This is a genomic window from Streptomyces sp. NPDC101191, from assembly GCF_044767915.1.
In the GTDB taxonomy this organism is placed as follows: Bacteria; Actinomycetota; Actinomycetes; order Streptomycetales; family Streptomycetaceae; genus Streptomyces.
Genome location: NZ_JBIWOU010000007.1, coordinates 45259 through 100579, shown reverse-complemented (window position 1 = coordinate 100579; position 55321 = coordinate 45259). Strand labels below are relative to the sequence as shown.

51 protein-coding genes (1 of these 51 cut by a window edge) are annotated in these 55321 nt (G+C 73.5%); 22 read left to right on the top strand and 29 right to left on the bottom strand.

What is annotated here, in order from left to right; translation table 11 throughout:
* On the bottom strand, window positions 1-1319 hold the 5' portion of the coding sequence (locus ACIRQF_RS26645; RefSeq protein ID WP_404095629.1) for a right-handed parallel beta-helix repeat-containing protein. The gene continues 781 nt to the left of window position 1, outside the view; the window shows 1319 of its 2100 coding nt (coding positions 1-1319); its start codon is at window positions 1317-1319; its stop codon lies beyond the left edge, outside the window.
* A gap of 183 nt (window positions 1320-1502) precedes the next feature.
* On the opposite strand from ACIRQF_RS26645, the gene hmgA reads away from it, so the two are divergent.
* From hmgA to ACIRQF_RS26630, 3 genes are all read left to right on the top strand, one after another.
* Window positions 1503-2837, top strand: coding sequence for a homogentisate 1,2-dioxygenase (gene hmgA / locus ACIRQF_RS26640; RefSeq protein ID WP_404095626.1), 1335 nt, complete (start codon window positions 1503-1505; stop codon window positions 2835-2837).
* Between the two features lie 50 nt (window positions 2838-2887).
* Window positions 2888-3637 (top strand): GntR family transcriptional regulator, encoded by a 750-nt coding sequence (locus tag ACIRQF_RS26635; RefSeq protein WP_389756289.1) that lies wholly within the window; start codon window positions 2888-2890, stop codon window positions 3635-3637.
* A 102-nt stretch (window positions 3638-3739) separates the two neighbouring features.
* A complete protein-coding gene (locus tag ACIRQF_RS26630) occupies window positions 3740-4960 on the top strand; it encodes a type ISP restriction/modification enzyme (RefSeq protein ID WP_404095622.1) in 1221 nt (406 codons plus the stop codon).
* Between the two features lie 19 nt (window positions 4961-4979).
* On the opposite strand, the gene ACIRQF_RS26625 is transcribed toward ACIRQF_RS26630, so the two are convergent.
* Window positions 4980-5699: a TetR/AcrR family transcriptional regulator gene (locus ACIRQF_RS26625; RefSeq protein WP_376637163.1), complete on the bottom strand. Its 720-nt coding sequence runs from the start codon at window positions 5697-5699 to the stop codon at window positions 4980-4982.
* A gap of 86 nt (window positions 5700-5785) precedes the next feature.
* On the opposite strand from ACIRQF_RS26625, the gene ACIRQF_RS26620 reads away from it, so the two are divergent.
* Both ACIRQF_RS26620 and ACIRQF_RS26615 read left to right on the top strand, forming a co-directional pair.
* Window positions 5786-6742 (top strand): ATP-binding cassette domain-containing protein, encoded by a 957-nt coding sequence (locus ACIRQF_RS26620; RefSeq protein ID WP_404095618.1) that lies wholly within the window; start codon window positions 5786-5788, stop codon window positions 6740-6742.
* Complete coding sequence (locus tag ACIRQF_RS26615; RefSeq protein WP_404095615.1) at window positions 6739-7515, top strand: ABC transporter permease; 777 nt, start codon at window positions 6739-6741, stop codon at window positions 7513-7515. Before ACIRQF_RS26620 ends, ACIRQF_RS26615 begins: the two co-directional genes overlap by 4 nt.
* 152 nt (window positions 7516-7667) lie before the next feature.
* On the opposite strand, the gene ACIRQF_RS26610 is transcribed toward ACIRQF_RS26615, so the two are convergent.
* Window positions 7668-7940, bottom strand: coding sequence for a hypothetical protein (locus tag ACIRQF_RS26610; RefSeq protein WP_376637160.1), 273 nt, complete (start codon window positions 7938-7940; stop codon window positions 7668-7670).
* A gap of 275 nt (window positions 7941-8215) precedes the next feature.
* Between ACIRQF_RS26610 and ACIRQF_RS26605 the strand changes: the two genes are divergently transcribed.
* Window positions 8216-9781 (top strand): serine/threonine-protein kinase, encoded by a 1566-nt coding sequence (locus ACIRQF_RS26605; RefSeq protein WP_404095611.1) that lies wholly within the window; start codon window positions 8216-8218, stop codon window positions 9779-9781.
* Between the two features lie 4 nt (window positions 9782-9785).
* On the opposite strand, the gene ACIRQF_RS26600 is transcribed toward ACIRQF_RS26605, so the two are convergent.
* Window positions 9786-10592: an SGNH/GDSL hydrolase family protein gene (locus ACIRQF_RS26600; protein ID WP_382483127.1), complete on the bottom strand. Its 807-nt coding sequence runs from the start codon at window positions 10590-10592 to the stop codon at window positions 9786-9788.
* Window positions 10593-10781: 189 nt separating this feature from the next.
* On the opposite strand from ACIRQF_RS26600, the gene ACIRQF_RS26595 reads away from it, so the two are divergent.
* A complete protein-coding gene (locus ACIRQF_RS26595; RefSeq protein WP_389756276.1) occupies window positions 10782-11900 on the top strand; it encodes a DUF5925 domain-containing protein in 1119 nt (372 codons plus the stop codon).
* 55 nt (window positions 11901-11955) lie between these two features.
* On the opposite strand, the gene ACIRQF_RS26590 is transcribed toward ACIRQF_RS26595, so the two are convergent.
* Window positions 11956-12330 (bottom strand): GntR family transcriptional regulator, encoded by a 375-nt coding sequence (locus ACIRQF_RS26590; RefSeq protein ID WP_376637156.1) that lies wholly within the window; start codon window positions 12328-12330, stop codon window positions 11956-11958.
* 74 nt (window positions 12331-12404) lie between these two features.
* Here ACIRQF_RS26590 and ACIRQF_RS26585 point away from each other — a divergent pair, with 74 nt between their 5' ends.
* Window positions 12405-13343 (top strand): GNAT family N-acetyltransferase, encoded by a 939-nt coding sequence (locus ACIRQF_RS26585; protein ID WP_404095606.1) that lies wholly within the window; start codon window positions 12405-12407, stop codon window positions 13341-13343.
* A complete protein-coding gene (locus ACIRQF_RS26580) occupies window positions 13315-13851 on the top strand; it encodes a DUF402 domain-containing protein (protein WP_376637154.1) in 537 nt (178 codons plus the stop codon). Before ACIRQF_RS26585 ends, ACIRQF_RS26580 begins: the two co-directional genes overlap by 29 nt.
* 50 nt (window positions 13852-13901) lie before the next feature.
* Here ACIRQF_RS26580 and ACIRQF_RS26575 read toward each other — a convergent pair whose 3' ends face one another.
* From ACIRQF_RS26575 to ACIRQF_RS26555, 5 genes are all read right to left on the bottom strand, one after another.
* Window positions 13902-14324 (bottom strand): DUF6299 family protein, encoded by a 423-nt coding sequence (locus tag ACIRQF_RS26575; protein ID WP_404095603.1) that lies wholly within the window; start codon window positions 14322-14324, stop codon window positions 13902-13904.
* A gap of 78 nt (window positions 14325-14402) precedes the next feature.
* Entirely contained in the window at window positions 14403-14864 is a 462-nt protein-coding gene (locus tag ACIRQF_RS26570) for a GNAT family N-acetyltransferase (RefSeq protein ID WP_382483131.1), read from the bottom strand.
* Entirely contained in the window at window positions 14861-16357 is a 1497-nt protein-coding gene (locus ACIRQF_RS26565; RefSeq protein WP_376637151.1) for a tripartite tricarboxylate transporter permease, read from the bottom strand. Before ACIRQF_RS26565 ends, ACIRQF_RS26570 begins: the two co-directional genes overlap by 4 nt.
* 3 nt (window positions 16358-16360) lie before the next feature.
* Window positions 16361-16915, bottom strand: a complete 555-nt coding sequence (locus tag ACIRQF_RS26560) for a tripartite tricarboxylate transporter TctB family protein (RefSeq protein WP_376637150.1) — start codon at window positions 16913-16915, stop codon at window positions 16361-16363.
* The gene (locus ACIRQF_RS26555; RefSeq protein ID WP_376637149.1) at window positions 16912-17895 is read right to left on the bottom strand and encodes a Bug family tripartite tricarboxylate transporter substrate binding protein; all 984 of its coding nucleotides are present in this window, start codon (window positions 17893-17895) and stop codon (window positions 16912-16914) included. The genes ACIRQF_RS26560 and ACIRQF_RS26555 overlap by 4 nt, the downstream gene beginning before the upstream one ends.
* Before the next feature lie 131 nt (window positions 17896-18026).
* On the opposite strand from ACIRQF_RS26555, the gene ACIRQF_RS26550 reads away from it, so the two are divergent.
* On the top strand, window positions 18027-18704 hold the full coding sequence (locus tag ACIRQF_RS26550; protein ID WP_389756260.1) for a response regulator: 678 nt from the start codon (window positions 18027-18029) through the stop codon (window positions 18702-18704).
* Between the two features lie 247 nt (window positions 18705-18951).
* Window positions 18952-19941, top strand: coding sequence for a lytic polysaccharide monooxygenase (locus tag ACIRQF_RS26545; protein WP_389756257.1), 990 nt, complete (start codon window positions 18952-18954; stop codon window positions 19939-19941).
* A gap of 4 nt (window positions 19942-19945) precedes the next feature.
* Here ACIRQF_RS26545 and ACIRQF_RS26540 read toward each other — a convergent pair whose 3' ends face one another.
* From ACIRQF_RS26540 to ACIRQF_RS26530, 3 genes are all read right to left on the bottom strand, one after another.
* Window positions 19946-20818 carry an esterase/lipase family protein gene (locus ACIRQF_RS26540; protein WP_404095597.1) on the bottom strand — a complete coding sequence of 291 codons (873 nt, stop codon included), beginning with the start codon at window positions 20816-20818 and terminating at the stop codon, window positions 19946-19948.
* 192 nt (window positions 20819-21010) lie between these two features.
* Window positions 21011-21970 (bottom strand): DNA polymerase thumb domain-containing protein, encoded by a 960-nt coding sequence (locus ACIRQF_RS26535; RefSeq protein WP_404095594.1) that lies wholly within the window; start codon window positions 21968-21970, stop codon window positions 21011-21013.
* Window positions 21967-25554: a DNA polymerase III subunit alpha gene (locus ACIRQF_RS26530; protein WP_404095591.1), complete on the bottom strand. Its 3588-nt coding sequence runs from the start codon at window positions 25552-25554 to the stop codon at window positions 21967-21969. Before ACIRQF_RS26530 ends, ACIRQF_RS26535 begins: the two co-directional genes overlap by 4 nt.
* A 155-nt stretch (window positions 25555-25709) precedes the next feature.
* Between ACIRQF_RS26530 and ACIRQF_RS26525 the strand changes: the two genes are divergently transcribed.
* Entirely contained in the window at window positions 25710-26747 is a 1038-nt protein-coding gene (locus tag ACIRQF_RS26525) for a DUF3533 domain-containing protein (protein WP_404095588.1), read from the top strand.
* Window positions 26748-26834: 87 nt separating this feature from the next.
* On the opposite strand, the gene ACIRQF_RS26520 is transcribed toward ACIRQF_RS26525, so the two are convergent.
* The 8 genes from ACIRQF_RS26520 to ACIRQF_RS26485 form a co-directional block, all read right to left on the bottom strand.
* The gene (locus tag ACIRQF_RS26520) at window positions 26835-27734 is read right to left on the bottom strand and encodes a S1 family peptidase (protein ID WP_389756249.1); all 900 of its coding nucleotides are present in this window, start codon (window positions 27732-27734) and stop codon (window positions 26835-26837) included.
* Window positions 27735-27924: 190 nt separating this feature from the next.
* Window positions 27925-28779, bottom strand: coding sequence for a S1 family peptidase (locus ACIRQF_RS26515; protein WP_376637141.1), 855 nt, complete (start codon window positions 28777-28779; stop codon window positions 27925-27927).
* 207 nt (window positions 28780-28986) lie between these two features.
* Complete coding sequence (locus ACIRQF_RS26510) at window positions 28987-29802, bottom strand: DUF1684 domain-containing protein (protein WP_376637140.1); 816 nt, start codon at window positions 29800-29802, stop codon at window positions 28987-28989.
* A gap of 21 nt (window positions 29803-29823) precedes the next feature.
* A complete protein-coding gene (locus ACIRQF_RS26505; protein WP_376637139.1) occupies window positions 29824-30807 on the bottom strand; it encodes an ABC transporter substrate-binding protein in 984 nt (327 codons plus the stop codon).
* Between the two features lie 107 nt (window positions 30808-30914).
* A complete protein-coding gene (locus ACIRQF_RS26500) occupies window positions 30915-31667 on the bottom strand; it encodes an amino acid ABC transporter ATP-binding protein (RefSeq protein WP_376637227.1) in 753 nt (250 codons plus the stop codon).
* 5 nt (window positions 31668-31672) lie between these two features.
* A complete protein-coding gene (locus ACIRQF_RS26495) occupies window positions 31673-32560 on the bottom strand; it encodes an amino acid ABC transporter permease (RefSeq protein WP_403528716.1) in 888 nt (295 codons plus the stop codon).
* A gap of 173 nt (window positions 32561-32733) precedes the next feature.
* Window positions 32734-34572, bottom strand: coding sequence for an FAD/NAD(P)-binding protein (locus ACIRQF_RS26490; RefSeq protein WP_404095583.1), 1839 nt, complete (start codon window positions 34570-34572; stop codon window positions 32734-32736).
* Entirely contained in the window at window positions 34569-35420 is an 852-nt protein-coding gene (locus ACIRQF_RS26485; RefSeq protein WP_403528710.1) for an amino acid ABC transporter permease, read from the bottom strand. The genes ACIRQF_RS26490 and ACIRQF_RS26485 overlap by 4 nt, the downstream gene beginning before the upstream one ends.
* Window positions 35421-35841: 421 nt before the next feature.
* Between ACIRQF_RS26485 and ACIRQF_RS26480 the strand changes: the two genes are divergently transcribed.
* Both ACIRQF_RS26480 and ACIRQF_RS26475 read left to right on the top strand, forming a co-directional pair.
* Window positions 35842-36321, top strand: coding sequence for a GNAT family N-acetyltransferase (locus ACIRQF_RS26480; RefSeq protein ID WP_376637135.1), 480 nt, complete (start codon window positions 35842-35844; stop codon window positions 36319-36321).
* Complete coding sequence (locus ACIRQF_RS26475) at window positions 36318-37307, top strand: ABC transporter substrate-binding protein (protein WP_404095579.1); 990 nt, start codon at window positions 36318-36320, stop codon at window positions 37305-37307. Before ACIRQF_RS26480 ends, ACIRQF_RS26475 begins: the two co-directional genes overlap by 4 nt.
* 36 nt (window positions 37308-37343) lie before the next feature.
* Here ACIRQF_RS26475 and ACIRQF_RS26470 read toward each other — a convergent pair whose 3' ends face one another.
* Window positions 37344-38558 (bottom strand): DUF5685 family protein, encoded by a 1215-nt coding sequence (locus ACIRQF_RS26470; protein ID WP_404095576.1) that lies wholly within the window; start codon window positions 38556-38558, stop codon window positions 37344-37346.
* A gap of 344 nt (window positions 38559-38902) precedes the next feature.
* Between ACIRQF_RS26470 and ACIRQF_RS26465 the strand changes: the two genes are divergently transcribed.
* Complete coding sequence (locus ACIRQF_RS26465; RefSeq protein ID WP_376637132.1) at window positions 38903-39337, top strand: cell division protein SepF; 435 nt, start codon at window positions 38903-38905, stop codon at window positions 39335-39337.
* A gap of 61 nt (window positions 39338-39398) precedes the next feature.
* Here the strand turns inward: ACIRQF_RS26465 and ACIRQF_RS26460 are convergent, their stop codons facing one another.
* Complete coding sequence (locus ACIRQF_RS26460) at window positions 39399-41180, bottom strand: MFS transporter (RefSeq protein ID WP_382483143.1); 1782 nt, start codon at window positions 41178-41180, stop codon at window positions 39399-39401.
* 403 nt (window positions 41181-41583) lie between these two features.
* Here ACIRQF_RS26460 and ACIRQF_RS26455 point away from each other — a divergent pair, with 403 nt between their 5' ends.
* Window positions 41584-42597 carry a phosphatase PAP2 family protein gene (locus ACIRQF_RS26455; protein ID WP_376637130.1) on the top strand — a complete coding sequence of 338 codons (1014 nt, stop codon included), beginning with the start codon at window positions 41584-41586 and terminating at the stop codon, window positions 42595-42597.
* A 78-nt stretch (window positions 42598-42675) separates the two neighbouring features.
* On the opposite strand, the gene ACIRQF_RS26450 is transcribed toward ACIRQF_RS26455, so the two are convergent.
* Window positions 42676-42867 (bottom strand): I78 family peptidase inhibitor, encoded by a 192-nt coding sequence (locus ACIRQF_RS26450; protein WP_376637129.1) that lies wholly within the window; start codon window positions 42865-42867, stop codon window positions 42676-42678.
* Between the two features lie 319 nt (window positions 42868-43186).
* Here ACIRQF_RS26450 and ctaD point away from each other — a divergent pair, with 319 nt between their 5' ends.
* Window positions 43187-44899: a cytochrome c oxidase subunit I gene (gene ctaD / locus ACIRQF_RS26445; protein ID WP_376637128.1), complete on the top strand. Its 1713-nt coding sequence runs from the start codon at window positions 43187-43189 to the stop codon at window positions 44897-44899.
* On the opposite strand, the gene ACIRQF_RS26440 is transcribed toward ctaD, so the two are convergent.
* From ACIRQF_RS26440 to ACIRQF_RS26425, 4 genes are all read right to left on the bottom strand, one after another.
* Window positions 44838-45824, bottom strand: a complete 987-nt coding sequence (locus tag ACIRQF_RS26440; RefSeq protein WP_376637127.1) for a helix-turn-helix transcriptional regulator — start codon at window positions 45822-45824, stop codon at window positions 44838-44840. The genes ctaD and ACIRQF_RS26440 overlap by 62 nt on opposite strands.
* A 258-nt stretch (window positions 45825-46082) precedes the next feature.
* Window positions 46083-47360, bottom strand: coding sequence for a glycosyltransferase (locus ACIRQF_RS26435; RefSeq protein WP_404095570.1), 1278 nt, complete (start codon window positions 47358-47360; stop codon window positions 46083-46085).
* Window positions 47361-47427: 67 nt separating this feature from the next.
* The gene (locus ACIRQF_RS26430) at window positions 47428-48714 is read right to left on the bottom strand and encodes an ABC transporter substrate-binding protein (protein WP_376637125.1); all 1287 of its coding nucleotides are present in this window, start codon (window positions 48712-48714) and stop codon (window positions 47428-47430) included.
* Window positions 48692-49189, bottom strand: a complete 498-nt coding sequence (locus ACIRQF_RS26425; protein ID WP_404095567.1) for a hypothetical protein — start codon at window positions 49187-49189, stop codon at window positions 48692-48694. The genes ACIRQF_RS26430 and ACIRQF_RS26425 overlap by 23 nt, the downstream gene beginning before the upstream one ends.
* Window positions 49190-49295: 106 nt before the next feature.
* On the opposite strand from ACIRQF_RS26425, the gene ACIRQF_RS26420 reads away from it, so the two are divergent.
* The 3 genes from ACIRQF_RS26420 to ACIRQF_RS26410 are packed head-to-tail and all read left to right on the top strand — an operon-like array spanning window position 49296 to window position 53220.
* Entirely contained in the window at window positions 49296-49727 is a 432-nt protein-coding gene (locus ACIRQF_RS26420) for a hypothetical protein (protein WP_404095565.1), read from the top strand.
* Complete coding sequence (locus tag ACIRQF_RS26415; RefSeq protein ID WP_404095562.1) at window positions 49715-52510, top strand: ATP-binding cassette domain-containing protein; 2796 nt, start codon at window positions 49715-49717, stop codon at window positions 52508-52510. The genes ACIRQF_RS26420 and ACIRQF_RS26415 overlap by 13 nt, the downstream gene beginning before the upstream one ends.
* The gene (locus ACIRQF_RS26410) at window positions 52507-53220 is read left to right on the top strand and encodes an ATP-binding cassette domain-containing protein (RefSeq protein ID WP_404095559.1); all 714 of its coding nucleotides are present in this window, start codon (window positions 52507-52509) and stop codon (window positions 53218-53220) included. The genes ACIRQF_RS26415 and ACIRQF_RS26410 overlap by 4 nt, the downstream gene beginning before the upstream one ends.
* On the opposite strand, the gene ACIRQF_RS26405 is transcribed toward ACIRQF_RS26410, so the two are convergent.
* Window positions 53217-53753 carry a transglycosylase family protein gene (locus tag ACIRQF_RS26405; protein WP_382483149.1) on the bottom strand — a complete coding sequence of 179 codons (537 nt, stop codon included), beginning with the start codon at window positions 53751-53753 and terminating at the stop codon, window positions 53217-53219. The genes ACIRQF_RS26410 and ACIRQF_RS26405 overlap by 4 nt on opposite strands.
* Before the next feature lie 204 nt (window positions 53754-53957).
* On the opposite strand from ACIRQF_RS26405, the gene ACIRQF_RS26400 reads away from it, so the two are divergent.
* Together ACIRQF_RS26400 and ACIRQF_RS26395 are read left to right on the top strand one after the other, a co-directional pair.
* Entirely contained in the window at window positions 53958-54740 is a 783-nt protein-coding gene (locus ACIRQF_RS26400) for a hypothetical protein (protein WP_376637120.1), read from the top strand.
* A 185-nt stretch (window positions 54741-54925) separates the two neighbouring features.
* Window positions 54926-55174 carry a hypothetical protein gene (locus ACIRQF_RS26395; protein ID WP_376637119.1) on the top strand — a complete coding sequence of 83 codons (249 nt, stop codon included), beginning with the start codon at window positions 54926-54928 and terminating at the stop codon, window positions 55172-55174.
* Window positions 55175-55321 lie beyond the last annotated feature (147 nt).

Here is a 55321-nt window from a genome sequence, read left to right as displayed (position 1 = left end):
ACGCCCAGGTGGTTGCCGGCGTAGCGGTTGTGGTGGGAGGTGTCGGTCTGCTTGCCCCACTCCGATTCGCCGCGGATGAAGGCGGGGACGGCGCTGAGGAAGAAGGCGGAGCGCTGGTGCCCGTAGATCCAGTTGTTCTCGTACAGGTTCCAGTTGCCGCCGGCGGTGATGATGCCGGTGCCGGGCGGCATGGAGATCTGGGGGCAGACGACGCCCTGTTCGTAGCCGCGCTCGACGGGCGGCTTGGCGCAGGTGCCGTCGGCGACGTTCGGGTAGTAGTTCTGGTTGTTGTCGTGGATCAGGTTCCGCTCGAAGCGGGCGTGGTTCTGCGGGAGGCCGGGATGGCCGGGGAAGGCGGAGTCCATGGAGGCGCCGCCCATGTTGTGGTCGAACTCGTTGTCGTGGACGTGGACGGAGTCTCCGGCGGTGCCGCTGTAGCCGACCATGTTGTGGTGGCTGCGGCAGCCGGTGATCTCGATGGAGTGCCGGGGGACGGCGTAGCCGCGCCCGTCGTTGATGTCCGAGGCCGAGCCGGGGTAGATGCCGGAGTCGCCGTTGCCGTAGGACTCGCAGTTCTTGTAGAGGCCGTGGTCGGAGGCGAAGGTGAGGAAGCCGTACTCGTCGTTCCAGCGGGTGAGCACGTCGTCGATGACGAAGCCGTCGCCGGCGAGGACGTAGAGCGAGTTGAAGGTCGTGCGCTGGGCGGTGAAGTTGCGGAAGTAGATCCCGTCGGACTTGTCGGCGCGGATGGCGTTGAGCTTGGCGTACTTGGCGTCGATGACGACGTCGAGGCGTGAGGCTCCGGTGCCCTCGATCTGGAGGTTCTTCTTGCCGAGGATCGCGACCAGGTTCTGGTTGTGCGGGCACTGGAGCTGCTGCGCGTAGCTGAGGATCTGGTAGCCGAGCGCCGAGTCGGGGGCCTTGAGCGCGGCGCACGCGCCGGTGGGCGCCGGCAGGGAGGGCTCCTCCTCGTAGAGGCCGGGGAGGATCGCGATGGTCGTGCCGGGCTTGTTCACGGCGTCGACGGCCTGCTGCAGGTGGCGGTAGCCCTGCCTCTGGCAGCGTTCGTAGAGGGCGAGGTTGCGGGCCTTGAGGTCTGCGGGGAAGCCCGCGATCCGCCGCGCGAAGTCGCCCCGGTCGCTCTTGCACACGAGGAGATCGGGCTCTCCTGTGCGCAGGACGGGCACGCTGCCGGTGCCGTCGGGGAAGGTGACGGGCCGCTCCTCGTGCGCCTGGGCGGCGGGGGCGGTGAACAGGGCGGCGGCGAGTGCCGCGAGCACGACCGAGAGCGCGAGGACGAACCGACGGGTCCATGACATGCGCGTGAGAGTAGAGCAATGTTCATCTTTTGGAACCCCCCGCGCACGCAGCACGTCCAAGACATCCGCGGAAGAGCCCGGGAAAGGCCGGGAAGGGCCCGGAAAGTCACCGTTGACGCGAGCGGGAGCGGAATCCTACGGTCATGCATAGGATTGTTGTGAGCGTCAGGACAGGAGCACGCGATGAACGCGGAGACCAACGCGGAACAGGCGAGAAAGACGGCCGAAGCGCTGACCTACAGCACGGGTTTCGGCAACGAGCACAGCTCCGAGGCCGTCCTCGGCGCCCTCCCCGACGGGCGGAACTCGCCCCAGCGGGCACCGCTCGGCCTGTACGCGGAGCAGCTGAGCGGCAGCGCCTTCACCGAGCCCCGGGCGCACAACCGGCGCTCGTGGCTCTACCGGATCCGGCCTTCGGCCGCGCATCCGCCGTTCGCCCGGATCGACAACGGCGCCGTGCGCTCCGCCCCCTTCACCGAGTCCGTGCCCGACCCCAACCGGCTCCGCTGGGACCCGCTGCCGGACCCGGCGCCCGGCACGGACTGGCTGGCCGGCCTGTGGACCCTCGGCGGCAACGGTGACGCCACGCAGCGCGCCGGCATGGCCGTGCACCTCTACCACGCGAACGCGTCCATGGAGCGGGTCTTCAGCGACGCCGACGGCGAGCTGCTCATCGTGCCCGAGCGCGGCGGGCTGCTGCTGCGCACCGAGCTCGGCGACCTCGCGGCCGGTCCCGGCGAGGTCGCGCTGATCCCGCGCGGCGTCCGCTTCCGCGTCGAGCTGCTCGACGAGACCGCCCGCGGCTACGTGTGCGAGAACTACGGCGCCCCGTTCCAGCTGCCGGACCTCGGCCCGATCGGCGCCAACGGTCTGGCCAACGCCCGCGACTTCCGGGCGCCGGTCGCCGCGTACGAGGACGTCGAGGGACCGGTCGAGGTCGTCAACAAGTACTGCGGCAACCTGTGGGCCGCGACCTACACCCACTCCCCGCTGGACGTGGTCGCCTGGCACGGCAACCACACCCCGTACGTCTACGACCTGCGCCGCTTCAACGTCATCGGGACGATCTCCTACGACCACCCCGACCCGTCGATCTTCACGGTGCTCACCTCGCCCTCCGACACCCCCGGCCTCGCGGGCGTGGACTTCGTGGTCTTCGCCCCGCGCTGGCTGGTCGGCGAGGACACCTTCCGGCCCCCGTACTTCCACCGCAACGTGATGAGCGAGTACATGGGCCTCATCGAGGGCGCGTACGACGCCAAGACCGCCGGCAAGGGGGGTTTCGTGCCGGGCGGCGGCTCGCTGCACAACATGATGTCCGCGCACGGCCCCGACCGGGAGACCTTCGACAAGGCCAGCGCCGCCGAGCTGAAGCCGCAGAAGATCGACGATGGCCTGGCCTTCATGTTCGAGACCCGCTGGCCGGTCACCGCCACCGCCCAGGCGGCCGGTGCCGACCACCTGCAGCGCGCCTACGACGACGTATGGCAGGGTCTGGAGCGCCACTTCCGGCCGTGAACACCCGTAACATCCGGCCGGGTGTCTCGTAGTCGTCGTTGGGGAGAGCCGTGACCGCCTTCGCTCCCGACTCGCTGGTCCTGAACCGGAAGCTTCCGCTCTGGTACCAGGTCTCGCAGTCGCTGCGCGCCTCCATACTGGGCCGCACCCCCGACGCCTCGCTGCGGCTGCCCACCGAGGAGCAGCTCGCCGCGCATTACGGCGTGAGCGTGCTGACCATGCGCCAGGCCCTCAAGGAGCTGGAGGAGGAGGGCCTGATCAGCAGGCACCGGCGGCGTGGCACCTTCATCGAACCGGGCGCCCGGCGCTCCAGCCCGCGCCGGCTGCTCGGTTCGATCGACGCGATCGTGGCCCAGCAGTCCGGCGAGCGGACCACCGTGCTCGGTCACGGCACCGAGCCGGTCCCCGGTGAGCTCGCCGAGTACTTCCCCGGCGCGTCCGAGGTCGCCGTCTTCCGGCGCCTGCGCGCGGACGGCGAGAGCGGCGAGCCCACCAACTGGGCGGAGAACGCGGTGCTCCCCGAGGTCGCCGCGGGCATCGACCCGGCCGATCTGGAGCGGTGGCCGATGACGAAGGTGCTCCGGGACGTCGTGGGCGTCAGGATCAGCCGCATCACCGACACCGTCGAGGCCCGCCTCGCCGACCCGGAGACGGCGAACCTCCTCCAGGTGCCGCTGCTCTCCCCGATCCTGCACTACACGGGCGTCACCTACGACGCCGACGGCCGGGTCGTCGACGTGGCCCGGATCCGCTACCGGGGCGACCGCTTCTCCTTCACGGTGACGGTGGAGGCGCAGTGAGCCCCGGCCCCGACCGGGGCCGCCGCCTCACCCCCACCCTGGCCCCCGGCGACCGGGCGCTTTCCCCGCGACGGTGGAGGGGTGCCCACCGCGCTCACTAGCATGCGGGGCGTGACGGAAGACGCGGCGCTCGACGACCTGCCCCTGCTCGACGAGCTGATGCCCTGGTCCGTGGCGCCGTTGCGGCTCGGGCGGACATGGATCGTCGCGCCGGACGCGCGCACGCTGCGGGCGCGCTGGGAGCGGCTCGTCGCGGCCGAGGGGGCGGAGCGGGAGGCGTTGTTCCGGCCCAGTCGGGCGCGGACCCCCGGGAGTTCGGTGGCCGCGCTGCCGGGGCAGCGGACCGGGACCGTGCGGCTCGCCCGGGAGCCCGGGCCCTGCCCTGAGCCGGTGCGGCTCGCACACGGACCCTTCGACGAGCAGTGGCTGCTGCCCGACCACCGGCTGATCGACGCCGCGCGCCCCGAGCTGTGGCGGGTCGCCGACGCCGATCAGCTGTTCGTCGTCGAGCAGGGGTACGTGCCGGGAACGGGCGGTCCCGCGCTGCTGGTGACGGCCGCGCTGCCGGACGGGCGCTCCCCCGCCGGCCGGCCCGGGCGGATCCGTCCGCTGTTCCGCAGGCCCGGCGGCCTGGAGCCGAATCTGGCGCCCGGACTCCTGGCCCTGCTGAGCACGCGGTACGGGTACGAGGTCGACCCCGCGGACCTGCCGGCCTGGGCGGTGGCGGCGGCACTCCCCTCGCCCGCCGGCTGCCGGGTGCCGCTGCCCGCGGACGGAGAGGTGTGGGCGGCCGGCGTGGCGCTCGGCCGGGAGCTGGTCGGGGTGCAGCTGCGCGGGGGCCGGGGCGGCACGCGGCCCCGGTTGCCGGGCGGGCGCCGGCCCTACGTGCGGGCGGCGGTCCCCGCCCGGCCGACGACGCTCGCGTACGACCCGGACGAGGAGGTGCTGAGCCTGGACGAGGGCCGCATCTCGCCCGTGCCGGCGGCCGCGTGGGAGTTCGAGGTCGGCGGGGTGCGGATGATCGAGCACTGGTTCGCACACCGGACCGCGCCCGCCGAGCCGGGCAGCCTGGAGGCGATCGGGCCGGCCGGGTGGCCGCAGGAGTGGACCTCGGAGCTGCTCGAACTGATCACGGTGCTCGCCCTCCTCGCGGAGCGCGAGCCGGAGCGCACGGCGCTCACGGCGTGTGCCACGGCGGCCGGTGTGACCCGCGGCGCACTGCGGGAGGCCGGGGTGCTGCCGGTGCCGGACGGGGCCCGCCGGCCCGCGTCCGTCCTCGATCATCAGGAGGAGGGCCCGGAAGGGCAGTTCCTGCTCCTCTGAAGGGACCGGTCCGGCCCCGTCAGGAGCCGGGCGGGGCGAAGGAGTCGAGCAGCCGCGCGATCGTCAGCTCGAAGATCTCGTCGGCGTCGGCGGGCGCCGGGGACGCGGCGATCAGCGCGGCGAGGTGCGGGTAGGCCCCGGTCGTCAGCTGCTCCATCAGATAGGCGCCGCGCACCGCCTGCTCCTCCTCCTCGCTCCAGGGCAGTCCGCGGGCGCGTTCGGCGATGGCCTGCTCGTTGCGGACGGTGGCCATCACGGTGCCGTTGACCATGGCGATGAGCTGCATCTTCTGGCCGGGCGGCACGTCCAGCGGCTCGAGGGCGGTCAGGCACCACTCCAGGTAGCGCAGGGCGTTCGGGCTGAAGCCGTAGGCGGTGGTCATGACTCGGGACAGCCAGGGGTGCCGGGTCATGATGGCGCGGGTCTGCCGGGCCAGGTCGGTCATGTCGGCCCGCCAGTCGCCGCTGGGCCGCTCGGGAAGCACGTACTCCTCGCTCGCCGCGTCGACCATCAGCTCGTACAGGTCCTCCTTGCGCGGCACGTAGTTGTACAGCGACATGGTGCCGCAGCCGAGGTCGGCGGCGATGCGGCGCATGGAGACCGCGTCGATGCCCTCGGCGTCGGCGATGCGGACGGCCGCGGCCACGATGTCCCGCCGGCTGTAGGCCGGTTTCGGGCCTCGGCCCGTGCGCTCGGGGCGCGCCCAGATCACTTCGGGTTCGGCCGCTCGGCCCGCCATCGGTCATCACCCTTCCTCGCCCCGCCGCCCCATCGTAGTGAGGCACCCGGTTACGTACACCGTACGTAGTGCGCTAGGGTCGCCCCATGACAACTACGTACGCTGTACTTAGTGAAGGTCTGCAGAAGCGGTACGGCGAGGTCCATGCGCTGCGTGGCCTCGACCTCGCCGTCCCCGAGGGCACGGTCTGCGGGGTCCTCGGCCCCAACGGGGCCGGCAAGACCACTGCCGTCCGGGTGCTGACCACGCTCGCCTCACCCGACTCCGGCAGCGCCCGGGTCGCCGGGTGCGACGTGGTCCGCGACCCGGCCGGGGTGCGCGAGCGGATCGCCGTCACCGGGCAGTACGCCTCCGTCGACGGCGACCTCACGGGCGCCGAGAACCTGCGGCTCTTCGCCCGCCTGCTGCGCGCCCCGCGTTCGCGCGCCGACGAGCTCCTGGAGCGCTTCGGGCTGGCCGGGGCCGCCGACCGGCCCGCCCGCACCTACTCCGGCGGCATGCGCCGTCGCCTCGACCTGGCCGCGAGCCTCATCGCGCGGCCGCGCGTGCTCTTCCTGGACGAGCCCACCACCGGGCTCGACCCGCGCAGCCGGAACGAGATCTGGGACGCCGTACGGGGGTTGGCGTCCCAGGGCACGACCGTACTGCTGACCACGCAGTACCTGGAGGAGGCCGACCAGCTCGCCGACGAGGTCGTCCTGGTGGACGAGGGCCGGGCCGCCCAGCGCGGCACGCCGGCCGAACTGAAGGCGCTCATCGGGCACTACGCCGAGGTGGTGGTCGCCGACGTCGCGTCCCTGGACGCCGCCGCCGCGGTGCTCGACCGGCTCACCGGCTCGGCGCCACGGCTCGACGCCGAGCGCCGCACGGTCGGCGCGGTCACCACCGACACCACGCTCACCCTGCCGCGGATCGTGCGCGAGGCCGACGCGGCCGGGGTCCACCTGGTCGACGCCTCCCTGCGTCCGCCGACCCTCGACGAGGTGTTCCTGCGCCTGACCGGCCGCGCACCCCGTCCCGAGCCCCGGGAGACCGCCGCATGAGCACCCTCGTCCACGACGGCACCGCGATCCTCGGCCGCCATCTCCTGCGGATCCGGCACGCCCCGGCGATCACGGTCATGACGCAGACGATGCCGATCGTCTTCCTGCTGTTCTTCGGATACGTCTTCGGCAGCGCGCTCGCCATGCCGGGCGCCGACTACCGGGCGTTCCTGGTGCCGGGCATGCTGGTGGCGACCGCCGCGAACGGCGTGATGACCGGCATGTTCCAGGCCGCGCAGGACACCCACCGGGGCGTGACGGACCGGCTGCGGACGATGCCCGTGAGCCGGGCGGCGGTCCCGCTCGGGCAGGCTCTCGCCGATCTGGTGACCAGCGCGGTGGGGATGGTCCCGCTGCTGCTCGTCGGGCTCGCGATGGGCTGGCGGATCGAGGGCACGGCCATGGCGGCGCTCGGCGCCGTCGGACTGCTGCTGCTGTTCCGCTTCGCGACGACCTGGGTGGGCATCCTGCTCGGTCTCGCCTCGCGGAGCGAGGAGGCGGCCGGCCAGCTGGGCAGTGCCACGTTCATGCTGCCGCTGCTGTCCAACGCGTACATCCCGACCGACGGGATGCCGGGCTGGCTGCGCACGATCGCGGAGTGGAATCCGATCTCGGCGGTGACGACCGCCGTGCGGGAGCTGTTCGGGAACGCGCCCGTGCCGGAGGGTGCGGCCTGGCCGGTCGCGCATCCGGTGGCCGGGGCGCTGCTCTGGTCACTGGCGCTGATCGCGCTGTGCGCTCCGGCGGCGGTCGGGCGTTACGCCCGGACCTGACCCCGTGCCGGGCGGAGCACCGGGTGCCGTGGGTAGGGAGAAGCGCCGGACGGGCGGGGACACGTCCGGCGGGCGGTCAGGATCTCAGGGGCCGAGCGGGTGCGGGCGGGGTGGTGCGTCGGGGTACGCGGGTGCCCGGCCCGGACGGCCTGTCAGCCGTGGCTGCCGAAGAGCGAGCGGCGCAGTCGGCGCAACGGGGCGAAGAGCGAGACCCGCGCGCTGCGGCTGCGGTGACCGTGGACCGGCACCTCACGCGTACGCGACGTCAGTTCCCGCATGAGCAGCGTGGCCTCGGCCGCCTCACGCTGGGGCACGGCGGGACCGCCGAGCACCGCGAGATGGCGGTCCAGCCGCGAACTGGTCGCGCTGCTCCCGCAGGTGATGGCAGGCACTCGCGGCCTGCTGCGCATTGCTATCTGTTCCATGTCACTCCCCACCCGTACGAGGGCACCCGGCCCGGGCAGGTTAACCCTATCGCCCCGCTACGACACCCGTGTATTCCGGCCGCAGGATTCACCGTCTGTGTACGGGGGTTGACGATCACTGTCCGAATCCATCTGATTCCAGGGTGAGTTGGACAGCGATCGAACACCTGTCGAACCGTCACGAACCATCCTGCACGCGCGGCCCCCACCAGGGGGCCTTCCGCCGGGTGTGATCTCCGCCACCAAAATCCGCCGGGCTCGGCTACCGTGGACGGATGACGCTCATCGCGGGTCGGTATCGCCTGCTCGACGTGCTCGGCGAGGGCGGGATGGGCACCGTCTGGAGGGCCCGGGACGAGGTCCTGCGGCGCGAGGTGGCCGTCAAGGAGGTCCGGGCGCCGGCCGGGCTGCCCACCGAGGACCGCGAGCGGCTGTACGCCCGCCTGGAGCGCGAGGCCAGGTCCGCCGCGCGGATCGCGAACCGCAATGTCGTCACCGTCTACGACGTGGCCCTGGACGACGGGCGCCCGTGGATCGTGATGGAGCTGGTCCGCGGGCTCACCCTGGCCGAGACGCTGGAGGCCGAGGGCCCGATGCCGCCGCAGCGGGCCGCGCACGTCGGCGTCGACGTGCTCGCCGCGCTGCGCGCCGCGCACGCGGCGGGGGTGCTGCACCGGGACGTCAAGCCGGCCAACGTCCTGCTGGCCAACGACGGCCGGGCCGTGCTCACCGACTTCGGCATCGCGGCCGTGGCGGGGACCTCACCGCTCACCATGACCGGCGAGCTCGTCGGCTCCCCCGAATACCTCGCGCCCGAGCGCGCGCTGGGGCGTACGCCGGGGCCCGCGGCCGACCTCTGGTCGCTGGGTGTGCTGCTGTACGCCGCCGTCGAGGGCGTCTCGCCGTTCCGGCGGGAGACCGCGCTCGACACCCTGCGGACGGTCGTGGACGAGGAACCCGCACCACCGGTGCACGCGGGTCCGCTGGCCCCGGTGATCGAGGCGCTGTTGCGCAAGGACCCGGAGCAGCGCCTCTCGGGGGACGCGGCCGAGGAGCAGCTGCGGCTGATCGGCGCGGGCGGCAGCCCTCGCACCGAGTCGCTGCGGGCGACGACGCCGTTCGCACCGCTGCCGTCGGACGGTCCGGACTCCGGGGGCGCGGGGCCGGGCGGGCCCGTGGGACCCGGTCCGACGGCCCCGATTCCGGCGCCGGGGGCGGAGGAGCCCCGCCGGCGGCGGCGTGGCGCGCTGCTCGCCGGGATCGCGGCGCTGCTCCTGGTGGCGGGCGGGCTGACGTACGCGGCGCTGCGGGACACCGGTTCCGACGAGACGCCCCCGGTGCCGCCGGTCACGACGAGCGCGTCCACGACGGCGCCCACCACTCCCCCGCCGACGACGGCGCCCACGAGCGCCTCGCCGACGGCGACGACGACTCCGCCGGTCTCGGTGCTGCTCTTCGTCCGGGCGGTGCGGGACGCCTATCAGGGGACGTGTCCGCCACCGGAGGGCGAGGCCCCGGCCTTCACGGCGACGGTCACGGTGGACCGGACGCCGGCCACCGTGTCGTACCGCTGGGCGACGGAGAGCGGCCAGGCCCAGGACGCCGGGTGGCAGACGCTGGAGTTCCCCGAGGGCGGGCCGACCGAGCAGCGGCTGGACCGTACGCAGGCGGGGTACGCGGCGGGTGCGGCGGTGCGCGACCGGATCCGTCTGGAGGTGCGTGCGCCGGTCGAGCGGCGGTCCAACTGGGTGGCCTTCACGGTGAACTGCGAGGAGACGGCCTCGCCGTCGACGCCGCCGACGTCCGCGACGCCTTCGAGCGGGACCGCCTCCCCGGGCTGATCCGCTACGCCGCGCCGTTGAAGGTCGGCAGGTAGCCACCGGACTGTCCGGCGGCGGTGGGGTGGTACGACTCGCCGATGTTGAGCCAGTTGACGCTGTGCAGCCACGCCGAGCTGGAGCAGATCTCGTGCCCGGTGAAGGCGGGAGCCACGCTCGCGAAGGTGAAGCCGTGGTCGGCGGCGCGCTTGGCGGTCGCCGCGTTGAGGTAGTCGGAGGCGCCGTTGATGGCGCTGCGCTCGTTCTCGCTCAGGCCGGCGATGCAGCTGCCGGAGAGCTTGTAGAAGCGGGGGTAGCCGAGGACGACCACGCGGGCGTTGGGCGCCTTGTTCCTGATGGCCGTGTAGACCGCGTCGAGCTTGCCGGGCAGGGTCGTGTCGACGTAGCTCTTGGCTTGATTCACACGGTTGATACAGGTCGCCTCGGACTGCAGGACACAGGTGGTCATGACGTCCGCGAAACCGGCGTCGTTACCGCCGATCGTGAGAGACACCAGGTCGGTGGCGGTGGAGAGCGGTCCGAGCTGATTGGCCGTGACATCACCCGTTCGGGCGCCCGAGCAAGCGGTGAACGCGAAGGACGAGGGTGAGTTGGCGTTCTTCCAGAGGACGGGATACGCCTTGGTGGAGCGCTTGCAGTCGCCGCTCGCGCTGTCGTAGCTCCCGGAGCCGACGCCCGAGGAGTACGAGTCCCCGAGGGCGACGTAGTCGAGTGCGGCGGTCTCGGCGGCCTGAGCGGCTCCTGCCCCGGTGAGGGCGAGGACGGCGCCGAGGAGGAGCGAGGACGAAAGCGCCGTGAATCGGGACAGTCTCATGGAACCTCCCTGTAGCAGGATCTCTGCGTTACCAGGTAGTAGCAGCGGATCCGCCGTGCCGGAAGTGTTCATGTCAAAAGTGGGAGTGAACAGCCCCCGACACCCCCTCAGAAACCATCGGTTTCAAGCCAAGGGACGAACCGTCAAAAGTCGATGCGCCGAGGTGCCCCGTTGGCCGATCATGGCGCCATGTCTGCCACCCACGGCGCACCGCGAGACCCGTCCCTGCCCGAACGGGCCGTCCCCCTCCGCCTCCACCTCACCGGCGACGACGCGCCCTCGGACGTCGTCGACGCCCTCTTCCTCGGCCGCTTCGCGACCGGGGAGCAACCCCACGTGCACAGCACCACCGTGGACCGTGTGAAGCCCGCCGCGACCCTGCTGCCCGCGGGCGCGAAGCTGCTGCGCGCCACCAAGGGCGACGACCGCAGCTCCCTGCTCGCCGAGGGCGAGGGCTGGACCGTGCTCGTCTCCCGCTGGAGCCGGGGCGCCGACGTGACCGTCACGGCGACCGACGCGGAACTCGCCGAGCGGATCCTCAAGGAGGCGGTGGACGGCGCGAAGGACGAGCCCGAACCGCAGCCGGAGAACGTCACCATGGGCTTCTGGTACGTGTCGCCCCGGCGCGGGCCGCACCGCACCACCCGGCAGATCGGCGCCGGCACCTGGGAGGAGATCCGGCCCAACTACACGGCGCCCGTCGCCGAGGCCATGGACCGGCTGATGGCCGTCACCCCCGAGGACATCACCGGACGGCTGCTGCTGCTCCACGGCCCGCCCGGCACCGGCAAGACCTCCGCCCTGCGCACCCTCGCCCGGTCCTGGCGGGACTGGTGCCAGGTCGACTGCGTCCTCGACCCCGAGCGTCTCTTCGGCGACGTCGGCTACCTCATGGACATCGCGATCGGCGAGGACGAGGGCAGCGCGAAGGGCCGCTGGCGCCTGCTGCTCCTGGAGGACTGCGACGAGCTGATCCGCGGCGAGGCCAAGGACGCGGCGGGCCAGGCGCTCTCCCGGCTGCTCAACCTGACGGACGGTCTGCTCGGCCAGGGCCGCAACGTCCTCGTCGCCGTCACCACCAACGAGGACCTGGAGCGGCTCCACCCCGCCGTCGTCCGCCCCGGCCGCTGCCTGGCCCGGATCGAGGTCGACCGGCTCACCCGGTCCGAGGCGGTCGCCTGGCTCGGACGGGAGGAGGGAGTGGGCCGCGACGGGGCGACGCTGGCGGAGCTGTTCGCCCTGCGGCGCGGCACCACGCCGGTGGGTCTGCCGGAGCCCCGCACCACGGATGCGGGGCTGTACCTGTAGGGAGGGGCGCGGCGGGGACCGGCATCGCGGGCCCGGCACGACCGGAATGACAGGGCTACACCTCGTACGCCGCTCTCAGGGCGTCCTGGACCGCCGCCTCCGCCGCCTCTCGCGTCAGGCCCAGCCGGTGGGCCTCGGTCGCGTATCCGGCGGCGGCGGTGGCGGCGAGGCGGGAGGCCGCGTCGGAAGCGGCGGCGACGAAGGTGCCGTTGCGGCCGCGGGTCTCGATCACGCCGTCCGCCTCCAGGGCCTTGTACGCCTTGGCGACCGTGTTCGCCGCGAGCCCGAGGTCCTCCGCGAGACCCCGTACGGTCGGGAGCTTGTAACCGACGGGCAGCTCGCCCGAGCGGGCGCTCTCCGAGATCTGGGCACGCAGTTGTTCGTACGGAGCGGTGGTGGAACGGGCATCCACGCTGATTCGAAGCGTCACCCGCCCGATTGTGCACCCGGCCCCCGGGAAAATGGGAGGCGCCCGGACGTGCCCGCCGCATAGCGTGCGGCACCATGACTGTGATCGTCCGCGATGTACGGCCCGGGTCCGCCGAGGACGCCGAGGCCTTCGCCCGGATCCGGCGCGCCGCCCTGCCCTACATGATCGCCACCGGCCCCCAGGTGACCTACGACCTGGCGCACGCCCATCCCGACGCCCGGAACCGGCCGCTGCTCGCCGAGGTCGACGGGGAGGCCGTGGGCACCGCGGAGGTGTCGCTCGCCCACGAGTCCCCCGAGCCGGGGACGGGCTGCGTCAACATCTTCGTCCACCCCGGACACGTGGGTCTTGGCGCCGGCTCGCTGTTGCTGCGCGCGGCCGAGGAGCACCTCGCGGAGGCCGGCGCGACGAACCTGTACAGCTGGGTCCTGGACGGCCCGTCCCACCTCGCCTTCGCCGCGAAGCACGGCTACCGGCCGAGCCGCTCCGCCTACTTCCTGCGACTCGACCTGGCCACCGCCGGGCTGCCGCCGCTGCAGGCACCGCCCGCCGGCGTCGAGCTGCGCACGGCGGCCGACTTCGCCGCCGACCCGCGCCCGCTGTTCGAGCTGGACGCGCTCGCCACGGCCGACGAGCCGGGCGACGTGGCCGCCGAACTGACCGACTACGCGCACTGGCTGGCGTCCATCTGGGAGCACCCGCTGCTCGACCGTGAGCTGACCACGGTCGCGGTGGCCGACGGGCGGCCCGTCGCCTTCAGCGCGGCCCGCACGGACGGCCTCGGCCGCTACGGCTCCGCCATGACCGGCACCCACCCGGAGTACCGCGGCCGGGGGCTCGCCAAGCTCGTGAAGAACGACTCGCTGCACCGGGCCCGCGCGGCCGGCTGCACGGAGGCGTTCACCGGCAACGACGCGGAGAACGGGCCGATGCTGGCCGTCAACAAGTGGTTCGGCTACGAGATCTGCGCAAAGGAGACCCGGCATGTCCGCACGCTCGGCCGAGGCCGCTGACAAGGTGGAGATCGCGCTCGTCAAGGCGGGGCGGACGAAGATCCGCTATCCCGCGGAACTGCTCGCCGACGACGGGGCGCGGCTGACCGTGCGCGCGCCCTGGGCCGCCGAGGGCGTACGGGACTTCGGCTTCGTGCGCTTCGAGCCGGGCGACGTGTTCACCGAGCACTACTGGCGCGACCGCTGGTACGCGGTGAAGGAGGTCCGCTCCGGCGACGGCACGCTCAAGGGCTGGTACTGCGACGTGACCCGGCCCGCCGTGGTGGACGGCGGCACCGTGGTCGTGGAGGACCTCGACCTGGACCTGTGGGTGTCGGCGGACGGAGCCGAGGTGCTGCGGCTCGACGAGGACGAGTTCGCGGCGAGCGGTCTGGCCGCAGCCGACCCGGCCGCCGCCGCGGCGGCCGTGGCGGCCCTCGACGAGCTGGAGGCGCTCGGCCGTGACGGGCTGCTCGGCCTGCTCGGCCGGAGCGGGCCCTTCGGATCGGGGCGGACCGGGGAACGGTGAGCCGCGCGTGCCGGACGCCGCTCCCCGATCCGGCCTGATCCGGACGTGACCTAGGAGCCGAGCGTGACGTCCTGGCTCTGCCGTGCCAGGAAGTCGGGCAGCGGCAGGCCCATCGGGCCGTCGGGGGTGAGCTGCATGAGGGTGGCTTCCACTCGCGCCCCGCCCGCCCGGTAGCCGGGCTCCTTCACGACGGCGCTGTTGGTCCACTCGTGGACCAGACCGTCGCAGACGGCCTGGGTGCCGCCGATCCCGGCGGAACGGTCCCCCTGGATCAGCGTGGAGCTGACGAAGACCGGGCCCGCGCTGTCGTCGACACAGCGGTAGTAGCCGGAGAGGGTGATCGAGCCGTCGTCGGCGAGCGTCCCGACCGGGTCGACGGAGAGCCCGTCGGCGGGCCCGGCGTGGGCGGTCGAGACCGTCGCGGCGGTGACGGCCAGCAGGGCTCCTGCGGCAAGGGCGAGTCGAGCGCGCATGGGTGGGGGGTCCCTTCGGGGGTGGGGGATGACGCTGCCCGCCAGGGATACCGGATCCGGCCTCCGCGCCCCCGAAACTCACTCGATCGGGGGCGAGTTGGGAACGTGTTTACGGTAGTGAATACGGTCGTACGGTCCGTCCGCGCGGCGCTCGGTGACCTCGTAGCCGTAGCGCTCGTACAGCTTCTGGTTCTCCCACATCATCGCGTTCGTGAGCAGCCGCACCTCGGGCAGGCCGAGCTCCCGCGCCCGCTCCTCGACCCAGGTCATCAGGGTGCGGCCGAGGCCGGTGCCCTGGGCGTCGGGGTGGACGGCGATGGTGTCCAGGTAGAGATGGCCGGCCTCGGGGACCACGACCACGAGACCGGCCACGGGCTCGCCCGCGACGAACACCCGCCCCGCCGCCACGTTCGCCGCGTGGTCCTCCCGCATCGGGGCCGGCACGAGGCCGATCCGCTCGATGTAGTGGTGGAAGGCGGCGTCGATCACGGCCTTCACCGCGGGCACGTCGGCGGCGACTGCGGGGCGGGGACTCGTCATGCGGTCACCGTACGCCGACGGGTGATCAGCTTGCGCAGCAGCGGCCAGGCCAGCAGGACCAGCACCGCCGCGTAGACGGTCACCGAGAACGGGGTGTCGACGAGTCCGGACAGCGCGCCGTCGCTGATCTGCAGGGCGCGGCGCAGCTGTTGCTCGGCGGCCGGGCCGAGGATGACCCCGATCACGGCGGGCAGGACGGGCAGTCCGTAGCGCCGCATGCCGAATCCGATGAGGCCGATGACCAGCAGGATCACCAGGTCGACGGCTTCTCCGCCGACCGCGTAGGCGCCGACGGCGGCGAAGAACAGGATGCCGGCGTAGAGGTAGGGGCGGGGGATGCGCAGCAGCTTGGCCCAGACGGGCGCGAGCGGCAGGTTGAGCGCGAGCAGCAGCACCATGCCGACGAACAGCGAGGCGATCAGGCCCCAGACCAGCTCGGGTTCGCGTTCGAAGAGCAGCGGGCCGGGCTGGATGCCGTACTGCTGGAACGCGGCGAGCATCACGGCGGCGACGGCGGTGGTGGGCAGGCCGAGCGTGAGCATGGAGACGAGGGTGCCGGCGGCGGAGGCGGAGGCGGCGGACTCGGGGCCCGCGACGCCCTCGATGGCGCCCTTGCCGAACTCGTCCTTGTGCGGGGAGAGGCGCTTCTCGGTGACGTACGACAGGAAGGTGGGGATCTCGGCGCCGCCGGCCGGGATCGCGCCGAACGGGAAGCCGATGAGCGGCCCGCGCAGCCAGGCCTTCCAGGTGCGCCGTACGTCTCCCCTGCCGAGCCACGGGCGGCCCACCGGGACGGCCTGGCCCGTGGTGCGGCGCAGATGGGCGGCGACCCACAGGGCCTCGCCGATCGCGAACAGGCCGACCGCGACGATGACGACGTCGATGCCGTCGGCGAGCTGCAGGGAGCCGAAGGTGAGGCGCTGCTGGCCGGTCATCTGGTCGAGGCCGACCAGGCCGAGGGTGAGGCCGATGAGCAGCGAGGCGAGGCCGCGGATCCGGGAGGAGCCGAGGACGGAGGTCACCGCGATGAAGGCGAGCACCATGATGGCGAGGTAGTCGGGGGCCCCGATGTCGACGGCGAGCGCGGCGACGGTCGGCGCGAGCGCGACGAGCAGGATCGTCCCGACCAGGCCGCCGGTGAAGTGGCCGATGGCCGCGGCGGCGAGGGCCTGGGCGCCGCGGCCCGCCTTGGCCATCGGATTGCCCTCGATGGCGGCGACGACGGCCGCGCTCTCACCGGGGGTGTTGAGCAGGATCGAGGTGGTGGAGCCGCCGAACATCGCGCCGTAGTAGATGCCGGCGAACATGATGAAGGCGCCGGTCGGTTCCAGCCCGTACGTCACGGGGAGCAGCAGCGCGACGGCCATGGCGGGGCCGATGCCGGGCAGGACGCCGATGGCGGTGCCGAGGAGGACGCCGACGGCGGCCCACAGCAGGTTCATCGGGGTCAGCGCGGTGCCGAAGCCGTCGATGAGGGAGGTCAGAGAGTCCATGGGTCAGAGCACTCCCATCAGCGGGCCGCCGGGCAGCGGGACTCCGAGCAGGTGGTCGAAGACGACGTAGGTGAAGAGGGAGAGCGCGGCCGCGATCAGCGGGTCGCGGTGGAGCCGGCGGCTGCCGAGGGCGTAGGCCGCGCCCCAGAAGAGCAGGGCGCCGGCGACGGGGAAGCCGACCGGGCCGATGAGGACGGCGAAGCCGAGGAAGACGCCGGCCAGGAGCAGCACGGTGCGCAGGTCCGTCGGCTCGGTGAGGTCGACGTCCTCGCCGCCCTCGGCCTCGCCGCGGCCGCCGCGCAGGACGTCGACGGCGAGGAGGACGGCGACGACGAGCAGTCCGCCACCGACGACGAGGGGAACGGTGTGGGGGCCGACGGGGCCGCGGCGGCCGAGGTCGGCGCTTCCCGCGACCGCGGTGAGGGTGTCGGTGAGGACGAGGACGCCGAGGAGCAGGAGGATGAGGCTCACGCCGAGTTCGGAGTGCTCGCGCAGCCAGGAGGTGCGGCCGCCCGCCGCCGTGGCGGTGGGTTCGGTGGGTTCGGTCGTCGTGGTCACAGGCCCAGCTCCTTCAGGACGGAGCCGACGCGGCGGTCCTGTTCGGTGAGGAAGGCGCCGAACTCGTCGCCGGGAAGGAAGGCGTCGTTCCAGCCGTGGGTCCGGAGCGACTCGCGCCACTGGGGGGAGTCGTGCAGCGCGGTGACGAGGCCGACGAGCTTGTCGCGCTCGGCGTCGGAGAGGCCGGGCGGGGCGACGATCCCGCGCCAGTTGACGAACTCGGTGTCGAGGCCGGCCTCGCGCAGGGTCGGCGCGTCGAGCCCGGGGACCCGCTCGGGTCCGGTCACGGCGAGCAGACGCAGCTCGCCGGCCTTGATCTGGTCGAGGTACTCGCCGACGCCCGAGACGCCGAAGGCCACCTTGTCGCCGAGGATGGAGGCGAGCAGTTCGCCGCCGCCGTCGAAGGGGATGTAGTTGACGCTCCTCGGCGCGATGCCGGCGGCCTGGGCCATCAGCATGGGGGCCAGGTGGTCGGGGCCGCCGGGCGAGGAGCCGCCGCCGACGGGCAGCTTCCCGGGGTCCTTCTTCCAGGCGGCGAGGAGCTCCTGGATGGTCCGGTACGGGGAGTTCCTGCCGACCACGACGATGTCCTGCTCCAGGGTGAGCCGGGCTATCGGGGTGGTGTCGGCGAGGGTCTTCGGGGTCCTGTTGGTGTGGACGGCGCCGACGACGCCGAGGCCCATCGACATGGCCAGCCTGCCGTTGCCGCGTTCGCCGACGAGCCGGGTGAGGCCGACGGTGCCGCCCGCGCCGGGCAGGTTGAAGACCTCGATGCCGGAGCCGAGTCCGGCGTCCTCGGCGTTCTTGGCCACGGTGCGGGCGGTGATGTCGTAGCCGCCGCCGGGCGTGTTGGGGACCATGAAGCGCAGGCCGGGGATCTGCGTGCCGGTGTCGGCGCCGCTGCCGGTGGTGAGCAGCGGCGGCCCCACGAGCACGAGCAGAGCAGCCCCGAGCAGGGCCAGGGGGGTGCGCAGACGCACGGGTGCCGCCTCTCGGAGAGTAGGGGTGGAGGTGTGAGGTGGCCCACATGTTGCCTGCGCGTGAGGAAGCTGTCGCGCTTCCGCAATCAACGGACGTTGTGGTCCTTGTGGTCGCGTCCTACCTTGTCGGCGTGACGAAGGTGCTGGTGGTCGACGACGACTTCATGGTGGCCAAGCTGCACTGCCGCTACGTGTCGGCGGTGCCGGGCTTCTCGGTCGCCGGCGTCGCGCACACCGGCGCGGAGGCGCTGCGCGCGGCGCACCGGCTCCGACCGGAGCTGGTGCTGCTGGACATCTTCCTGCCGGACATGGACGGGATCGCGGTGCTGCGCGAGCTGCGGGCGGCGGGCCTCGCGGTGGACGCGCTGTTCATCACGGCGGCGCGGGACGTGGAGACGATCCGCTCGGCGCTGCGCGCGGGGGCCCTGCACTATCTGATCAAGCCCTTCAACCAGGCGGCGCTCCAGGAACAGCTGCGCCATGTGGCCTCGTTGCAGGGCCGGCTGGACGAACTGGCGCAGGCGGAGGCCCGGCAGGAGGACGTCGACCGGATCTTCGGGGCCCGCCCCCGTGGCTCCCGCGAGCTCCCCAAGGGCATCGCCGCCCCCACCGCGGAGCTCGTCGACTCGGTCCTCCGCGCCCACCCGGAGGGCCTGTCGGCCACGGAGTGCGCGGAGGAGGCGGGCACGCTCTCCCGGGTGAGCGCCCGCCGCTACCTGGAGTACTTCGCGGAGACGGGCCGCGCGGAGGTCACGCTCCGGTACGGGGGCACGGGGCGGCCGGAGCGGCGCTACCGGCGGCTGGGCTGACGGCGCCGCCGCCGGCCGGTCAGGGCCCGCTGCCCGGCCCGGAGCCGGGCGAAGCCTCCTCGGCGTCATGGGCGCGGATGCCGGTTCGAGCCGGGCGGGCCGTGCTGTCTGTGGCCCCGCTTAGAGGCCCCTTAACGCGACCATAAGGATCGTCTCCTCCCGTCCTCCGGGCCGTCTTTCGCGGATTCCGCGGGCTAGCTTGCTGGACAACCCCCCACACCCACCCTCGTGAAGGAGTTGTCCCCCCATGACCTCACGCCGTACGGCCGCGGCCCTGACCACCACCGCGGCACTCGCGTTCACCGGCCTCGCCGCCGCGCCCGCGTTCGCGCACGGGTCGATGACGGATCCGGTGAGCCGGGTCGCGACCTGTTACGCGGAGGGTCCGGAGAGCCCGAAGTCGGCGGCGTGCAAGGCCGCGGTGGCCGCGAGCGGGACGCAGGCGTTCTACGACTGGAACGGCGTGAACATCGCGAACGCGGCCGGGAAGCACCGCGAGCTGATCCCGGACGGCAAGCTGTGCAGCGCCGGGAACGACAAGTACCGGGGCCTGGACCTCGCCCGCGCGGACTGGCCGGCCAGCCGGATGAACTCCGGCGCGCACACCTTCCGTTACAAGGGGACCGCTCCGCACAGGGGCAGCTTCGCGCTGTACGTCACGAAGGACGGCTACGACCCGTCGAAGCCGCTGAAGTGGTCGGACCTGGAGGACAGGCCGTTCGCCACGGTGACGGACCCGGGGATGCAGAACGGCGACTACGTGTTCTCGGGCACCGTCCCGAAGAAGTCGGGGCGCCACCTCATCTACTCGGTCTGGCAGCGCTCCGACTCCCCCGAGGCCTTCTACACCTGCTCGGACGTGGTGTTCGGCACGGACACCGCGCCGTCGCCGGCGCCCACGGCGTCCGTTCCCACCGCGGCCCCCACGGCGGCGCACGGCGGCCACGGGGGTCACACGGCTCCGAGCGGCACCCCGGCTCCGGCCTCCGCGGCCCCCGACACCGAGGCCGTCGGCACCGCGGCCCCCGGCACCGAGGCCCCGAGCACCGCGAACGCGGGCACGGCGGCTCCGGCGCCCGCCCCGAACGGTTCCGGTGAGGAGCTCGCCGAGACCGGTGGCGACGCCGCCACGCCGTACCTCGCGATGGGCGGCGCCGCCGTGCTCGCGGTCGGGGCGGCGGTCCTCTTCGCCGCGAGCCGGCGCCGGTCGGCCGGGTCCCGGCACCGGGTCGGCTAGTCGGCTAGCCCACCACGGAGAGGCAGGTGGTCGGGGTCGCGTGGGCCGGGTCGAGGGCGTTGCCGACCTCGTGGAAGACGATCCGGTCCACCGTCCCGATCGCCACGTGCTCGGACAGGTCGAGCGCGCACCGGTCCTGGAGCAGCACGTTGCTGACGTTCGGGCCGGAGAGCCAGCCCGACTGGTACGGCGTGACGACCTCGTCGTACCGGGTGGCGATCACCGTGTAGCGCACGCCGGGCACGGTGTCGCCGCCCGCGTTCAGCTTGGTGAGGACCGCGGAGCCGACGATCTGGTCGGCGAGCCCGGGGGTCGAGGTCTTCAGCAGGTCCTCGGCGCCCGGGAAGTACGGCAGGAGCTTGGTGAGGCCGCTGAGGGTGGTGCCGTGGTTGTCGGGGGCGATGCCGACGAGCGCGTTCACCTTGTCGGCGCCGCCGAGGAATTTCAGGTAGTAGCGGGGCATCATGCCGCCCTGCGAGTGCCCGACGAGGTCGGCCTTCCGGGCGCCGGTGGCGGCGAGGACCCGGTCGACGTAGGCGGCGAGCTGTTCGGCGGACTTGTCGACGGGGCCCAGGCCGTGGAAGAGCGGCACACCGGGCAGCTGGCCGTAGTCGAGGGAGAAGACGCAGTAGCCCCGGTTGACGAGGTACGGCGCGAGTCCCAGCCAGTTGTCGACGGAGTTGCCGAAGGTGCCGTGGACGAGGACGACCGGGCGGGGGTGTTCGGCGGACGGCTTGCAGGAGAAGTCGTTCCAGCCGCGTCCGGCGGCGGCTTCGACCTGGGTGGTGTCGGCCTGGGCGGCGGTGGGGGCGAGGCTTGCGGCGGCGGTCAGCAGCAGGACGGACAGCGCTCTGACGACGTGCTTCCAGGGCAGCATCGGGCGATCTCCTTGCGGCTCAAGGGGAATGAGGGAGTGCGTGACGCCCTGCGGTCCGGACCACAAGTGGGGATGCGCTTCCAGCCAAGCTACGCACGAGTAGGTTCGGTGGGAAGTTACGCGTCGGTAAAAAGTCTCGTGTCGCGCCCCCACCTGCCAACTCGCTGAGATAAAGGCCCAGTTGCCCCGCGCTCAGGCCGCGAGTGATCCCGGTAGCACCGCCCTCGGGCCGTACTTCGCGCGGGCGCGGTCCGCCACCGCCTCGATGCGGCGCGCCTTGTCGTCCGCCGGATCGAAGGTCAGCTGGTGCGCGGCGCCCTCGGCGGGGGCCAGCCCCTCGGCGCGCAGGGCGATGCCCCGGACACGGGCGCGCTGGAGGCCGAACGAGGCGAGGATCGCGTACGCGAGCGTGGTGAGGTCGGTCGAGTGGGCGGTGGGTTCGCGCAGGGTGCGGGTGCGGCTCGACGTGGTGCGGTCCGCGTAGCGGACGGTGACTGTCAGGGAGCGGCACACCTGGCCCTCGGTCCGCATCCGGCCGCCCAGTTCCCCGGTGAGCGACAGCAGCGCCCTGCGGTGCTCGCCGGGGTTCAGCTCGTCGTGCGGGAAGGGGTGTTCGGCCGCCAGGGAGCGGGAGAGCTCGCCGGGGACGACGGCGGTGCGGTCGATGCCGCGGGCCCGTTCCCACAGCTCGCGGCCGGCCTTGGCGCCGACGAGCCGCTGGAGGACGGCGAGGGGCGCGTCGGCGACCCGGCCGACGGAGTCGAGGCCGTAGCCGCAGAGGGTACGGGCGGTGGCACGGCCGACCCCGTCGAGGGCGGCGACCGGCCGGTCCCGCAGGAAGGCCTCCGGGTCCTCGACGACCAGGGTGAGACCGGGCCGGGCCTCCCGGGCCGCCATGCGGGCCAGCATGGGGTTGGGTCCGGCGCCGATCACGCAGTCGACCCCGTACAGGGCGAGCGCCCTGACCCGGATCACCGAGGCCAGCTCGGCCGGGCTCCAGCCGAAGTAGCGCAGCGCGCCGCGCACGTCGGCGAGCGCCTCGCCGGGCGGGGCCGCCTCGACGACGGGGGTGAACTCGCCCAGGAGATCGAGCAGCCGGGGGAGCATCACCTCCCCCGTCGACTCCAGTCGGAACCGTACGCAAAGGATCATCCCGCGCTCCCCGGACTGCTGTGCCACAGTTTCCGCGCCGGCGTGGCGGCGCCTTCCCCGGCCGGCCGGAGGTCGGCCCAGGGGTTCATCGTGTAGCCGGTGGACATCGTGATCCGGCGGCCGGTGTCGCCCGATCCGGGCGACACGGCGGCGGGCCCGGCGGACGGCCCGGCCGCGGGCTCGGGCTCGCCCCCGGGCTCGCCCCCGGGCTCGGGCTCGGGCTCGGAGAGGCGCTCCCCCACCGCCTGCAGGCCGCCGGTGGCGCGCAGTTCGGCCAGCTCGGCGAGGTTCCAGGCGGCGGAGCCGACCACGCTGAGGCTGCGCGGGCCGCGCCGCTGCACCACGCCCCGGACGAGGAGCAGCCAGGAGTGGAAGACGGTGTGGGCGCAGCGCTCGTGGGAGTCGTCGAAGAAGGCGAGGTCGACCAGGCCGGTGCCGTCGTCGAGGGTGCTGAAGATGACCCGCTTGCCGGAGCGGATCGGCGGGGTCTGGGTGGCCGCCTTGGCGCCGGCGACCAGGACGGTCTGGCCGTGCCGGGCCGAGCGCAGCCGCTGGGCGGAGACCACGCCGAGTTCGCGCAGGAAGGCCCGGTGGTCGCCCATGAGATGGCGGGAGGCGTCCATGCCGAGGATGCCGAGTTCGGCGCTGAGCCGTTCGGTGTCGTCGAGGTCGGGCAGGCCGACGGGGGCGGTCTTGCGGCCCTGGGCGAGCGGGAGCTGCCCGCCGTAGGAGGCGGTGCCGCGCTGGACGCGGTGGAGTTCGGTCAGGTGCAGGAGCAGGTCGCGGCGGTTGGCGCCGAAGGCGTCCAGCGCGCCGACCTGGGCGAGGCGTTCGGCGACGGGTTTGCGCGGGCGGGCCCGCTCCCAGAAGTCGAGCAGGGAGGCGTAGGGCTGTCCGGCCTCGATGCGGGCGCCCTCGGCCTCGCTGATGCCGTGGACATCGGTGAGGCCGAGCCGCAGGCCCCAGGTCCTCGTGCCGCCGTCGGACACCGCCTCGATGCGATGGGCGACCGCCGACCGGTTCACGTCCAGCGGCAGCACGGGCACCCCGCGCCGCCGGGCGTCCGCGAGCAGCAGCCGCTTCGGGTACATGCCGGGGTCGTGGGTGAGCAGCCCCGCGTAGAAGGCGGCCGGGTGGTGCGCCTTGAGCCAGGCCGACTGGTAGGTCGGCACGGCGAAGGCCACCGCGTGCGCCTTGCAGAAGCCGTAAGAGCCGAAGGCCTCGACGATCTCCCAGGTGCGGGCGACGACCTCCTCCGCGTACCCGTTGCTCCGCGCCCGCTCGGTGAACCAGATCCTGATCCTCCCCTGCGACTCGGGGTGGGAGAGCCCGCGGCGGACCTGGTCGGCCTCGTCGCGGCCGCAGCCGGTCAGGATGCTCACGATCTCGATGATCTGCTCGTGGAAGACGACGACGCCGTACGTCTCCTTCAGGGCTCCCTCCAGGTCGGGGTGCGGGTAGCGGACGGGGGCCCGGCCGTGCCGGGCCTCGATGAACGGGCGGACCATGTCCGCGGCGACCGGGCCGGGCCGGAAGAGGGAGATGTCGACGACGAGGTCGTGGAAGTTCTCGGGCTGGAGCCGGCCCACCAGATCGCGCTGGCCGGGCGACTCGATCTGGAAGCAGCCCAGGGTCTCGGTGGAGCGGATCAGCCGGTAGGTGTCGGGGTCGCCGGCCGGGACCGCGTCGACGTCCGGCCGGGTGCCGGTGGCCCGCTCGACCTCGGCGACGGCATGCGCCATGGCGGACTGCATCCGGACCCCGAGGACGTCGAGCTTGAGCAGGCCGAGGTCCTCCACGTCCTCCTTGTCGAACTGCGACATGGGCAGCCCCTCGCCGCTGGTGGGCACGACGGGCGTACGGCCGAGCAGCGAGGCGTCCGAGAGGAGTACGCCGCAGGGGTGCATGGCGATGCCCCGGGGCAGCGCGTCGAGGGCCTCGACCAGCTCCCAGAAGCGGGTGTCGCCCGCCCGCCGGGCCTTCAGCTCGCGCAGTTCGGGCAGTTCGTCGAGGGCGGCGCGGGCGTCCCGGGCGCGGATGTGCGGGAAGGCCTTGGCGATCCGGTCGGTCTCGGCCGGGTCCATGGACAGGGCGGCGCCGACGTCCCGGACCGCGTGGCGGACCCGGTAGGTCTCGGGCATGGCGACGGTGACGACCCGCTCGGCGCCGAAGCGGTCGAGGATCGCGCGGTAGACCTCGATGCGGCGGGCGGACTCGACGTCGATGTCGATGTCGGGCAGGGCGGTACGGCGCTTGGACAGGAAGCGTTCCATCAGCAGTCCGTGCTCCACCGGGTCGGCGTGGGCGATGCCGAGGAGGTGGTTGACGAGGGAGCCGGCGCCGGAGCCGCGGGCGGCCACCCGGATGCCCATGTCCCGTACGTCGTCGACGACCTGGGCGACCGTCAGGAAGTAGCTGGCGAAGCCGTGGTGGGCGATGATGTCGAGCTCGTGATGCACCCGGTCCCAGTAGGTGCGCCGGTCGGGGCGGCGGTCGTAGCCCTTGAGGACCATGCCGGCGGCGGCCCGGGAGGCGAGCACGCGCTGGGCGGTGCGGTGGGCGGCGCCGACGAGGTACGGCTCGGGGAAGTGCGCGGAGCCCATGCCGAGGTCGTCCTCGGGGTCGACCAGGCAGGCGGCGGCGACGGCCTCGGTCCGCTCCAGGAGCCGGTGCGCGGCGTCCCGGCGGAAACCCGCGGCCTCGACGATCCGCTCGGCGCCGGCCAGCATGTCGTCGGCTCCCTTGAGCCAGGCCTCGCCGCTGTCGAGCCCGGCGCGCGGGTCGACGGGGACGAGCCGGCGGGCGGAGTCGAGCACGTCGGCGACCGGGCCCTGGCCGGGGTCGGCGTACCGGACCTCGTTGCCGAGCACGGGCCGGACGCCCTGCTCGGCGGCGAAGCCGACGGTACGGGCGGCGAGCCGCAGCGAGCCGGGCCCGGTGCCGGAGCGTCCGTGGTGCACGACCTCCAGGCACAGGGCGTCGCCGTACCGCTCGCGCCAGGGCACGAGCAGCCGCGCGGCCCGGTCGGGCCGGCCGGCGGCGAGGGCGCGGCCGACGTCGGAGTCGGAGCCGAGCAGCACGAAGAGCCCGTCGCCCTGGTGGGCGGTCCAGGGCAGGACGGGCCGCCCCTCCCCCGCGTGGGCGTGGGCGGCGGTGACGAGCGCGCAGAGCGCGGCCCAGCCGGTCCGGGACCGGGCGAGGAAGACGGCCCGGGGCGCGGACTCGTCCACGAAGGCCCCGCCCCGTACGGGCATCCGCCGCGCGGAGGTCTGCCCGCCGCGGCCGCCGCCGGGCGCCGGGCGTCCGTCCTGCCCGGAGCCGTACGGGACGGCGCCGTGGGCCGGCTCGGCCGGCACCGGGGCCAGGAAGGGCTCGTAGCCGAGGTCCACGCCGAAGAGCGGACGGACCCCTTCCCTCTCACAGGCCTTGGCGAAGCGGACCACGCCCGCGACGGTGTCGCGGTCGGTCAGGGCGAGGGCGTCCATACCGCGCTCGGCGGCGCGCTCGGCCAGCCGGGCGGGGTGGGAGGCGCCGTAGCGCAGGGAGAAGCCCGACGCGGTGTGCAGATGCGTGAACCCCGGCATGCGCCACACCTCCCGCGTCGAATTCGTACATACGTTCCCACCCCCTCGAACCCAGCGTAGCTCATTTTCGAACGTCCGTACGATAAGCGTGCGGCATCAGCCATTCGGCCCCGGCCCACCTGCGGAAACACCCCCTGCCCCGGAGCGTGGGGGGCATGAGTCTCGTCGACGAACTGAAGAGCGCCGTCACCCCCCGAGCAGCCCTGCTGGTCGTCGGCGTCTTCGCCCTCCAGATCCTGTTCATCACCTCGTACGTCGGGGCCCTGCACGATCCGAAGCCCACGGACGTGCCCTTCGGCGTGGTCGCCCCGCAGCAGGCGGCCACCGTCCTCGTGAACCGGCTGGAGCAGCTGCCCGGCGAGCCGCTCGACCCGCGCACGGTCGCGACCGCCGACGAGGCGCGGGACCAGATCCTGAACCGGGAGATCGACGGAGCCCTGGTCGTCGACCCGCGGGGCCGCACCGACACCCTGCTCGTCGCCTCCGGCGGCGGCACCGTGCTCTCCTCCACCCTGGAGAACATGTTCGTCCGGCTGGAGGCGGCCAACCAGCGCACCGTGCGGACCGTCGACGTGGCCCCGGCCTCCCCGCAGGACTTCGACGGACTCTCCGCCTTCTACCTGGTGGTCGGCTGGTGCGTCGGCGGCTACATCTGCGCCGCGATCCTGGCGATCAGCGCCGGCTCGCGGCCGGCCAACCGGGAGCGGGCCGTCATCCGGCTCGGCGTACTGGCGCTGTACGCGGCCCTCGGCGGCCTCGGCGGCGCGGTCATCGTCGGCCCGATCCTCGGCGCGCTGCCCGGCAGCGTCGCAGCGCTGTGGGGCCTGGGCACCCTGGTGGTCTTCGCGGTGGGGGCCGCCACCCTCGCCCTGCAGTCGGTCTTCGGGATCGTCGGCATCGGCCTCGCGATCCTGCTCATCGTGGTCGCGGGCAACCCCAGCGCGGGCGGCGCCTTCCCGCTGCCGATGCTGCCGCCGTTCTGGAAGGCGATCGGCCCGTACCTGCCACCGGGCGCGGGCACCTGGGCGGCACGCTCGATCGCGTACTTCAAGGGCAACGACATGACCGCCTCGATGGTGGTCCTGTCGGTCTGGGCGGTCGTCGGCGCGGCCGTCACCCTGGTGATGTCCTCGCTGAAACGGCGCCCGGAGACGGAGCCGATCGCCGACGAAGTGGGCGAGACCCGCGCCTAGGCATACGGATCACGCCGGGCTCGCGGAGGCCCCGGCCCGCCGCCGCCGCGTCGACGGGACGGCGATGGCGAGCCGGGGCCGGGGGGCCTAGAAGACGCTGACCCCGTACGCGCTGAGCGCCTCGGTCACCGGCTGGAAGAAGGTGGTGCCGCCGGAGGAGCAGTTGCCGCTGCCGCCCGAGGTGAGGCCGATGGCGCGGCTGCCGGAGTAGAGCGGACCGCCGGAGTCGCCGGGCTCGGCGCAGACGTTGGTCTGGATCATGCCGTAGACGATGTCACCGCCGCCGTAGTTCACCGTGGCGTTGAGGCCGGTGACCGTACCGCCGTGGATGCCGGTGGTCGAGCCGCGGCGGGTGACGGACATCCCGACCGTGGCGTTGGCGGCGCTGGTGATGTCGACGCTGCCGACCGTGCCGGACTTGGTCACCGAGGTGTTGGTGTAGCGCACGATGCCGTAGTCGTTGGTCGGGAAGCTCGACCCGGCGGTGGTCCCGAGCACGGTGGTGTGGGAGGAGTTGGACCACCAGGTGCCCGCGCCGTCGGTGCAGTGGCCGGCGGTGAGGAAGTAGTAGTTCCCCGCGCTGTCCTTGACGTTGAAGCCGAGGGAGCATCGCCAGCTGCTCGCGTAGATGGCGTCGCCGCCGGAGATCAGCTTGTTGAACTTCCCGGGGGTGCGCTCGATGCGCAGCGCACCCGCGTTGGCGCCGGCCTGTCGCTTGATCTTGGCGAGGTCCGCCTGCGAGACGGTGGAGTCGGCGGTGACGACCACGGTCCTGGTGGCGGGGTCGACGCGCCAGGCGGTGCCCGCCACGTCGGCCGCGAGGACGGCGTCGCCCGCGGCGGTGAGCTGGGTGGCGCTGAAGGTGCTCGCCTGGGCGGCCGAGTCGGCGTTCGCGGTGGGGACGGCGAGCGCCGCGGCGGCGACGAGGCCGGTCGCGATGGCGAGCATCCGGATGTTTCTCGTGGGGGTGGTGCGCTTGATCCTCACTTCTCGTTCCTCCAGAGGGGAATCGGGGGCCCGCAGTGGGGTGTCGGACCCGTGAGGCGCGGCCCGGGGGCCGGCGCTGTTGGTGGGGGAGTCTCGGGCCGTGCGGTTTCGCGCCGCGAGGGCGGCCTTCGGCCATACGGCCTTCAACCAACCAGCTGGGTAACGGAGTCGCCCGGTACAGGCGTCGGCCTCAGTAGAGGCTGACCTTGTACTTGGCGAGCGCCTCCGGCACCGGCTGGAAGAACGTGGTGCCTCCGGTCGAGCAGTTGCCGCTGCCACCGGAGGTGATGCCGAGCGCCTTGGTGCCGTCGTAGAGGGCACCGCCCGAGTCGCCGGGCTCGGCGCAGACGTTGGTCTGGATGAGACCTCGCACGGTGCCGCCACCGGAGTAGTGGACCGTGGCGTCGAGCCCGGTCACGGTCCCGCCGCGGGTGCCCGTGGTGGAGCCGGTGCGCTTCACGGACTCGCCCACGTAGGCGTCGGCCGCGGTGAACCCGCCGGGGTGGGCCAGCGAGGCGTTGTCGTAGCGGACCAGGGCGTAGTCGTTGCCCGGGAAGCTGGACCCGGTCGTGGGGCCGATCAGGGTGGACTGGGCCGAGTTGGCGTACCAGGTGCTCACGACGTTTCCGCAGTGGCCGGCGGTGAGGAAGTAGTACGTGCTCCCGCTGCGCACGTTGAAGCCGAGCGAGCAGCGGTAGCCGTTGCCGTAGATGGCGTCCCCCGCGGCGAGCAGGGGCTTGAAGACTCCGGGGGCACGCTCGACGCGCAGCGCTCCGGCGTCGGCACCGGCGGCGCGGGCGAGCTTCGCGAGCCCGGCCGCGGAGACGGTGGAGTCGGCGGTGACGACGACCCGGCCCGCGGCCTCGTCGACGTACCAGGCGGTGCCGCCGACGTCCGCCTTCAGGACGGCGGCGTCGGCCCGGGCGAGCGCGGCGGCGCTCGCGGGGCCGGGGGTGGGGGCGGCCTGGGCGCCGGGCAGGCCCAGGGCGGTGGCGGCCGTGACGGCGGCGGCGACGGCGAGCAGTCGGATGCGCGTGGTCCTCACTGTTCTCCTTCGGGGTACGGCGGAGAGACCCGTGGGTGGCGGGTTCATGAGGCGTCGTCAGGTGACGTGTTCCTGACATGCACCGGCAGCGATACTGGCCCGTCCAAGCGGAACGCACAAGACCGCCTGCCGTCCTCGTCTACGCGCGCGGACCCGTGCGCGGACGGCGCGACCCCCCGTAGGCCCGCGCCGTCCGCAGCCGGTGGTTCAGCCCTCGACGACCCGCCGCTCCCCCGCCGCGACCGCCGTGTCCAGCGTGTTCCCCGGCGGCGGGAAGGGGCAGATGAAATGCGCCGCGAACGCGCACGGCGGGAGCAGCGCCCGGTTGAGGTCCACGGTCACGGAGCCGTCCGCGGCCGGCGCGGGCGGCCGCAGGAACCGGAAGCGATAGCTGTCCCGCCCGCTGGTGGTGTCCGCGAAGACCGCCCACAGCGAGCCGTCCTCCTCCACCGCCACCTGCAGGCTGTGCTCGGCGCCGTGCAGGTCGAAGACCAGCTCACCGGCGAGACCGAGCCCGCGCTCCTTGCCGTCCGCGTTCTCCACCCGCACGTGCCGGTCCTCGGCGTACGGGCGGAACACCCCCGGCCGCACCCACGCCTCGTCGTACGGCGTGGCCTCGATGCCCCGGAAGGCGCGGCGCGCCGCCGACTCGGGGTCGAAGTCCCGCACCGCCCACTCCCCTTCGCGGCGCAGGACGACGAGCCGGCGGCCGGCGGACTCGACCCGGGACTCGTGGATCGGGGCATGGTCGGCGGTCAGCCGCACGGTGCCGATCAGCGGCTTCCCGTCGACGGTGATCGCGTCCTCGGCGCCCGCGGTCAGAACGACCTCGTCGCCCTCGGTCCGCCACTCCCCCGGAACGTCCGGAATTCGCCCCTCCGGCACGTCCGAGAGCCAGTACGTGCCCGTCAGCGAGAGCGGTCCGTAGGACGAGGCGACCGCCGCCGTCCGCTGCTCGTGCCAGTGCTGCCACTCCTGCCGGGGATCGTCGCCGTGCGCGCCCCGTGCTGCATCCGTGCTCATGGTGTGTCACCTTTCCACAGGTCAGTTCTTGGTGCGGGGCAGACCGGGCGGGTTGATCTCCGAGCTCGTGACGGCCTCGGTGCTCAACCCCCAGCGCTTGAGGACCTGCGCGTAGGTGCCGTTCTCGATGACGTGGTTCAGGGCGGCGGCATACGCCTCCACGAGACCACTGCCCTTCTTCGTGGTGGCCGCGATCTTGCCCTGGAGCCCTGCGCCGGCGCCGGAGAACCTGCCCACGACCTCGGTCTGCCCGGCCGAGGCGACGTGGTAGGCGGAGGTCGGGTTCGGGCCGAGGTAGGCGTCGATACGGCCGGACTGGAGCGCCAGGTAGTAGTCGGTCTGGTTCTGGAAGTACTTGATGTCGACGGGCTTGCGGCCCGCCTTCTCGTTCTGCCGGCTCCAGTCGACCAGGATCTTCTCCTGGTTGGTTCCGGAGCTGACCGCGATGGTCCGGCCCGCGACGTCGGCCGGGCCCGCGACCTTCCAGCCGGCGCCCTTCTTCGCCTCGAAGGCCAGGTCGTCCAGGCGGTAGGTGGCGAAGTCGTACTTGTCCTTGCGCTCCTCCGTGACGGTCACGTTGGAGAAGACCCCGTCGAACTTGCCGCTGTCGAGCCCGACGAAGAGGTTCTCCCAGGAGACCGGGGAGAACTCGGGCTTCACCCCGAGGGTGTCGGCCACGAGCGTGGCGAGGTCGAGCTCGGCGCCGATCAGGGTTCTGTCGTCGGTGGCGTAGAAGGCGAGGGGCGGGGCGCTGCCGGTGGAGACGCCGAGGGTGAGCGTGCCGCGCTTGCGCACGGCCTCGGGGAGCTTGGCGGCGAGGGCGTCGACCTTGGCGGTGTGGACGCGCTGCTGGTCCGGGCCGAGGTTGATGGCGGCGCCCGCGCCCTTCCGGTCCTTGGGCGTGACGATGTCGTCGGCGGCGTCGCTCGTGCCGCAGGCGGTGAGCAGGCCGAGGGCGGAGAGCGCGGCGAGGGCGACGGCGAGCGGGCGGTGGCGGAGGGACATGAGGGAACTCCTTCGGTAAGGGCGGGGGGAGGGACTCGGAGACGACCGGGGACCTCACGGGTGCGGAGGACCTCGGACGCGGTGCGGAGGGGGCCCCGCGGATCGGGTCAGAGGACCTTGGAGAGGAAGGCGCGGGTGCGTTCGTGGCGCGGGCTGTCCAGGACCTCGGCGGGCGGACCCTGCTCGACGATCCGTCCCTCGTCCATGAAGACGACCGTGTCGGCGACCTCGCGGGCGAAGCCGATCTCATGGGTGACGACGATCATGGTGGTGCCGCCGGCGGCCAGGTCCTTGATGACGTCGAGCACTTCGCCGACCAGCTCCGGGTCGAGCGCGGAGGTCGGCTCGTCGAAGAGCAGCAGGGCCGGTTCGAGGGCGAGCGCGCGGGCGATGGCGACCCGCTGCTGCTGTCCGCCGGACAGCTGCCGGGGGTAGGCGCGGGCCTTGTCGGCGAGGCCGACCCGGTCGAGCAGCTTCAGGGCGGCTGCCTCCGCCTCCCTGCGCGGGCGCTTCAGGGCGGAGACCGGGGCCTCGACGATGTTCTCCAGGACCGTGAGGTGCGGGAAGAGGTGGAAGTTCTGGAAGACGAACCCGATCCGGGTGCGCTGCCTCAGGACCTCGCGCTCGCGCAGCTCGTAGAGCTTGTCGCCGGAGCGGCGGTAGCCGACGAGGGTGCCGTCGACACTGACGGAGCCGCTGTCGACCTTCTCCAGGTGGTTGATGGTCCGCAGCAGGGTGGACTTGCCGGATCCGGAGGGGCCGAGGACGACGGTGACCTCGCCGGCCCGGACGTCGAGGTCGATGCCGCGCAGCACCGGGAGGTCCCCGAAGCTCTTGTGGACGGACCGGACTTCGACCATGGAGCTCATCGGGTGCTCCCCTTCGCGTAGTGGCGTTCGACGTAGTGCTGGACGACGGAGAGGGCGGTGGTCAGCAGGACGTACCAGGCGGTGGCGACCATCAGGAGCGGGACGACGCGTCCGTTGCGGCCGTAGACGACCTGGACCTGGTAGAAGAGCTCGCCGATCGCCATGACGGAGACGATCGAGGTGCCCTTGAAGAGCGAGATGATCTCGTTGGCGGCATTGGGCAGGATCGAGCGCATGGCCTGCGGCAGCACGATCCGCCGCAGCTGACGCAGCCGCGGGATGCCGAGGGCCGCCGCCGCCTCCAGCTGGCCGCCGTCCACGGCCAGGACGCCGCCGCGGACGATCTCGGCCGCGTAGGCGGCCTGGTGGAGGGCCAGGCCGAGGACGGCCGCGCTCATCGCGCCGACCAGTCCCATGGTGTCGAAGGACCAGAGACTCGGCCCGAAGGGGACGCCGAGGCTCAACTCCTTGTACAGATAGGCCAGGTTGAACCAGAACAGCAGCTGGACGATGAGCGGGATCGAGCGGAAGGCCCAGATGTAGCCGAAGGCGACCGCCCTGAGGAAGGGGCTCGCGGACAGGCGCATGAAGGCGAGGACGATGCCCAGGGCGAAGCCGAGGGCGGTGCCGTAGAAGGTCAGCTGGAGGGTGACCCAGACGGCTTCGAGGATCGCGTCGGAGGCGAAGAAGCGGGCGAAGACGTCCCACTCCCAGCCGGGGTTGGTGACGAGGCCGTGCAGGAACTGGGCGAGCACGACGGCCGTGACGACGACCGCGACCCAGCGCCAGGGGTGCCGTACGGGCACGGTCTTCAGGGCCGGCGGGTCGCCGGCCGGGGCTTTCGCCCGGGCGAGGTCGACGGGTGGATCACTGGTCAGGGACATGGGGCACCTCGGGGAGGGAAGTTCGGCACAGGCGGACGGACGGCCCGGCGGGCGGAGGGCAGGCGGACGGAGGGGCGGACGGAGGGCGGACGGCCCGGCGGACGGAGGGCGGACGGAGGGGCGGACGGACGGGCCGCCGGGCGGAGGGCGGACGTGGGGGCGGGCGAACCGGCTCAGGCGCTCGCCGACGCGGGCGCGGGCGCGGTTGCGGCCTCCGCCGGACAGGACAGGTCGCGCAGCAGCGCGAGCGCGGTGCGCGCGGTCCGGTCGTTCTGGCGGAAGGCGACGCCGCCGGTACGGGGCCGGGTGAAGGCCCCGCCGGCCCGGGAGGTGGTGTGCGGGCCGAGCGCGAAGCGCCGCGGGTGCGGGCGTCCGTCCCGCCCGAGGACCCGGCCGTCGCCGGGGTCGACGGCGAGCAGCCCGGCGTCGGTCGCGTGGGCGCCGTCCGCGTACAGGGTGCGGAGCAGCGGGTCGGCGCTGTGCGTCACGGTGGGGTCGGGCAGCCGGGCCTCGACGAGGGCACGGGCCTCGGTCCACTCCCCCGGCAGGCTCTCCGAGGAGGCCCGGAAGACGCCCCGCTCCTCGTCGGTCTCCACGGTGACGCCGGCGCCGAGGAAGCGGACGATCCCGGCGTCGGAGAGGGCGAGCAGCCGGCGCAGCCGGGGTCCGGGCGGGCCGGAGGCGAGGTAGCTGAAGAAGCCGTGCCACCAGTTCCCGGGGTCGCCGACCTCGCCGAGCCGGGTCAGCTGTCCGTAGACGGAGAGCAGCGCGTCGAAGACCGCCTGGTCGGTGCTGTGGGCGGGGTCGTGACGGCGCTTCAGGTCATCGGCGACGTAGCGGCGCAGGCCTTCCTGGAGGGCGTCGGCGGAGGCGTACCGGACCCCGGCGAGGGGGTGGTCGAGCGCGTCCGGGTCGAAGCGGTCGGCCGGGTCGGGTACGGCCAGGGCGACCAGGGCCGCCAGCTCCGGACCGAAGGGCGCGGCGGCCGCGTACCGCTCCTCGAAGACCTCCCGGGCGACGGAGGTGCGCTCCGGGTGGGCGGCGAAGAGGCGGTGGTAGTGGGCCCAGCCGAGCTCCTTGGCGACCGACGGCCACACATCGCGCCGGAAGTCGAGCGGCCGGCCGGCGGCGAGCAGCGCGTCGACCTCGGCGGGCCCGAAGAAGCGCGGCAGCGGCGGGCGTTCGCCGTCGGTCTCGTAGCCGATCTTGGAGTGGTACGGGACTCCGCGCCGCGATCCGACGTGCAGCACGGGCTCACGCCCGGACGGCACGTACACGAGCCGGTCGGCGTCCTCGGGGTGCTCCTCGTACCGCCCGCCCCGCCCCTCGGTGAGCAGCACCATCAGGTCGACGAAGGCGAGTCCGAAGCCGCGGACCAGGACGGGTTCGCCGGCCGGCAGGACGGCCAGGTCGGAGTCGGCGGTGAACTCCGGTGGCAGGTACACCAGGCCGTGCCGGGCGGCGAACTCGCCCGTCTCGCGCAGCCGGGCGTCCGGCTGGGCGTCGAGGTGCCCGAGGGCGAGCACGACGAGGTCGGCGACGAGCGGTACGGCGTGCCCGTCGAGCCACACCCGCTGCCGCCCGTCGCGCGGGCCGGTGACGCGCAGCGCGGTGGTGGGGTGCTCGTGGACGGTGACGGTGGGCGGCAGCGCGCTCCGGGCCTGTGTGTGCGCCCAGCGCAGGTAGGCACCCTGCTGGGGGCGGCTCGGGAAGGAACGGCCGTCGATGCCGGCCCATTCGGCGAGGCTGGGACCGGGGCGTACGGGCCCGTCGATCCGCACGGTCTCGTCGGTGAACAGGGTGACGTCCTCGGCCCGGGAGTTCATCCAGAGCAGCGGGGACCGGTCGGTGCGCCAGATGCGCCCCGGGCCGGCCGGGTGCGGGTCGACGAGGTGCACGTCCAGGGGCCGCTCCCCGTACAGCTCGGGCAGGTTGGCGGCGAGCCGTTCGAGGAACCCGGTGCCGCGCGGCCCGGCGCCGACGACGACGACCGAGGGGCGGCGGCCGCTCATCGTGTGCCGCCCGTGCCGCGTGCGTAGTGCCGCTCGACGTAGTGCTGTCCGACGCCGAGGACGGAGGTGACCAGGACGTACCAGACGGTGGCGACCAGGAGCAGCGGGATCACCTGGTAGGTGCGGTGGTAGACGAGCTGGACGGAGTAGAGCAGGTCCTGGACGGCGATGACGGAGACGATCGAGGTGCCCTTGAGGGTGCCGATGAGCATGTTCCCGGCGGGCGGCACGATGGAGCGCATGGCCTGGGGCAGCACGATCCGGGTGAACCGGCGCCGGCGGCCGAGGCCGAGCGACTGCGCGGCCTCGATCTGACCGCGGTCGACGGAGAGGATGCCGCCGCGGACGACCTCGGCGGCGTAGGCGCCCTCGTGGAGGGTGAGGCCGATGACGGCGACCGAGACGGGGCCGAGAAGGTTGACCGTGTGGACGCCGAGGATCGTCGGGTACAGGGCGCCGATGTTGAACCAGAACAGCAGCTGCACCAGGATCGGCGTGGACCGGAAGAACCAGACGTAGCCCCAGCTGACCGCGCGCAGCACCGGGTTGGCGGAGAGCCGGAGCACGGCCAGCAGGGTGCCGATGGCGAAGCCGAGCACCATCACGACGGCGGTCAGCCACAGGGTGAGGCCGAGGCCGCGCAGGACGGCGGTGGAGGTGAAGTAGGCGCCGACCACGTCCCACTGGAAGGCCTGGTTGGTGACGACGGAGTACAGCCCGAGGCCGGCCAGGACGAGAACGGCGCCGGCGGCGGCCCACTGTCCGGTGCGACGGGCGGGGACGATCGGGAGCACCGGTTCGGGTGGCGCCGGGGCGGGGGCGGAGGCTTTGGCGAGGATCGCGGACATGGCGAAGGCTCCGTGGATTCCAGAGACGGATCGAACACGGGAGGCGCCTTCAGCGCGCGGTGAGCCACGGACCCGAGCCCCTCAGCGCGGTCCGCCCCTTCACGCTACGGGGCGCGCACGGCGGCCTGTCAAGTGCGTCCGGATGTTGAGCCGTTCGTCTCGTCGTGGTTGACGCGGAAACGGATGCCTGTTCCACTTGGGCCATGCATCCGCAGCAGTGGCTGGTCACGCGCTCCCACATCGACTTCGGTCGTGTGTGGTCCTCTTCCTGTTGAGCCGACCCCGCTGCTTCTCCCTGCCCGCGTGCTGTTCTCCGCGGCGCCTTCATCCGCGCACTCCTGTGAGCACCCGAGCCTGACGCCCCTCGCTCAGCGTTCCCTTCTTTCTTTCTTCCTTTCTTCCTTCGCCCTGAAGGACCGTCATGACCTTCGCGTTGTCCGTGCACCGGACCACGACCACCGACCCGCTGGCGCGCCCACTGCTCGACGAGCTGGCGCACGAGTACACGACCCGGTACGGCTCGTCGGAGGACCTGCGCCGCTATCCGGCGGAGGAGTTCGCCCGTCCGCGCGGGGCGTTCCTGCTGCTCCTGGAGCAGGGCCGGCCCGTCGCGGGCGGCGCCTACCGCCGTTACGACGAGCGCACCGCCGAGCTGAAGAGGATCTGGACCCACTCCGGCCACCGCAGGCGCGGGCTGGCCCGAAGGGTCCTGACCGAGCTGGAACGGGAGGCCGCCGCAAGCGGCTACACCCGGATCTACCTGACCACAGGTCCGCGCCAGCCCGAGGCCAAGGGCCTCTACCTGGCGACCGGATACCGCCCCCTCTTCGACGTCGCCGCGGATCCCGAGTCGATCGGGCCGCTGCCGTTCGAGAAGCACCTGGAGACCCCGAGACCATGAGCACCCCGCGTACGACGCCGCGCCCGCCCGCGCGCACGAAACGCCACACCGCCGCCTTCGGGCTGATCACGGCCGCCGCGCTGCTGCTCACCGCCTGCGGCTCGGGCGATCCGGTGACGGCGCCCGCCGGGGCGGCCGGGAAGGGCGGTGCGCAGGGCGCGCTCCCGACCGAGGACGTGGTCGCCGGCGTGAAGAGGAACGAGGCGGCGGCCTCGCTGCTGCCCGCCGACGTCCGGCAGCGGGGCACCCTGACCCTGGCCGCCTCGGTCGGCAGCCCGCCGAGCTCGGCCTACCTGCCCGACGGCAGGACGATCGTCGGCCTGGACGTCGACTTCTCCGACGCCGTGGCGAAGGCGCTCGGCCTGGAGCTGAAGCGGGAGGCGGCTGGATTCGAGGCGATCCTGCCGGCGCTCGGCAGCGGGAAGTACGACGTCGGCACCGGGAACTTCGGCGTCACGGAGGAGCGTCGCAAGACCATCGACTTCGTGACCTACGTCAACGACGGCCAGGGCTTCGCGGCCCGCAAGGACAGCACGCTCACCGCCGTCACCGACCTCAACCGGCTGTGCGGCCTCAAGGTGGCCACCGGCGCGGGCACGACCTTCGAGCGCACCCTGGAGAAGAACAAGGGCCGGTGCGCCCAGGCCGGGAAGCAGCCGTACGAGGTGAACGTCTTCAGCGAGCCGGGCGCGGTCTGGATGTCGCTCCAGCAGGGCCGCAGCGACGTGGTGATGAACACGATCAACGGCATCCGTTACGCGGTGACCCAGCAGCCGGACGCGAAGTTCCTCAACGAGTACCGCCGCCTCGACGTCGGCTTCGCCTTCAAGAAGGGGACACCTCTGGCCCCCGCCTTCCAGGCCGCCGTGAACGGACTGAAGGCGGACGGCACCTACGACCGCATCCTGCGGAAGTGGGGCGTGACGGCCTCGGCCATCCCCGAGTCCCGGATCTCGCCGCCGGAGCTGCCCGCGCCGACGAAGTGACTGGCGCGGTCCGGCGGGCCGTCCTGCCGTCCTCCCTCAGCAGTCGCAGCCGCAGTCGCACCCGCAGTCCCCGCAGCAGCCGTCGCCGCCGCAGCAGTCGGAGCAGTTGCTGCAGCAGTCACAGCAGTCGCAGCAGTTCCCGGGGTCGCTGCATATGCCCTCGCGGCGCTGGCGGCTCCACGGGCCCTCGTAGGTGCCGCAGCACATCTGGCAGGTGCAGGCCAGGCCGAGCCAGACGGCGCAGCCGGTGAGCAGGCCACGGCGGTTCGGGGGCTCGGGCGGCAGCGGCGCGCCGGGACCGCCGGGGCCGGGGTTCCAGGGGCCGGGGGACGCGTACGGGTTGCCGGGGACGGGGACGTGCGGCTGCCCCGGGCCCGGTGCCCCGTGCGCGCAGGTCGTCGTGCCGAAGGCCCGGTCGACCGAGACCCGCAGCTCGTGGGCGAGGAGTACGTGGGCGAGCCGGTGGTCGGCGAACTCGGCGTCCCTCAGGGCGAGGCGGATGCCGTGCAGCGCGTCGTCGGCGAGCCGGCGGGCCTCCTCGCGGGAGGTGCCGGTCGCGGTGAGCGGGTTCCAGGCGCCGGCGGCGTCGTCGGCGGCCTGGTCCTCGACGGCGTCGAGGAGGTGGGCGAGGCGTCCGAAGAGGCGGCCCGCCTCGGCGAGGGGCTCGGCGTTGCCGGGGCGGCCGGCGAGGACCGCGGTGTGCGCGAAGGCGGCCGCGGTCGCCGTCTCGGTCGGCTCGGTGACGGCGAGGAGCGGGGTGCCGAGGCCCGCCAGGGCCTCGATGCCGGTCTGCCGGTCGACCGCGTCGACCAGGACCGCGGTGTCGAAACCGAGCGCGCGTCCGGTGCGCGCGCCGGCCCGGTCCCAGGAGCGGGCGACCCGGCGGGCCGCGGCGGCGACCGGGCGCCGGGCCAACAGGCCGTCCCGGTCGGCGACGTGGTCGCGGATCTTCGCCGAGGCCAGGACCAGCGACACGGCGGCGGCGAGCCGCGCGCCCTCGCCCCGGGCGACCGGCGCGGTCCGCATGGCGCGCAGCGGGCAGGGTCCCGCGGTACGGCGCCCGGCCTCGGTGGTGCCGGTCTGAGCCTCCGTCAGCACCGAGACGATCAGGCCGTCGTAGTTGGTGACGACCCGGGCGAGCTGCCCGTGGTCGGCGCGAAGTGCCAGGCAGAGGCCGCAGAGATGGGCCATCCACTCGGTTTTGAGGCCTTCGGTGAGGCGGTGCGCGCAGGGCCTGACGATTCCGAACACGGTGATTCCCCCGTACTTCACACCCTCGCCGCGCGAGGGTCCGCGCGGTCGCGTCGGGCATCGTACCGAGGCCTCCGGGAAGGCGTCCGTTCACCCGTACGCCCCCATCGTCACCCTTCCGGACCGACTTTCATATTTTAAGTTGCACGCCCCGATCCGACCCCCTGTCAGCCCTGGCATACCGCAAGATTCCTGACGAATCGCCAGATTTCGAGCCTCACGTTCTGCACCAGTCCCGTCACGAATCTCCTGCGCGCCGACTATCCACTTGGCGCGCGATCCGCATCATGGACGACGATAGGGATATGCGGAACCACGAGTGACCGCGCTGAAAGGAGGCGTCCATGGGATCGGTGCGCAAGGCCAGTGCCTGGCTGGGACTCGTCGAGGACAACGATGAGCGCTACTACGACGACGAGTACGCCGACGGTGCCGAGGGCGGCGGCGACGCCTGGGTGACGGACCCGCGGGTGCGGGTGGCGTCCGACACGGCGCACGAGCAGGGCCGTCGGATCGCGACCGTCTCGCCGGACGGATTCCGGGACGCCCGGGGCATCGGTGAGCTGTTCCGGGACGGGGTCCCGGTGATCGTGAACCTGACCGCGATGGAGCCGAACGACGCCAAGCGCGTGGTCGACTTCGCGGCCGGTCTCGCCTTCGGTCTGCGCGGCTCGATCGAGCGGGTGGCCACCCGGGTCTTCCTGCTGACCCCGGCCGACACGCAGATCGTCAGCGGCGAGTCCGGACGCTCGCAGGGCGGCTTCTTCAACCAGAGCTGAGGGATGCGGGCCCCGGCGCTGCCGGTCGGTCCCGACACCCCCGGCGGGGCCGGTGGCCCCGTCAGCGGCCGGGCGTTCTCGAACCGGCCGGCTCGGCACGGCCCCGTGAGGCGGGGACCCGTACGGCATCCGCGGTCCCGCCCCCCGTCCGCGGCTTCCGGTCCTCGCCCGCCGTCCGCCGCTCATGGCCCTCGCCGGACGGCCCCGAGCCCGCGGGCTCCCGACCCTCCGGTCCGGTGCCGGCCGTCGCCTGCGCCGGCACGGCGCTCCCGGCGTCCTCCGGATCCTGTGTCACCGCGCACTCCATCACCCGCGGCAGCCGCAGCGCCATCAGCGCGCCGAGCAGCAGCAGGCCCGCGCTCACGAACAGCGTCACGTGCAGGCCGTTCACGAAGGCCTGCCGGGCGGCGCTGTGCAGCGCCTCGCCCGCGGTGCCGCCCAGCCGGCCGGCGACCTGATAGGCCTCGCCGAGCGAGTTCGTGGCGGCCCTGGCGGCGGTCTCCGGCACCCCGGGCAGCCCGCTCAGACCCGGCGCGTACGCCGCGTTCATCACGCTGCCGAGGAGCGCGGTGCCCATGCCCGCGCCGAGCTGGTACGAGGTCTCGCCGATGGCCGCCGCGCCGCCCGCGCTCTCCGGCGGCGCCTCGCTCAGCATCGACTCGTACGCGGAGAAGAGCGTGGTCTGCAGGCCGAAGCCGAGCAGGACGAAGCCGACGGTGAGCAGCAGCGGCCGGTCGTGCTGCCCCATGAGGACGAGCAGCAGCACCGCCGCCGCGGTCAGCACGAAGCCCCAGCCGACCATCCGGCGCGGGCCGAGCCGGCGGAGCGTGTACGAGCCGGTGGCCCCGGCGGCCATGGCGGCGAAGGTCAGCGGCAGCAGCCGCAGCCCGGTCTCCAGGGGGCTGAGGCCGATCACCAGCTGGAGGTACTGGACGGCGATCAGCTGCAGGCCGACCAGGGCCAGCATGGCGAGCACGACACAGCCGACCGAGGTGGTGAAGGCCGCCCGGGCGAACAGCCTCATGTCGATCAGCGGGTGCGTCCGGCGCTTCTGCCGCCGTACGAAGAGGATCAGCAGCGCGGCGCCGAGCAGCAGCGGACCGATCGTGGCCGGTTCGAGCGGCGGGTCGCCGGCCCCGAGCCGCTTGACGCCGAGGACGACACCGAGGACGCCGGCTGCGGCCATGAGCGCGCCGAGCACGTCCCAGGGGCCGTCGGAGCCGCCCCGGGACTCGGGCAGCAGCAGGCGCCCGAGCGGAAGTATCAGCGCCATCAGCGGGATGTTGATCAGGAAGACCGAACCCCACCAGTAGTTCTCCACGAGGAAGCCGCCGAGCACCGGTCCGGTCGCGGCGCCGATGGCGGCGGTCGCGGTCCAGATGCCGATCGCGGTGGCCCGCTCGCGCCGGTCGGGGAAGACGCCGCGGAGTATGGAGAGGGTCGCCGGCATGATCATCGCGCCGCCGACGCCGAGCAGCGCGCGGGCGCCGATCAGGACCTCGGGGACGGTGGCGAGCGCGGCGACGGCCGAGGCGACGCCGAACAGCCCGTAGCCGATCAGAAGCACCCGTCTGCGCCCGACCCGGTCACCGAGCGTGCCGAAGAGGATGAGGAGCGAGGCGCAGATCAGCGGATAGGCGTCGACGATCCACAGCAGCGCGGTCGAACTCGGGTGCAGGTCCTCGGTGAGGGAGGGGACCGCGACGTGCAGCACGGTCGCGTCGAGCGCGACGAGCAACAGACTGACGCAGAGGACGAGGAGGACGACCCAGCGGTTGGCACCGCTGTCGGTTCCACGGCCGAGGGGACGCGGCCGCGTTCCGGCCGTGATCGTCCGCGCCATCTACGTACCTCCCAGTGAAGCCCTCGCGCTCGGCGGGCACCGGCCGGGGAGCGGCCCCGGGGCGGCCCGGCATCGACGGGCGAGTGAGCCGTCAGCGTACGCGAGTTCCAGCCCCGAGCGCGTGGTGCAGCTCTCACACCGGCGGGCCGCGGAGTGTGGCGTACGCCACTCGGCCCGGACCGGGGGCCGGGCGGAATTCCCCGCGCACGGCCGTTTGCGGAATTCTCCGGGCGCTCAAACACACTTCCGGAAACGCCCCTCCGACAATAGGGCTGGAGGTCATCGGATTTTCCGTCGGGTGACGGGAACAAACGCGCGGCTGAGAGCAACTCCACATCACATCGTCATCACGAAGGCACCGGAACGACCAAGGTCGCTACTCACTCCCTGTAACGTCGATTGGGTGCGTACCGACATCTTTGCCCGGCTGGACCGGGAGCCGGAACCGCCGAAGATAGAGGTCCCGCGGATGACCCGCACGCGTCTCGCCCTCTTCGGCGGGACGTCGGCGTTCTATCTGGCCATCGTCGTCGCCGTGCTGCTGTCGACCTGGCTGGTGACCCTCGACTGGAAGATCATGCTCTTCCGGCCCTATCAGCAGTGGCCGGAGCTGCACGCCTTCCTCGACTACTACGTCGTCCTCGGCCAGCGCGGCCCCACGGCCGTGATGGTGGCGGCCTGGCTGGGCTGGCGCTCCTGGCGCCAGCACACCCTCCGCCCGCTGCTCTCCCTCGGCGCCGCGCTCCTGTTGCTCAATGCGACGGTCGGCGCGGTCAAGCTCGGACTCGGCCGGCTCGGCCCCCACTACGCGACGCAGGTCGGCTCGGCCGAGCTCTTCGCGGGCGGCGATATATTCCCGTCCGGGCACACCGCGAACGCGGTCGTGACCTGGGGCATCCTGGCCTATCTGGCGACCACGCCGAGGGCCCGCCGCTACCTGTCGGCACTGTCGGCCGTGGTCGCGCTCGGCGTCGGCCTCACCACCGTCTACCTCGGCACGCACTGGCTCAGCGACGTGCTGCTCGGCTGGGCCGCCGGCCTGGTCATCCTGCTCGCGCTGCCCTGGTGCGAGCCGGTGATCGCGGTGGTGGAGGCCTGGATCCTGGGCCTGCGCGACCGGCTGCGCGAGCAGCTGCGGTCCCGCCGCCGCCTGGTGCCGTCGCTGCCCGTGGCGACCGGCGGTCCGCTGCCGGGGCTGTTCCCGCAGCGCCCGGCAGGCGCCGAGGAAGCGGTCCGGGAGACCGTGGGCGCCGGCTCCGGCCGGTCCCCGGCCGGTCGCGGACCGGGTCTGCCGACCCCGCCGCTGGCCGCCCCCCGCGCCCACGCCGACCGTCACGCGGTGCGTTCGGAGCGCGGTCCGGTCGGTCCGGCCGGCAGCCGGCGTCCGCCGCACTCGCGGCCCGCGACCGGCGGCTGAGCCGCCGGTACAGGCGTACGAGAGGGCCCCGGCCGTTCCCACGGCCGGGGCCCTCTCGCGTGTGCGGCGGCCCGGTGCTCAGCCGAGCCAGGCACGGGTGACGACGCCGCGCTCGACCTCGAAGTTGATGCGCCCCTCCAGGTACTCCATGGTGATGATCGAACCCGGCGGCAGGGACCGGACGACGCTCCAGCCCCGGTTCCGGGCGAGCCGCTCGGCCTCCTCCTCGGCGAGTCCCACATAGGTTTCGGGTGCGTGTTCGGGTGTCATACAGCTCACGTTAGTCCCCCGCCGGTCACGCTTGTGTCACAGGTTCTCGACATATGTTTGACGCACCGTCGGTAGTCGGTGGTGGCGGTTTCCAGCCGTTTCCCAGGGAATTCCCGGTCACCCGTACGAGGCGATCGCACTCCACCGCCGCGGCCCCGGGGAATTCCGCGGGCCCCCGTTCCGGGTCGGAATTCCGGGCGCCGCCCGGTCCGTCCGGCATTCACGATTTCCCCGCAACCCGCACACGACGTCCGCCGACCGGACGACCTGTCGGGGCGGCCTCCCCCGTCGTCCGTACGGCGGGGGACATCATCCGGGGATGGGTACCGAGACCGAGACCGCGGCCGTCGAATCGCCGCGGCAGCGGCATGGACGGGTCCTGATCGACTGGATCACCACGACCGACCACAAGAAGATCGGTCACCTGTACCTGGTGACCTCGTTCCTCTTCTTCCTGTTCGCAGGGGCGCTCGCGATGGTGATGCGGGCCGAGCTGGCCAGACCGGGCCTGCAACTGGTGACGAACCTGGAGTTCAACCAGGCCTTCACCATCCACGGCACGATCATGCTGCTGCTGTTCGCGACCCCGACCTTCGCGGGCTTCGCCAACGAGCTGGTGCCGCTCCAGATCGGCGCGCCCGACGTCGCCTTCCCGCGGCTCAACATGTTCTCGTACTGGCTGTTCCTCCTCGGCGGCCTGATGGTGGTGGGCTCCTTCCTGACACCGACCGGCCCGGCCTCCTTCGGATGGACCGCCTACGCCCCGCTGAACAGCGCGCTGCGGTCGCCCGGCGTCGGCGTCGACCTGTGGATCATGGGGCTGGCGTTCTCCGGCTTCGGCACGATCCTCACCTCGGTGAACTTCCTGGCGACGATCATCGGGATGCGGGCGCCGGGCATGACGATGTTCCGCATGCCGATCTTCACCTGGAACGTCCTCTTCACCACGATCCTGGTGCTCATGGCCTTCCCGGTGCTCGCGGCGGCCCTGCTGGTCCTGGAGTCGGACCGGCGGCTCGGCTCGGTGGCCTTCCAGCCGCAGTACGGCGGCGCGCTGCTGTGGCAGCACCTGTTCTGGTTCTTCGGGCACCCCGAGGTCTACATCATCGCCCTGCCGTTCTTCGGCATCATCAGCGAGATCATCCCGGTCTTCTCCCGCAAGCCGATCTTCGGCTACGTGACCCTGATCGCCGCCACCATGACCATCACCGGCCTCTCGGTCGTGGTGTGGGCGCACCACATGTTCGCGACCGGTGCGGTGCTGCTGCCCTTCTTCTCGATGCTGTCGTTCCTCATCGCGGTGCCGACCGGGGTGAAGTTCTTCAACTGGACCGGGACCATGCTGCGCGGCTCGCTGTCCTTCGAGACGCCGATGCTCTGGGCGGTCGGCTTCCTGGTGTCGTTCCTGTTCGGCGGGCTCACCGGGGTGATCCTGGCCTCGCCGCCGATGGACTTCCAGGTCACCGACTCCTACTTCGTGGTCGCCCACTTCCACTACACGGTCTTCGGCACCGTCGTGTTCGCGACCTTCGCCGGCCTCACCTTCTGGTGGCCGAAGTTCACCGGACGGATGCTCGACGAGCGCCTCGGGAAGATGCACTTCTGGACCCTCTTCGTCGGCTTCCACACCACCTTCCTGGTGCAGCACTGGCTCGGCGCCGAGGGCATGCCCCGGCGGTACGCCGACTATCTGGAGGCCGACGGCTTCACCACCCTCAACACCATCTCGACGATCGGCGCCTTCCTGCTCGGCGCGTCCACCCTGCCCTTCCTCTACAACGTCTGGAAGACCTGGCGGTACGGGGAGAAGGTCGAGGTCGACGACCCGTGGGGGTTCGGCCGCTCGCTGGAATGGGCGACCTCCTGCCCTCCGCCGAGGCACAACTTCGACGCGATCCCCCGGATCCGGTCCGAGGCGCCGGCCTTCGACCTGCACCACCCCGAGTTCGTCACGTACGAACGGCTGCGGCTCACGAGCCCGTCGCCGGAGAGCCGCCCGAGCGGTCGAGGGCCCGGGACAACAGGTCCCTGAGCGCCCGCACCCGCTCGACCAGCTCCGGCGGGTCGAGCACCTCGAACTCGAAGCCGATCATCGACACGTGGACCACCATCAGGTCGAGACCGTGGGCCCCGGTCCGCAGCAGGCAGGCATGCTCCCCCTCGGGCGTCAGGACCCCGTCGGCTGCGCCCACGGCGGCCGCGGCCTCCTCCAGCGGCACATGCAGGCGGATCGTCGCCTCGGTCGGATACGCGCCGGTGGAGACGCCCTTCGCCACGTAGGCGGCGAGGTCCTCGGCCGGCGGCTCGCGGGGCGGGAAGCGCGGGCCGTGCGGCGGTGTCGGCACGATCCGGTCGGCCCGGAAGGTACGCCAGTCGGCCCGGTCCAGGTCCCAGGCCACCAGGTACCAGCGCCGTTCGCTGCACACCAGCCGGTGCGGCTCGACGGTCCTCCGGGTGGTGGCGCCGCCGTGGTCGCGGTACGCGAAACGCAGCCGCTCGGCGTCCCGGCAGGCGTTCGCGAGATCGGTCAGCACGGCCGGGTCGATCCGGTCGCGCGGGGTGCGCAGCATCGGCACGGTGAAGGCGTTGAGGGCGCTCACCCGGCGCCGCAGCCGCCCGGGCAACACCTGCTCCAGCTTCGCGAGGGCGCGTACGGAGCTCTCGCCGATGCCCTCGACGCCCTGGCCGGCGGCCGACCGGAGCCCGACGGCGACCGCGACCGCCTCCTCGTCGTCGAGGAGCAGCGGCGGCAGTTCGGCCCCCGCCCCGAGCTGGTAGCCGCCGCCGGTGCCGGGCGTGGCGTTGACGGGGTAGCCGAGCTCGCGGAGCCGGTCGACGTCCCGGCGCACGGTCCGCGGGGTGACCCCGAGCCGGTCGGCGAGGTCGGCGCCCGACCACTCGCGGTGGGCCTGGAGCAGCGAGAGCAGACGCAGGAGTCGCGCGGAGGTCTCCAACATGCGCCCGAGTCTGCCAGCCCTCGCGGACAGGTACGGTCCGCGATCGATGGGCCCGCGCCCGGGGGCCGAGGCGCGGCGGGCCCCGAGCGGCCGTCGCCCGGCGCCCCCGGCCCCTGCTCCCGGAGCCCCTCGCCCTGCCCCGGCTCCCGGAGCCCGGCGCCCTCGGCCTCTGCTCCCGGAGCCCGGCGCCCTCGGCCTCTGCTCCCGGAGCCCGGCGCCCTGCCCCGGCTCCCGGCCGCGCCGCCCCGGCGCCGGGACTCAGCGGAAGCGGCGCACGAGCCGCCCCGCCCTCGCCTTCGCGGCGTAGCCGGCGTCGAGGAGCGTCCCGAACGCGTGGTGGACGGCGGCGCGGGCCGGGGCGTGGCGGCGCGGGCGGTTGGCGCCGGCGGCGGCGAGCTCCGCCCAGATGGCCTCGTGGCGGGCGGCGATCCGCACCGGGTCGAAGCGCTCGGAGGCGACGAGGGCCGCCTTGGCCGCACGGGCCCGGGCCTCGTCGTCGTTGATGAGCGTGAGCAGCGCGGCGGCGACGGCCGCCGTGTCGTCGACCGGGACGAGCCGGCCGTCCACGCCGTCCTCGATGATCTCGGCGGGTCCGTGCGGGCAGTCGGTGGAGACCACGGGCAGGCCGCAGCGCATCGCCTCGACGATGGTCATGCCGAAGGACTCGCGCCGGGAGGTGACCGCCGCCAGCGAGCCCTTGGCCCACTCCGGCTCCATCGGGTGGGCGGTGCCCATGAGGAAGACGTGCTCGCCGAGCGAGCGCCGTTCGATCTGCCGGGCCAGCGTCTTCTTCAGGTTGTCGGCCGCGTCGCCCGTGCCGTAGATCCGCAGCTTCCAGTCGGGGCGGGCGGCGGCCACGTCCGCGAAGGCGTCGATCAGCAGGTCGTAGCGCTTCACCGGGGTGAGCCGGCCGGCCGCCACGACGATCTTCGCGGTGGGGTCGGCGGGCGGCACGCCCGGCGCGGGCACGCTGTTGGGCACGGCGTCGATCCGTACGCCGGGCAGGGCGAGCGCCTTGTAGGAGCGGGCGTCGGCCTCGGTGACGGTGGTGACGGCGTCCAGGAGGGCGTACTCGTGCGCGATGTCGCGGCGCAGCCGGTAGCTGTGCCCGTCGAGGATCAGGTGCTCCTGGCCCACGAGGACCGGTCCGCGCGGGGCCTGCCGGGCGAGCTGCACGTTGAGCCCGGGGCGGGTGGCGATCACCACGTCCGCCTCGACGGCGGCCAGATGGGCGCCGATCCGGGCGTCGGTGAGCGCGCTGTACTGCTTCCAGCGCCCGTCGCCGCGCGGGAAGACCCGGGCCGGGCGGTGGAAGTCGGGGTGCTCGCCGTCGTAGTCCGGGCTGTTCTTCCGTATGTCGACGAGGTGGCGCAGCGTCACGCCGTCGGGCACGCCGAGGATCGGCTCGTCGCGGTGACGGAACACCGAGACGATCTCCACCTGGTGACGGGCCGCCAGCTCGGCGGCGAGGGTGAAGGTCGTCCGGATGGTCCCGCCGATGTGGTAGCCGTTGTGGAGCAGGAATGAGATGCGCATCGTGCCGCCGGTTCCCCCCGGTCGGGTGCGTGGTCGGGGCGACTGTACTGCCCCGGCGCCGAGTCGTTCACGGCCGGTATCCCAGCTGGGGGACGGTGGCACAGTTCGTGTTCATGTCGCCCTGGGCCACCCAGCCCCGGCCGTCCTTCCAACGGGCCACGGACAGACAGGTGTGACGGACCTTCGGCGGCTCGGCGAGGTGCTCGAAGCGGACCGGCAGCAACAGCCCGCGTGCGGTGTACGGCTCCGCCCGGTTGACGAAGTCCTCGACGCAGGCCCGGGTCGGTCCGCCGGGCCGGCCGGCACAGGACTTCGCCGCGTCCGTGAACCACATCGCCGCCGCCCAGCCCTCCAACTGCCACTGGGAGAGCGCCCGGTTCCCCATCGCGGCCCGGAACTCGCGCACCGCGGGGAAGTCCCGGTCGTCGTAGTCGCGACTGGACCCGGTGACGTAGAGCGCGGCCCGGCAGCCGGGGGCCTTCGCGTAGTCCCGGGCGACGGACGCGGACCAGTTCTGCACGTTGGTCACCTTGGCGGCGACGCGCACGCCCGAGGCCTCCATCGCCTCGCACAGCTGGGCGTTGCCGTGGGTGTCCATCGCGTCGAACACGACGTCGACGTGCTGCGCCCGCAGATCGGCGGCCACCGCCCGGAAGTTGGGCAGCACGAAGTCGACCTGCTCCTCGACGACCCGGTAGCCCTCGGCCCGCAGGCCCGCGGAGACCAGCCGGGCGTACCCGGCGGAGGCGGCCTGGTTGTACGAGACGACGGCCGCGGTCCGCGCTCCCAGATGGGTCCTGAACCAGCGGTACACCTCCGTGCCCCCGTAGAGGACCCCGTTCCAGCCCGGCGCCCGGCCGGTGCGCGGGGCGGAGCTGCCGTAGATCCCGTACAGGTGCGGATACGTGTCGTAGGCCGGGGTGAGCGGCTGGCCGCCGATGTCGGGCACGCCGGCCTTCGCGACGAGCGGGGCGCCCGCGTAGTCCAGCGCGGTGGTGGCGACCAGCGCGAAGACCTTCCGTTCGTCGACCAGTTTGTGCACACACGCGTTGTTGCCTACGCCGCTGCCGCCGTCGTCGCAGGTGACGACCTCGATCCGGCGCCCGTCGAGGCCGCCGTGGGCGTTGAGGGCGTCGAAGTAGGCGCGGGCGCCGTCGCGCGGCCCGGTGAACGTGTCGCCGCCGACCGGGCTCGTGGCGCTGGTGATGATGCCGATCCGGAGCGGCTCACCGCCGGAGGGGTGGGCGGTGGGCCGCGTCTCGAAGGCGCGCTCCGGAAGGCGGCTGCCGCAGCCCGCGACCAGGCCGGCGAGCAGCAGCGCCGCCAGGCACTCAACAGCCCGGAACCGTCGCACCGCTCAGCTGGACCAGGCCGCAGAGGGTCGTCACGGACACCTTCCAGGTGCCGTCCTGGAGCACGGAGGTCCCCTTGGCGCCCGGCAGGGCCGGGTTGCCGCCGACCAGCAGGTCGTAGGTGACGTTCGCGTTCGTGGGGGAGGTGAACGCGATGCCCTTCACCTGGGCCGAGGTAAGGGCGGCGTTCTTGTCGCCGGCGAAGGCCGCGAGTACGGACGCCAGTTGGTCGCCGTTCTCCAGGAGCTTCACCCGCTCGGCGGCCGGGGTCTTCGGGTCGAAGAAGGCCTTCCAGTTCCTGGCGATCTGCGCCTTGGCGGCCGCCGGGTCCGCGGGCTGGTCCGTCGGGGCGGGCGGGGCGGACGAGCTGGTCCGGCCGGAGGAGTCGCCCCCGTCGTCCGAGCAGCTCGCCACGGCGGGTGTCAGCACCAGCACCGCGGCGGCCGCCAGCGTGGCGGCTCGTCTCTTGAGAACCATCTGGCTCACCACCGGATGTCCGTGCAGGCCGGGCGGCCTGATGATTCCAGGGTGTGCCGCTTCGGGGCATAGTGCAAGGAAGGGGACGAAAGGCGGGTGAGGCCCCGTGCCGTCGACATCGCGGATTCTCCTGTGGGCCGGACTCGCGGCGGCCGCAGGTGGGGCGGTGCTGTGCGTGGCGGGCTGGTACGGGATCTCCGGCGAGCGCTTCGCCGAACGCCAGCTCCCGTACCTGGCGTCCTGCACCCTGCCGGGGGCGGCGCTCATCGTGGCGGGGGCGGTCCTCTGCATGGGCGGGGTGCTGACCGGCGCGCCGGGGGCCGGAGCCCCCGCCCCGGCCCCCGGACCGGCCGGACCCGACCCGGCCGGCCCCGCCCCGCCGCGGCCCCCCTCCTCGGACGAACCGCCCCTGCGGGTGCCCGGCGGGACCCTGGCGCACCGCCCGGACTGCCCGCTCGTCGCGGGAAGGCCGGAGGCGGTGCCGGTCGGGGACGCCGCACTGGCGCCGTGCCCGGTGTGTGAACCGTGGCCTCGCTGACCTACGACCTCACGCTGGCCGGACTCGCCATCGGCAGCGCGGCGGCGCTCACCGGCATCGGGCTGATCGTCACCTACCGGGCGACCGGCGTCCTCAACCTGGCGCACGGCGCGATCGCCATGATCTGCGCGTACGTGCTGCGCCAGTCGGTCGTCGAGTGGGGCTGGCCGCTGCCGCTCGGAGCGCTGGTCACGCTGCTCGTGGTGGCACCGGCCATCGGCCTGGTCCTGGACCGGGCGGTGTTCCGGCCGCTGGCCCTGGCCGGCGCGGGCCCGGCGCAGACCCTGGTCGCCTCGATCGGCGTCTTCGTCCTGCTCGTCGGCACGGCGGCCCTGATCTGGGGCGGTGACGCCCGCGCGGACGTTCCGGTCCTGCTCGGCGGCGACGATCCGTGGGCCCAGCTCGGGGCCGTGGTGGCGCTGGCCTGCCTGGTGGGGGCGGTGACGCGGTGGACGCGGTTCGGCCGGGAGCTGCGGGCGGTGGTGGACAACCGCCCGCTCGCCGTCCTGTCCGGCATCCCGGCGGACCGGGTGTCGGCGGCGGGCTGGGCGTTCGGCTCCTTCACCGCGGGCCTCACGGGCGTCCTGATCGCGCCGTACGTACGCCTGGACCCGTACGGGATGCCGCTGCTCGTCGTGGAGGTGATCGCGGTCGCGGTGCTGGCCCGGATGCGGAGCCTGCCGGTGGCGATCGGGGCCGCGCTCACGCTGGGCGTGGCCCAGGCGCAGCTGACCCGGCTGCACCCGGAGGGCTGGGCGGGCGACGTGGTCCAGGCGGCCGGGGCGAACCTCTTCGTGCTGGCCCTGCTCGTGGGGGCCCTGGTCCTGCCGGGCCTGGGCACCGACGACACGCTCCCGCCGCCGAGCGCGGCCCCTCGGGTCCCGGCGTCGCTGTGGCTGGTGACGGGCGTCCTGTTCCTGCTGCCGCTGGGCTTCGCGGGCGAGGACCTGACCACGGCCGTGCAGATCCCGGCGCTGGCGGTGATCCTGCTCTCGCTCGTGGTGGTCTCGGGCCGCGGCGGCCAGATCGCGCTGGGCCAGGCGGCGTACGCGGGCCTGGGCGCCCTCTTCACCGCGCTGCTGGCGGCGGCCGGCCTGCCGGAACTGACGGCGCTGTTGCTGGCCGTGGCGTGCGTGGCCCCGCTGGGCCTGCTGACGGGGTGGCCGGCGATCCGCCGGCACGGACTCGCCCTGGCGCTGGCGACGCTGGCGGTGGGGGTGGCGGTGAGCCGCTTCGTCTTCGCGCAGCCGTACGCGACGGCCGGCGTCACGCTGTCCCGCCCGGCCGGCTTCGACCCGGACCGCCGCTACTACGTCCTGGAACTGGTGGTACTGACCGGCTGCCTGCTCCTGGTCGGCGCCCTGCGCCGGGGCCGTACGGGCCGGGCGTTGGCCGCCCTGCGCGACCACGAACGCGGCGCGGAGGCGGCGGGCGTCCGGGTGGCCGGTCTGAAGCTCCTGGTCTTCGTCCTGGGCGCCGCGCTGGCGGCGCTGGGCGGCGGTCTGCTGGGGATGGGCGTGCGGGCCTTCGACCCGGACGCGTTCGACCCGGTCCGCGGTCTCCTCTGGTTCGCCGCGGTCCTGACCCTGGGCGCCGACACCCTGCTCACCCCGGCGGCCGCCGCGGCCCTCCTGGTCGCCCTGGACGCGGGCACCCACGCGGGGGTGGCGGTCGCCCTGATCGGCCTCCTGGCCGCCCTGACGGGCCGCGTCCCGCCGCTCCTCACCGCCCTGCTCGCAAAAACCCGCCCCTCGCCCGCCCCGGGCCCCCACCGCCGACCGTCCCGGGCGAAGCACCCCGGCCCGGCCGAAGGCGGGACGCATCCCGACCCCGGCCCGGCCGAGGGCGGGACGCATCCCAGCAGCCCCGGGGCCGCCGTCATCGCCGCACCCCCCGACGGACCCGAGGACGCCCTCCCACCCGCGAGCGCCGCACGCACGGGCGCCCCAGGACCCACCGAAGGCCGGGCGCGCGCCGACGGGACCCGGGCCACCGGCGGCGCTCGGCCCCTCACGGGAGAGTCGTCTCCCCCGCCCGCCGCCGGCCCGGGTCGTACCGGTGGGCGCGCGGGCCCGGCCGGAGGCCGGGCTCAGCCACGGCGGCCCGCCGCGGCCCCCCGGCCGTCCGGCCTCACCGCCCACCGCCTCACCCTCACCTACCCCGGCGGCCTCACCGCCCTCGACCGTGTCGACCTGGAGCTCCGCGCGGGCGCGGTGACCGCCGTCGTCGGGCCCAACGGCGCCGGGAAGAGCACCCTCTTCGACTGCCTCGCGGGCACCCTGCGCCCCACCACCGGCCGGGTCACCCTCGGCGGCGTCGACATCACGGCCCGCCCCGCCCACACCCGCCACCGCCTCGGGATCGCCCGCACGTTCCAGCAGCTCGCCGTGTTCCCTTCGCTCACCGTCGAGGAGAACGTCCGCGTCGGGGCCAGGGACGCGGCCGTCGAGCCCGTCGAGCAGGCCCTCCGCCTGTTCGGGCTGGCCGGACCCCAGCGCCACCGCGCCGCCGCCGGGCTGCCGACCGGGACGCTGCGCCGGGTGGAACTGGCCCGCGCCCTCGCGAGCGCACCGCACACGCTGCTGCTCGACGAGCCCGCCGCGGGGCTCGACACCGACGAGACCGCCGCCCTCGCCCGTATCCTCGCCGCCCTCGCCGCCGACGGCCTGACCGTGCTCGTCGTCGAGCACGACCCCGACCTCGTCGCCGACATCGCGCACACCGTCCACACCATGGAGGGCGGCCGCATCGTCTCCCGGACCGTGACGGAGGCCGCGCCATGAGCGTCGAGATCGCCCTCCGCCGCGCCCGGGTCCGCTACGGCCCCCTGGAGGCCCTGCACGGCCTCGACCTCGCCCTGCCCGCGGGCACCGTCACCGTGCTCCTCGGCCGCAACGGCTCCGGTCGCACCACCGCCCTGCGCGCCCTCGCCGGGACGGTCCCGCTGTCCGCCGGGAGCGTGGTCTGGCGCGGCACGGACGTCACGCGGCTGCCCGCGCACGAGCGGGCCCGGCGCGGGCTGTGCTTCGTACCGGGCCTGCGGGCCGTGTACGCGACCCTCACCGTCGCCGAGAACCTGGACCTCGCCGCGCCCGGCCGCCGTGACGCGGCGCTCGCGGCGTACCCGGAGCTCGCCCGGCTGCTCGGACACCGCGCCGGCACCCTGTCCGGCGGCGAACGCCGGATGCTGGCGCTGACCCGGGCACTGCTCTCCCCCGCCCGGGTGGTCCTGGTCGACGAGGCGTCCCTCGGCATGTCGCCGGCCGTGGCGTCCCGGACGTACGCGCTCCTGGCCGCCCTGGCCCGCCCGCCGGGCTCGGCGGCGGTCGTCCTCGCCGAACAGCGGGTCCCGACCGGGCTGCCGCCTGGCTCCCTCGCGTACGAACTGAGCCGGGGCGCCCTCGCCACCGCCGGCGAACTCGTCCCCGGAACCCGGCCACGGCCACGGAGCCGGCCGGGCCGGCCCGAACGGCCCTCGGACCCGGCCGCCTAGAGCGGTGAGATCCGCAGCATCGTGCCGATGACCAGCCGGTTCGGGTTCGGGCCGATCAGCGCCTTGTTCGCGGCGTACAGCGCCTGCCAGCCGCCCCGGACGGCGAAGCGCCGGGCGATCGAGCTGAGCGTGTCGCCCGGCTGCACCACGTGCGCGCGCCCGCTGAGGCCGTAGCGCCGGGAGCAGACCGGCCAGGCGCCCCAGCCCTGCACCCGCAGGACGTTCTCGGCGACCGTGATCTGCTGCGCCCGCGTCGCGAGGTCGGCACGGCGTGCGTAGCGGCGGCCGCCGAACTCCTCCCAGGTGGGCTGCCAGAACTGCAGCCCTCCGTAGAAGCCGTTCCCCGTGTTGGCGTGCCAGTTCCCGCTGCTCTCGCATGCGGCGACGCACCCCCACGGCCACTGGTCCTTCACGCACGCCTCGACAGGCGTAGGGGCCGCGGGGGTCGCCGCGGCGCTTCCGGCGAGGCCCTGCGGGAGCAGCGCCGCCACCAGGACGACGGCTCCGGCCGTCCAAGATCGGATCTTCGACATCGGGGCAGGCTAGGCAGCGGCCCCGCGGCCCGGCTCCGAGCCGCGCGGAAACAGCGTTCACATGCCACCCGTCCGGAGTCATGGGCCCGTGACCCAAGTTGTCCGCCCCGACGCGTTACCCGGGCCGAGCCTTCCCCGTTGAACTCGGCATGAGACGACCGGGAACCGCCCGGGGTCGCACGCGAAAAGTCCAGGGAGTCCCCCGTGCCGCGCATGCTCGACGTCAGCGAGGACGTACGCGCCGAGATCGGCGACGAAGAAGCCGACCGGCTGCTGGCCGGCGAGAACGCCCCGGGCAGCTACGACTGCACCTCCTGCCGCACGCCGGGCAACTCCGAGCAGGAGCGGACGAGCACGGTGCTCTTCGTCGGCGAGGAGACCGCGGTTCTCGCCTTCGCCCACGCCACCTGCATCCCGTCCCAGGTCGTCCGGGTCGCCGAGGAGCAGCTGCAGGGCGCCGTCGCCTCGATCACGGCGGCGGACGCGGCCGACTCCCTGTCCGCCGCCCACCCCGAGCAGGCGGTGCTGGGCGTCACGAGCGGTCTGGTCCTGATCGAGGGCGAGCTGCACCCGGCGCTCGTGGTGGAGCCGACCGCGCCGGTCGCCCGTCCCGGCTCGGACGGTCTGACGGACGAGTTCCTGCAGCTCCTGGTCGAGCAGGGCTTCCAGCCCGTCGCCGACGTCAACCAGAAGCCGGCCCCGCTGCCCGGCTGGTCGGTGCTGGTGGCCATGGGCCAGCTGCACTCGGTGCTCCAGCCCGGTACGGGCGGCACGGGCCAGGCGGCCTGGTGGCAGGCGCACCAGCCGCTCCAGGTCACGGAGGGCTGGCGGGCGGCGGCCAACAAGTCGCACACGGTCCTGGTCTTCGCCGCCCCGGTCGGCTCCATCGGCCAGCAGCCGCGCGAGGACCTGCTGCGCGACGCCCTGGAGAAGGCCGCGGCCAACGGGCGACTGGTGGCCGCCGCGATGCCGCTGGCCGGCACGTGACGGACCGCGCGCGGACCGGCTTAGGGCCGGAACGCGTCCCGGGGGCGCCCACCGTGCCGAGGCCCCGGCGCGCTCCTCTTTCCGAGGCGCGCCCGCATCCCGCGGACGGCGGGGTCGTTGGCACCTACGTGCACGCATACGACCCTTTCCGCCAGCCGTATCCGAGTCCCGCCCCGATCCCGGCGATGCGCCCGGCGCAGGACCTGTCGGGGGGACTCTCGGCGACGCCGATCTACGACGCCCTGTACTCCGAGTTCCGGCGGTCCTTCCGCACGCTGCCGGGTGACCGCAGCGGCGAGGAGGAGCTGAGCTTCCGGTCCTTCGGTTCGGCGGTGACGGGCGGGCGCCGGCCGCACTCGGGCACGGGGACCGGGACGGGATCCGGATGGGTGTCGGCGTACGCGCTGCCGCCCGGGTCCGGGAGCGGACTGTAGGAAACGGCAGCGGCCGGGGGGCGGGGGGGCCCAACCCCCGCCCCCCGCCCCCGCCGGGTGTCCGCGGGCCGTTAATATTTGCGCCCCCCGTATCAGGCCCACCCACCGAGCGAGGGGTCGGGGTGGCCGCCAAGCCGAACAACCCCC

Bases quoted from the DNA above. Each gene is read 5' to 3' on its own strand.
- hmgA (WP_404095626.1), top strand. From the start codon at position 1,503: ATGAACGCGGAGACCAACGCGGAACAGGCGAGAAAGACGGCCGAAGCG.
- ACIRQF_RS26630 (WP_404095622.1), top strand. From the start codon at position 3,740: ATGCGGGGCGTGACGGAAGACGCGGCGCTCGACGACCTGCCCCTGCTC.
- ACIRQF_RS26625 (WP_376637163.1), bottom strand. From the start codon at position 5,699: ATGGCGGGCCGAGCGGCCGAACCCGAAGTGATCTGGGCGCGCCCCGAG.
- ACIRQF_RS26620 (WP_404095618.1), top strand. From the start codon at position 5,786: ATGACAACTACGTACGCTGTACTTAGTGAAGGTCTGCAGAAGCGGTAC.
- ACIRQF_RS26615 (WP_404095615.1), top strand. From the start codon at position 6,739: ATGAGCACCCTCGTCCACGACGGCACCGCGATCCTCGGCCGCCATCTC.
- ACIRQF_RS26610 (WP_376637160.1), bottom strand. From the start codon at position 7,940: ATGGAACAGATAGCAATGCGCAGCAGGCCGCGAGTGCCTGCCATCACC.
- ACIRQF_RS26605 (WP_404095611.1), top strand. From the start codon at position 8,216: ATGACGCTCATCGCGGGTCGGTATCGCCTGCTCGACGTGCTCGGCGAG.
- ACIRQF_RS26600 (WP_382483127.1), bottom strand. From the start codon at position 10,592: ATGAGACTGTCCCGATTCACGGCGCTTTCGTCCTCGCTCCTCCTCGGC.
- ACIRQF_RS26595 (WP_389756276.1), top strand. From the start codon at position 10,782: ATGTCTGCCACCCACGGCGCACCGCGAGACCCGTCCCTGCCCGAACGG.
- ACIRQF_RS26585 (WP_404095606.1), top strand. From the start codon at position 12,405: ATGACTGTGATCGTCCGCGATGTACGGCCCGGGTCCGCCGAGGACGCC.
- ACIRQF_RS26580 (WP_376637154.1), top strand. From the start codon at position 13,315: ATGTCCGCACGCTCGGCCGAGGCCGCTGACAAGGTGGAGATCGCGCTC.
- ACIRQF_RS26575 (WP_404095603.1), bottom strand. From the start codon at position 14,324: ATGCGCGCTCGACTCGCCCTTGCCGCAGGAGCCCTGCTGGCCGTCACC.
- ACIRQF_RS26570 (WP_382483131.1), bottom strand. From the start codon at position 14,864: ATGACGAGTCCCCGCCCCGCAGTCGCCGCCGACGTGCCCGCGGTGAAG.
- ACIRQF_RS26565 (WP_376637151.1), bottom strand. From the start codon at position 16,357: ATGGACTCTCTGACCTCCCTCATCGACGGCTTCGGCACCGCGCTGACC.
- ACIRQF_RS26545 (WP_389756257.1), top strand. From the start codon at position 18,952: ATGACCTCACGCCGTACGGCCGCGGCCCTGACCACCACCGCGGCACTC.
- ACIRQF_RS26540 (WP_404095597.1), bottom strand. From the start codon at position 20,818: ATGCTGCCCTGGAAGCACGTCGTCAGAGCGCTGTCCGTCCTGCTGCTG.
- ACIRQF_RS26535 (WP_404095594.1), bottom strand. From the start codon at position 21,970: ATGATCCTTTGCGTACGGTTCCGACTGGAGTCGACGGGGGAGGTGATG.
- ACIRQF_RS26530 (WP_404095591.1), bottom strand. From the start codon at position 25,554: ATGCCGGGGTTCACGCATCTGCACACCGCGTCGGGCTTCTCCCTGCGC.
- ACIRQF_RS26525 (WP_404095588.1), top strand. From the start codon at position 25,710: ATGAGTCTCGTCGACGAACTGAAGAGCGCCGTCACCCCCCGAGCAGCC.
- ACIRQF_RS26510 (WP_376637140.1), bottom strand. From the start codon at position 29,802: ATGAGCACGGATGCAGCACGGGGCGCGCACGGCGACGATCCCCGGCAG.
- ACIRQF_RS26505 (WP_376637139.1), bottom strand. From the start codon at position 30,807: ATGTCCCTCCGCCACCGCCCGCTCGCCGTCGCCCTCGCCGCGCTCTCC.
- ACIRQF_RS26500 (WP_376637227.1), bottom strand. From the start codon at position 31,667: ATGGTCGAAGTCCGGTCCGTCCACAAGAGCTTCGGGGACCTCCCGGTG.
- ACIRQF_RS26495 (WP_403528716.1), bottom strand. From the start codon at position 32,560: ATGTCCCTGACCAGTGATCCACCCGTCGACCTCGCCCGGGCGAAAGCC.
- ACIRQF_RS26490 (WP_404095583.1), bottom strand. From the start codon at position 34,572: ATGAGCGGCCGCCGCCCCTCGGTCGTCGTCGTCGGCGCCGGGCCGCGC.
- ACIRQF_RS26485 (WP_403528710.1), bottom strand. From the start codon at position 35,420: ATGTCCGCGATCCTCGCCAAAGCCTCCGCCCCCGCCCCGGCGCCACCC.
- ACIRQF_RS26480 (WP_376637135.1), top strand. From the start codon at position 35,842: ATGACCTTCGCGTTGTCCGTGCACCGGACCACGACCACCGACCCGCTG.
- ACIRQF_RS26475 (WP_404095579.1), top strand. From the start codon at position 36,318: ATGAGCACCCCGCGTACGACGCCGCGCCCGCCCGCGCGCACGAAACGC.
- ACIRQF_RS26465 (WP_376637132.1), top strand. From the start codon at position 38,903: ATGGGATCGGTGCGCAAGGCCAGTGCCTGGCTGGGACTCGTCGAGGAC.
- ACIRQF_RS26460 (WP_382483143.1), bottom strand. From the start codon at position 41,180: ATGGCGCGGACGATCACGGCCGGAACGCGGCCGCGTCCCCTCGGCCGT.
- ACIRQF_RS26450 (WP_376637129.1), bottom strand. From the start codon at position 42,867: ATGACACCCGAACACGCACCCGAAACCTATGTGGGACTCGCCGAGGAG.
- ctaD (WP_376637128.1), top strand. From the start codon at position 43,187: ATGGGTACCGAGACCGAGACCGCGGCCGTCGAATCGCCGCGGCAGCGG.
- ACIRQF_RS26440 (WP_376637127.1), bottom strand. From the start codon at position 45,824: ATGTTGGAGACCTCCGCGCGACTCCTGCGTCTGCTCTCGCTGCTCCAG.
- ACIRQF_RS26435 (WP_404095570.1), bottom strand. From the start codon at position 47,360: ATGCGCATCTCATTCCTGCTCCACAACGGCTACCACATCGGCGGGACC.
- ACIRQF_RS26425 (WP_404095567.1), bottom strand. From the start codon at position 49,189: ATGGTTCTCAAGAGACGAGCCGCCACGCTGGCGGCCGCCGCGGTGCTG.
- ACIRQF_RS26410 (WP_404095559.1), top strand. From the start codon at position 52,507: ATGAGCGTCGAGATCGCCCTCCGCCGCGCCCGGGTCCGCTACGGCCCC.
- ACIRQF_RS26405 (WP_382483149.1), bottom strand. From the start codon at position 53,753: ATGTCGAAGATCCGATCTTGGACGGCCGGAGCCGTCGTCCTGGTGGCG.
- ACIRQF_RS26395 (WP_376637119.1), top strand. From the start codon at position 54,926: ATGCGCCCGGCGCAGGACCTGTCGGGGGGACTCTCGGCGACGCCGATC.